Source organism: Devosia soli (assembly GCF_000970455.1).
GTDB lineage: Bacteria > Pseudomonadota > Alphaproteobacteria > Rhizobiales > Devosiaceae > Devosia > Devosia soli.
Genome location: NZ_LAJG01000015.1, coordinates 57,208 through 97,745 on the forward strand (window position 1 = coordinate 57,208; position 40,538 = coordinate 97,745).

The following is a 40,538-nucleotide window of genomic DNA, read 5'->3' on the forward strand; positions in this document are numbered from 1 at the left end:
CTGCTCTTTTTGCCAAAGCTACGGGCCAGCAGGTCTTTGTCGAGAACGACGCCACGGCCGCTGTGGTCGGCGAACGTCTTTATGGCGCCGGTCGCCAGATCGGCAGCTTCTGTTACCTTTACTTCGGTGTCGGCCTTGGTCTCGGCGTCATCCAGGAAGGCCGCCCCTTGCGCGGCGCCTTCGGCAATGCCGGCGAAATCGGCCATGTCGGTCTCGTCCCCCGCAAGGGCAAGGTCCACTATGGCCCAGCCGGCGCACTCGAGCGTTTCGTCTCGGTCTTTGCTCTGCGCGAACGGCTCGCCATGGCCGGCATCTATGCAGCCACTGTCGATGACATCCAGACGTTGCACGACAAGGCCGATCCGACGCTTGCCGAATGGATCGACATGGCTGCCGATTACCTTGCGCCCACCGTCGCCATGCTCGAAAACATCTTCGATCCAGAAACCGTCATTTTCGGCGGCGGCCTGCCCGATTCAGTTCTTGAAGCGGTCATCGCCGCGCTCGACCCCTTGCCCGTTTCCGTCGCAACGAGACGGCAACGCTCGCAACCCCGCGTTATCCGCGGCCAGACGGGCCAGTTGACGGCAGCGCTCGGCGCCGCCGCGCTGCCGCTCCTCGACACAGTCTCTCCCCATCTCAGCGTTTCCAACCCCGTCGGCTGACTTTTGTCACCCATGCCTCTCTCTATGAGAGACGTGTGCGATGACAGTGTGCCGTTCCAAAACGCCAATTATGAAATCTGGACGACCAATGCTTACCGCTCCCGAACGCCTGCGCCGTCGCGCAGCCCAGCCCCGTCTCGTTGCTCTCGCCCGCGCCCTGTCCCGCCTCAAATCCACGGTGACGGTGATGAATACCGGCGCCCATCCCGATGACGAGCACAACGAAATGCTCGCCGCCATGCGCCACGAAATGGGCATGCGCATCATCGTCGCCTGCTCCACCCGCGGCGAGGGCGGCCAAAATACCCTGGGGCCCGAACGCGGCGGTGCACTCGGCGTGTTGCGTTCACGCGAAATGGAAGAAGCTGCCCGTGCCCTTGATGCCGACATCGCCTGGCTCGGCCATGGTCCCGACGATCCCGTGCACGATTTCGGCTTCTCCAAATCCGGCAAGGATACCCTCGCGCGTTGGGGGGAAGAGCGCATCATCGATCGCCTCGTCCGCGCCTATCGCCAGTTCCGCCCCGATATTGTCATCCCCACCTTCCTCGACGTTCCCGGCCAGCACGGTCACCACCGCGCAATGACCGAGGCCGCCGAGCGCGCTCTCGCTTTCGCCGCCGATCCGGCTTACGAAACAGAAAACCTCGCGCCTTGGACCGTCACAAAATTCTGTCTCCCCGCCTGGTCCGGCGGCGGCGACACCTATGACGACGAAGTCCCCCCGCCCAAGGCCAATCTTTTCGTCACGGCCACGGGCAACGATTTCGCCACCGGCATGCCCTTCTGGCAACTCGGCGAAGTCTCCCGGGCCTTCCACGCCAGCCAGAACATGGGCCACTGGCGGCACCCCGGCGAAACAACATGGCCGCTCCACCAGGTCGGTACCGATGCACAAGGCGGACTTTTCGATGACCTGCCCAAATCGCTCAGCGATCTCGGCCCATCGCCTTATCTCGCCGCCGCCGACGCTGCCCTCGCCCAGGCCATAGCTGCGTTCCCCGATAGCACCGCCATCCTGCCCGCTCTCAGCATTGCCCGCCGCGCCATCCGCGGCGCACAGGAGGACATCGCCCCCGAGCACGCTCATCGTCTTGAGCGAAAGCTCGAAGAACTCGACGCCGCCACCGCCATCGCCGCCGGCATCGAAATCTACGCCTCGGTCTCCTCAGCCAGCATCGCCCCCGGCGAAACAGTCGATCTCACCATCGAAGCTGAACCTGGCGAGGCCGAAAATATCCGCGTGACCCCCCTCACCTCTGACGCCTTCTTGCCCAGCGATGTGGTCAGTCTCTCTGGCGACAGTGCGACCATCGCACTCACCGCCCGCGCCGGCGCAAAGATCGAGAATGCCTTCCGCCCCGATTGGCAGAACCTTTATGCAAACGGCAATGTGTCGGTGCGCGTTGAGGCCGAGGTGAACAGCGAGGTCATCCGCTTTTTCCGCGAAACCGAAGAAGACCTGCAGCTCTCCCCCACCTATACGGTCGCGATTACCCCCGAGGCTCTTATTCTTCCGCTATCGGCCCCAGTGACGAAAACCGTCGCCCTCAAATCCGACATCGACTTCGGCCGCATTACTATCCCGAGCGCTCCCAGCCTGACCATCGAACGGGGCGAGAGCACTTTCGCCGTCAACTCCGACGTCCTCCTCACCGCCGGCCGCCACAGCCTGCCTCTCCTCGTCGATGGCGCGCCGGCCTTCGGCGTCACCCCCATCGCCTATCCGCATATCGGCCGCACCCGTTTTGCCCGCCCGCTGTCACTCGACATCCTGGCGCTGAACATGATGGTCCCCGACACTAAAATCGGTTATATCGGCGGCGGCTCCGATCGTGTCGGCCTCTGGCTCGACCGCATGGGCGCCAACATCACCGAACTCGATGCCGAAGCCCCCGCGGGCGATCTCTCGGCCTATGACACCATCGTCATCGGCATTTTCGCCTTCGGCCTCCGCCCGGACCTCAGGGCTGCAACGCAAAAACTCCACCGCTGGGTCGAGGCCGGCGGCCATCTCGTCACGCTCTATCACCGCCCCAGCGATGGCTGGATAGCGGACGAAACACCGCCGCGCCCAATCACCATCGGCAGTCCATCACTGCGCTGGCGCACCACCAATCCCGCCGCCGAGGTGAAATTCCTCGACCCCCAGCACAAGCTCCTCATCGGCCCCAATCGCATTACCTCGGACGATTTCGCCGGCTGGGACAAGGAACGTGGGCTCTACTTCGCCTCCGCCTGGGACGACGCATATGTCCCTCTTCTCGCCATGAGCGACGCCGGTGAAGAACCCCTCATCGGCTCATTGCTTTCGGCCAAGATCGGTGCGGGTCGTCACACCCATACGAGCCTTGTTCTCCATCACCAGTTGGACAGGCTCGTCCCCGGCGCTTTCCGGCTCATGGCCAATCTTCTCCAGTCTGCCTGATATGGAGACCAATCTATCGCGAGCCGGATATCTTTGGCTCGCGAGCGACATGGTGCTCGTGACCTTCATGACCGTGCTCGTGAAATTGGGCGGCGCCAGCTATCCCGCTGTGCAGATGGTTTTCATCCGCTCGCTCATCGGCCTTGTCAGCGTCCTCCCGCTCGCCTGGCGCCACCGCCAGGCTTTGCGAGAAACCAGGCAATGGGGCCGCCACGCCTTCCGCGTGCTCTGTAACACCCTTGCCCTTAATGCCAACTTTGCCGCGCTCACCGCCCTGCCCTTGGCCCTTGCCAATGCCATCGGCTTCATGCGCCCGCTCGTCGTCCTGGCGCTCGCGACCTCTCTCCTTGGCGAACGATCCGGCCCCTGGCGCTGGATCGGCGCCGCCATCGGTTTTCTCGGCGTCCTCGTCATGGTCGCCCCGGGGGAAATCGCATGGAACTTCGGGCTCTTGGCCGCCCTTGCTTCGGTCCTTTTCGGTTCCCTCGCCACCGTTCAGACCCGCGCCCTCGCCAAGGAAAACACCACCGTCCTGATGGTTTTCTACACCGTCGGCCTCACGGTCTTCACGTCCATCCCCGCCGCCGTCTCGTGGAAACCGGTCGCATCAGCCGACTGGCCACTGCTCCTTGCCATCGGCGTCCTGGCGCAGATCGGCCAATACTGTTTCCTCCGCGCCTATCAGTCGACCCCGGCCAATCTGCTCGCCCCCGTCGGTTATCTGTCCATCGTCCTCGCCAGCCTCGCCGGATTCCTCGCCTTTGGCGAAGTGCCAGCGCCCACAACGATCATCGGCACCGCCATCATCATCGGCGCCCTGATCCTGACGACCCGCCTCGACCGCTCAGAGCCCTGAACCCCAAAAAAAGACCCCCGGCCTGGCATGGCCGAGGGTTTCGCCGCGTTAGGAGGCACGGCAGCGGTTCGCGCTGGGAGCTTACGCGAACCGAAGGCGTATCAGCGCTTGGCCGGCTGGATCAGGTTAGCCATGATGCGGAAGGCGCCGGGGGTCAGCTTGTCGAGCTGGTGATGCAGCACGAGGCTGGTATGGGTGTGACGCCCTTCGCCGATTTCCGCGGACAGCAGCGAACCTTTGAGCGGTTCCTCACCCGCATCGGCCATGGCGAGTAGCGGCACATAGGCCTCGTCCCATTCCGAAGCGAAATAAAGCCCACGCTCCTTGTCCCAATTGTCCCAGTCTTCTTTGGTAATGGCATTGGGGTAGTTGAGAAGCGGATGGTCTGGCTCGAGCACATCCACCGTCGACTTGGCGTCGGTTACGCGATAGCGGATCGAAGGCGAACCGATCTTGAGGAAAGCCAGCGGCACGGTCTCCGGATCCCAGCCGTCCGACGGACGGTGGTAGAGCGTCACAAGGTGACCGCCATTCTTCACCCATTCATGGAGACCCGGCAGCGCTGCGACAAGATCGGGGCGGCGACCGAAGGAGAAAATGCCAACGACCAAAGTGTCGAGATCGCGATAGGCGCCCGCCTCCATATCGGCCGGGCTCAGTTCCTTAAGATCAACGCCAAGGCGATTGAGCCAGGTCGCGACATTATCATTGCCCCCACCGATATAGCCGATCCGCCCATCTGGAATGACCGCACCAACCGACTGCACCGGCACCGCCACTTCTGTCGGCACCACCGACCGCCCGATATGGGGATAGGTGAAGACATTGATGGCGTAAGCCTCCTTTCCAAGGAGCTTTGGCGCAATGGTGACCCGCTCGGTGCCAAGTTCAGCTGGCGGCGTCAGTTCGAACGTGCCCGCTTCCGAGCCCGTCTCACCCTTCGCCGCCATGACCCAACCTTCGGGCAATTGGAAGTCGAGGTCCGCCGTCGTGCCGCCCGAAACCACGGCGGTGAAAGCCACCGGCGAGATTTCGCTTTCGGTATTGAACACCACCGCATCCGGCTTGAGCTCAAGCGAGGCTTCCGGCAGAACACGGAGTGCATCCTCAAGATCGACATCGAGCACGGCCTTATGGCCGGCAATCGTCGCCGTCAGACGCACGAAGGCATCGCCATTACCACCGAGCGGATCAAATTGCTCGGTCAGAGGATTGGTCAGCGCGGCATCGTCCGCAACGCTCACCTTGACGCCATCCTCAGCCGTTTCGCCGGTAATGCCGTTGCGGGCAACCACCTCGACGGAATCGACCGTGATGGTATCCGGCGCATCGACCATCGCCTTGACGATGATGTCTTCGCCCGGGTGGAGATCGGCACCATCTGTATAGGCGCGCACGCGCATGCCAGCCGCCGTCGCGAGCGCCAGATCGACTTCCCTGATCTTGCGATCGAGCCGGTGGGCGACCTGGTCTTCGAGTTCTGCCGGCAGCGTCGAACGGGCTTCGGAAACGGCCTTGCCGATCTCGACAAGGCGCTTCACAACTTCGACCGGATCGCCATAATCGGCCAGCGCTTCATCGATCAGCCCCTGCGCATTGCGCAGCGCGTCAGCCGAAGCCGCTGGCATGCCATCGAGTTCGGCAATGTGGCCGACCGTGGCGATCAGACCGTCGCGAATGTCACTCTCTTTCCTGCCGGCTTCGCCATTGGCAGCCCAAGAGAGGTTGATCGGCCATTCGGTCTGCGGATCAGGCCGCCAGGTCCCCATCCCTTGCGTCAGGTGACAGGACCGCGACCATTCGCCCATCTGCGGGAACGTGGCGCCGGAAATCGGATCGCGTTCGGGCGCACGCACGACGAGCGTCGTCGGCGGCGGCGGCGTTTCGTCGTCATATACACCGCCACCACCACCCCATGCCGGCTGGTAGATCTTGGGGACGGTCCAGGTCTTCAAGCCGGCCGCGATCTGGTCCGGAAATTCTTCGGCATTGCCCGAAATATCGGCCACGATAAATGTCGCGACATTGGCCGCACGATGGTGGCCGTGTTGCCCGCCAACGTCGAGGAAGCAGTTCATGATCACGTCGGGCTTATAGTGGCGCACCGCCCAGGTCATGCGCTCGATCACGCGGTCGCGGCCCCAACGGTCGATCGTTTGGTTGGGGTCCTTTGAAAACCCGAAGTCATGCATATTGTCGTGGTGACCCTGACTACCAAAGGCCAGAGAGGCATCGAGCGAGCGTGAGGCTTCGGTGATCTCGCGCGTGCGCAGCACGCCCAAAACCGAACCACGTTCCGGCCCGATTGCGTTCTGCCCGCCTTCTCCGCGCGTGATGCAATAAAGCACTGGGCGAATGCCATAGACATGGCGCAGGGCCGCCAGCATGCCGCTCGGCTCGTCGTCGGGATGCGCGCCGGTCGTCATCAAGGTGACGGTAGAGGTCAAACGTTCGAGCTGGCGATAGAGTTTGACGATCGCTGGCTCGCCCTTTTGTGCAGCAATCAGCTCAAGATCCGAAGCAGGAGCAGCCCAGGCTGGAATTTGTGTGGCGGCCAAGAGCGGCGGCACCGACGCGATGAAAGTTCGACGGGTCAAACGTGGCATGAACGAGTTCCTCTCCTTACGCTGCCAGCGTCGCCACCCCTCCGGCCGGCCGACATGACAGCTTCAAGACAGGACTATGTGAGTCCGATTAACTTAACTCAAGTGTGTTAATGTCGATTTGTCTGTCGAAATTGGTGAAGCCTGTGTTCGAGAGAACCTTTCAGCCAATTCAGCTCTTTGCGAGGCGACAAGACACAACCGAGATCAAGGCGCCATTTAGCCAACGGCCGAAATCTAAAATTGACCAACTCTACAGAACATCATACCCTATGAGGCGGTGTAGATAGCAAGATGTTGCTCAGAAGATGGTCCCTGAAGAAAACTCAGAATTCTGGCCGAGCAGAGCTATCCGCCTGTTGGATGCAGATGCCCAGCGTTCCGCCGACTCTCATCTCATCCCAATGGCGCTGCCCGGTTTTCCGAATGTGGATTTCTATTTCAAAGACGAGTCATGTCATCCGACGGGTAGCCTCAAACATCGCCTGGCTCGCTCGCTCATCCTTTATGGTCTCTGTAATGGAGTAATCGGTCCTGATACTGCGCTTGTCGAAGCGTCCTCAGGCTCCACCGCCGTCAGTGAGGCCTATTACGCCCGTCTGCTCGGTCTCAAATTCTATGCTGTCCTGCCGCGAACGACATCCTGCACCAAAATCGAAGCCATCGAGCAATATGGCGGGCACTGCGTTCTTGTCGACGAGCCCTCGGCCATCTACGATGAAGCCAGAAATTTGGCAGCCCGTACCGGCGGCCACTATCTCGATCAGTTCACTTTTGCCGAGCGCGCGACCGACTGGCGCGGCAACAACAATATCGCCGAGTCGATTTTCCGCCAGATGGCCATGGAGCGCCACCCGATCCCGCGCTGGGTTGTCATGAGCCCAGGTACGGGCGGCACATCGGCAACGATCGGCCGCTACATTCTCTACAAGAGCCTTCCAACCGAACTCTGCGTCCCCGACCCGGAATTTTCCGCCTTCTACGAAGGCTGGACCGAGACGGGTAGCACCTGTTGCTGCAAACGAGGCAGCCGCATCGAAGGCATTGGTCGCCCGCGCATGGAAGCTTCGTTCTTGCCCAATGTTGTCGATGCGATGCTGAAAATCCCCGACTCCGCCTCGATAGCCGCCAGCCGCGTACTTTCAAAGCGCCTGAGCCGCCGCGTCGGCGGCTCGACCGGAACGAATTTCATCGGTCTCTTATGGGCTGCATCAGGAATGCTCAGTCGCAACGACGCTGGTTCCGTTGTCTCGCTCATCTGCGACAGCGGCGAACGATACGCCCAGACCTATTTTTCGGACGACTGGTTGATCGAGCAAGGCATCGACATCACCGAGGATATGGATCGCATCGAGAAGGTCATGGCGACAGGCGTTTTCGACACGGCCTTAATTCGGGGCCACTGCACTCAAGCCCAGCGTCGCCTCAGGGAATAGCAACCGTCAGAATAGCGGGCTGAAGTCAGTACGACACGTGCCACACGCCGATCCACGTCAAATCCGGATCACATCGTTCGTATTAGGCGCGAAAAGGAGCAGTAAAGCCCAATCGCTGCGCCGTCCGCTGCCGACCGTAAGGCCGGCAGCGACAAAGCAGAGAAAGATCAGTCAGCGACACCGGCTTCCGCCGCAAGCTGCCCCAACTTGACCTGGACCAAGAGGCTCAGCTCGTCATAGACGTTCCATTCGTCGACGATCTTGCCGTTCTTCCAGTGATAGTGGGTCATGCCCATCACCTGCACGCGCTTGCCGGTGGGGTCGCCCAGCGTGCCGAGAATGCCATAGCCGAGGTGATGGCCTTCCATCAGCCAGCGCACCGCAACCTTGGTGCCGCCCTCTTCGCAGGGATTTGAGGCCACGTGCTGGATTTCGAACGAGGCGTCGGGCAGCGAGCCGATGAGCCCGAGATGCTGATGAATGATGGCCGCCTGGCCATAAAGCTCTTTCATCAGCGGGCCATGATACTGCGCATTCGGCGCATAATCGCGCGCGATCTGGCCGAACATGCGCTTGGTGAAGACCTCGTGCAGCATTTCGATCGTCTGGGCTTCAATGTCGTTGTGTGCCAGCGAGGTGTCAGCTTTTTCGTTCGGCGGCGTCTGGCCGAGGAAGCGGCGGTTTTCGCCGATATCGAGCGAGATCAGCCCGGCGTCGAACTTGGCCTTGGCCGTTTTCATCGCAAAATGGTGCGGATCGAGCCCAAGCTGTTGAATGATGGCCATGGTGTCGGCAACGACCCATTCGCGATAGATCTTGTTTTCGAAGACCATGCAGTCAGCAATCGTGCGCGAAACGAACGGCTTGCCCGTCGGTTGGCCAAGATGGCCATACTGGGTGTGCCGACCCGAACCGGTCACGAGATGACTGGTATAGAAGCCATCTTTGTCATTGCCGTTCCAGATCACCTGCGTGCCCATGCCGCGGCGTTCCGGGAAGGAAACGAGACGCTGAATGGTGTCGCGCACCACGTCCTCACGATTGTAGATCGTACCGGTGGTGCCATAGAGTACGCAGTTGTGCGTGTAGTGGGTATAGATCAGCCCGATATCGCGCTCGTCCCAGATCTTGTGGGTGCAGCGGATGATGTAGTCGACGATGTCGGTATAGATGTCGTCAAACCCGTTGAGCGACTGCGAGCGCGGGCGGTTGGTCGGCGCGAGATCGGGATAGTCGTGACGCTCGACCTGCAGCACGTTTTCCACGGCGACGGGCGAAGCGCCTTTGGTCTGGGGTTTGCTCGTTGCGTCGCTCATTTCCGCTCCTTTGGTCTGTGACGGCTCGTTCGAGAGTGTTTCTTGGGTCCAGTCCAGCCAGTCGCGTACATGTCGCGCCACTGCGGCCGGATTTTCAAGCGGGCTGAAATGCCCGGCTTTCGGAATGGTAAAATAACGGGCGACAGGAATGCCCGCAGCGAGTTCGGCATGCGCATCAAGCGAGCAAACCTGCTCGTCCTCTCCCGCGAGGATCAGCGTCGGCACATCGATTGCGCCAAGACGCGGACGGCTATCGTTTCGATGGATGGCGATATCGGATTGTTCCGCCAGCACGTCGGCCCCGGCATCTACTGCCATGGAAACGATCGCGTCCCGCAATTTTACGTCGTTGCGATTGGCGGGTGAAACAAGCTTGTCCCAGCTTCCGAGGATATAGCCCGTCATCCCCTCGCCTCGCGCCTTTTCAGTCGCAATACGCCGCACGTCGACATTGCCGTCCGGCGCTGCGGTCGTATCGACCAGCGCCAGCCGCTCGATCCGCTCGGGCGCCTGCGCTATCATTTCAAGCGCCACGATCCCACCGAGCGAAAAGCCAAGCAGTGAAAACCGCTTTGGCGCCATGGCCAGAAGCCTCGCCGCCAGATCCGGCGTGGTCCTCGCCCCAGTCAGCGGCAAGACGATAATTTCGGAATGGTCGAGTTCGGACAACATCGGCGCGAACAGGCGCTCGTCGCAGACAGTTCCCGGCAGCAACACCAGCGGCACGGCGTGCGCACGCGTGCTGTCTCGCTCCAGATCGGGATTGGCGTGGCTGTTCATCGCTACCGGGTCACGGTTGGGCTCCGACAAAAGATCGAGAGCCTCCTCACCAAAAAACTCTGGCAAATTTTGAATACGTATGCAAGATCAATCTCAGCCTTCTGAGGCGCTCGGCGCTAACGGAATGTTACCCGACTGCCCGCCTCTCGCTGTCGTTTCGGAGACCTGATGCAATGAGCAATTCCCCCTTCCCCGGCGTCACCTATGTCAAGGCGCCAGAGCGTTCCTCGATCAGCGACAACGCCCCGGTCGAGACCCTCGTCTCCGAAATCATCAAGAACGTCCGCGCCAATGGCGACAAGGCGGTCCGCGAATATTCAGCCAAATTCGACAAGTCCGAACTGGAAGTCTTTGAGGTCACCGCCGAGGAACGCCAGGCCGCGCTCGACGAACTCGATCCTCAGACCCGCAAGGACACCGAGTTTGCCATTGAAAACGTTCGCAAATTCGCCCAGGCGCAGCTTGCGACCATCCTGCCGCTCGAAGTCGAAACCCTCCCCGGCGTCCATATGGGCCACCGCGTCATCCCCATCGAGCGCGTCGGCTGCTATGTCCCCGGCGGCCGTTATCCGCTGCTCTCCGCCCCGATTATGACCATCGTTCCGGCCAAGGTCGCCGGCGTTGACGAGGTCATCGCCTGCCTCCCGCCCAATGCCCATAAAGCCATGATCGCCGGCTGCGCCCTTTCTGGTGCCGACCGCATCTTCAAAATCGGCGGCGCCCAGGCCATCGCCGCCCTCGCCTACGGCACCGAGACCGTCCCTGCCGTCAATAAGATTGTCGGTCCCGGCAATGCCTTCGTCAATGAAGCCAAGCGCCAGGTTTTCGGCCCCGTCGGCATCGACCAACTCGCTGGCCCCTCTGAGATTTTCGTCGTCGCCGATTCTTCGGGTGACGCCGAAATGATCGCGACTGACCTCCTCGCCCAGGCCGAACACGATATCCGCACGCGCGTCGGTCTTATCACCACCGACAAGGCTCTGGCCGAAGCAACGCTTAAGGAAGTCGAAGCCCAGCTCCAGACGCTCTCGACGGCCAACACCGCCCGCGAAGCCTGGATCAACTACGGTGAAATTACCGTCTGCGAAGACGAAGCCGCGATGATCGCCTATTCCGATCTCATCGCCGCCGAGCACCTCCAGGTGCACACCATCGACGCCAAGGCCTTCGCCAAAAAGCTGCGGAATTACGGGAGTTTGTTCATCGGCGAACTCGCGAGCGTCGTTTATTCCGACAAGAACTCCGGCACCAACCACACCCTCCCAACCATGGGTGCAGGCCGCTACACCGGCGGCCTCTGGGTCGGCGCCTATGTCAAGATCGCCACCCACCAGTGGCTCGACGAAGAAGGCGTCAAGCAGGTTGCGCCGCCGGCCGCCCGCCAGTCGGCCAGCGAAGGCCTCGAAGGCCACCGCCGCGCCGCCCAGCTGCGCCTCGATCGCATGCAGGCCAAGACGAACTAACAGGAAGGCCGGCGGAGACGCCGGCCTTTCTCATTTTGCCAAAAATGTCCGCAGCTTATCGCGGTCCTCCGGCCCCATCGGGTTGAAGACCACCAGCCCAAGATCCGGCGCACCATCGACCGCAAAGGTCGTGAATTCGAGGTTCAGCACGCCCATCGTCGGATGGGTAATCTGCTTGCTGCCATCATTGTGCAACATCACTTCGCCAGATTCCCACATCGCCCGGAACAGTGCACTTCCTGCGCTCACCTCGGCAATAAACGCCTCGATCTCTGGCGACATGCCGATGCGCATGAGATCGCGCCGGACGCTGCCAACAATCATCCGCGCCAGGCCCTCCCAGTCGCTCAGGTGACCGTATTGGCCGCGCAGAAACAGGTTCCGCAAGAGATTGCGTTCCTCCCCTGTCGGTTCGGCAAAATTGCCCAGAACGCCATGCGCCGCGCGGTTCCAGGCAAGGATCGTCCATTCCGGGGACTTGATCAGCGCCGGATTGTCGCCAAAGGCCTCGAGCACGCGCTGCAACTTCGGCGTGATCGGCGACCGCTCCGCCCAAGCGACCTTCGGCGGGCGATGCTGCGCCAGAAGATAAAGATGCTCACGCTCGACTTCGCTGAGGCCCAGCGCCCGCGCCAGCCGGTCAAGCACGTCGGCTGATGGCGCGCCGCCGCGTCCCTGTTCGAGCCACGTATACCAGGTGGGGCTGACATGGGCGAGCTGCGCCACTTCCTCGCGCCTCAGACCCGGCGTCCGCCGTCGTTCCATCGGCATGCCCAAGGCCGCGGGATCGAGCCGCGACCGACGCTCGCGGAGGAATGTGCCCAGTTCGTTCGTTTGGTCCATCGCCAGCCTGTTAGTCGCCATACCGGTATAAGGTCCCGACTTTTTCGCCCGTCGTCGCGCGTCTAACTCTCCTGCCACCACGCAACAGGAAAGAAAAGCCATGCGAATTTTTGTGACTGGTGGCTCGGGTTTTGTCGGTTCCGCCGTTGTTCGACACCTCTTAGCGGCAGGCCACACCGTAACCGGCCTCGCCCGCTCCGACAAATCCGCCGCAGCGCTCGAAGCGGCCGGCGCCAGGGTCCAGCGCGGCGACCTCGCTGACACCGACATCCTCGCCGCGGCCGCAGCATCGGCCGATGCCGCCATGCACCTCGGCTATATTCACGACTTCAGCCAGATGACACTGGCCGCAAACACCGACCGCGCGGCCATCTCCGCCATAGGCCAAGCCCTCGCCGGCAGCGACCGCCCGCTGCTTTTCACCTCGGGCCTTGCTGGGCTCGCGCCCGGCCGCGCCGGCACCGAGGACGATGCGAGCATCCACGCCGCAGGCAATGGCCGCGACTCCGAGAAGACAGCCTCTGCCTTTGCCGATCAGGGCGTCCGCGTCGGCATCGTCCGCCTCGCGCCTTCGGTCCACGGAGATGGCGACCACGGGTTCGTGCCGACCCTGATCGATATCGCTCGCCGCAAGGGCCTTTCGGCCTATGTCGACAATGGCGACAATCTTTGGTCCGCTATCCACGTCGAGGATGCTGCGAATGTTTACATGGAGGCGCTGCACGCCGTCGCTCCCGGCATCACCCGCTTCCACGCCGCAGCCGATCGGGGCATCCCCTTCCGCGACATCGCGACGATTATTGGCCAGCGCCTGGGCGTTCCAGTCAAATCGATCCCAGCCGCGCAATCAGCCGAGCATTTTGGTTGGATGGGCATGTTCGCCCAGCTCGGCATGTCTGCCAGCAGCACCAAGACGCAAAAGCGCCTCGGCTGGACGCCAAGCGGACCTGGGCTCATCGAGGATCTAGAGACCGGCACCTATTTCGAGCCCGGCCAGCGCGGCCTCAGCTGATCTTGTCGGCCTCGAGCCATGCTGCGCGGAGCTTTTCAACTGTAAAGCCTGGCGCCCGTGCAGCCGTCAAAATCGGCACTTCCTTGCGCATAACGACATCGATAGCCCAAGGCATCCGCTCGATATGCTCAGCGGGAATGATCACACCGCCATGACGATCCGCATGGATGAGGTCGTCAGGCCGCACGCTCATGCCAAACACCGTGACGGGGCAATCGAGCTCCGTCACATGCACGAATGCGTGGCTCGGACCGATGGCGCCGGCGATCACCTGATAGCCTTCGTCGAGCATGCCAAGATCGCGCAAGACGCCATTGGTCACGGTGCCAGCAACGCCAAGCCCCTTGTGCTGGGCCACCTGCATCTCACCCCAGAACCCGCCGATCACATGGGGCCAGTCGGTATCTTCGATGACGGCCACGGTCGGCCCTTCGCCGCCCGAGACATATTCGTAGTACTGCATGCGCAGCGCCCGCACCTCGGCCGCCGGCTTCTGTGCCGGCGAAGAGGCACGGATCTTTGCGGTGCGCGCAAAACCAACAACGGGAGCCAGGCTGGGATCGGCGCAAACCACCGGATGCTTGGTGAAACCCTCGGCGGTGCGGCCGCCCATGACGTGCTCAAGTGCGTTGCACACAGTTGGCGTATCCGCCTTGCGCAGGGCGGCCAGCGCCTCGGGTGAAATCTTTGCCATCTGTTCCTCCGCTTGATTTGTTGTGTCGTCACCACCCGGCTTGTCCGAGTGGTCCATGCGTCTGCCAGATGGATTGCCCGGACAGGACGGGCAATGACGATCGTAGGAATATCGCGGCTAGGCCGCCTTGCTGGCGATCTCGGCGCCTTCGCTCAGCGCCTTCAACTTGGCCCAGACGATATCCGGATCAACAGCACCAAACCCGGCAAAGGTCGAAAAGCCACAATCGGTGCCAGCGATCACGCGCTCGGCGCCCACGATATCGATGAAATTCTTGAGCCGCTGCACGATCAATTCTGGATGCTCGACGAAGTTCGAGGTTGAGTCGATCACACCTGGAATAAGCACATAATCATCCGGCAGATCGACATTTTCCCAATCCACCCATTCATGCGCATGACGCGGATTGGCGCCCTCAAAAAGCAGCGCCCGTGGCTTGGCCTTCAAAAGGCTTGGCAGGATTTTCTTGAGCGCGATGTCACAGATGTGCGGACCTTCGTAGTTGCCCCAGCACACATGCATGCGCACCTTATCGCCTGGCACGTTGCGGAGGGCATGGTTCATCACCTCGATATGCTGCCCGGCCGCTTTGACGAACCCGTCATCGTCGAGCTCTTTGTACATCATATGCCGGCCAAGCCCGAGATCGGGCGCATCGAGTTGCAGGATGAACCCAGCTTCGACGATGCCCTCATATTCGACGCGCATGCCCTCGGCCACGGCTTCGAGATACTCGTCCTGGGTCTTGTAGAATTCGTTGGGCTGGAAGAGCGCGATCACGCCCGGCGTCGCCGAGTTCATGAACCCCTTGGCATAGCCATTGGCCGATAGCGCCGCCTGAAAGGCATCGACGTCTTCGCGCAAAGGTTCAAGGCTCTTCACCTTGATTTCGCTGACGCATTTCGGCCGGCGATAGGTCGGCGTGCCGCCCGAAGAGGCTTGGCGTTTCAGGAAATTGGGAAAGAGCTCAAGGTCGGCCGGCGGGCGGCGCGAGCTGTCGCCGTCAAAACCCGTCAGCCGATCCTTGATATAGGTGGCGTAGGAGATCTTGCTCATCTCCCCGTCCGACGGCAGGTCGATGCCCGCCGCCTTCTGCCTGGCGACGACGTCGTTTACCGCCGCTGAAATGATCTCGTTGAAGCCAGCCTCCTCGATCGGGACACCGGCCTCCTTGGCGAACACAAGATCGGTCACCTGTTTGGATCGCGGCAGCGAGCCGACATGGGTGGTGAGGATCTTGTGTGCCATGGGTTTACTCCGCGGCCTGAGCGGTTGCGAACTGCGGAGCGGCTGGCGAGGCAGCACCGCGGATAACGAAGGCGATCGCGTCGGCAGAGGCCGGATTGCGGAACCCATGGACGAGGCCAACGGGAACAGTGAGCGTGTCGCCGGCGCCAAGGATCAGCGAGCCGCCGTCCCAAGTGAATTCCAGCGTGCCAGACTGCATGAAGAGCACTTCCTGTTCCGAGCGCGCATGCGCCGGAACGATCGCTCCGGTTTCAAGCTTGAGACGACGCACGGTGAAATCGTGCTTCCAGTGCCCGACGATCGGGCCAGCCTTGATGCCGTCCTGCCCGTCGACGTCGCCGATGACAGGCGCTTCTTCAACGCCTTCGCCCGCCAGCGGAGAATTGGGATCGCCCTTAATGTCCGCGGCTTTGATCGCATATTTGGCCAGTTCGGACATGGGCGGGGTCGCCAATTCCTTGAGCTTGGCCTCGTCCGGCGGCAGTTCGAGCTCGGCGCCTTCCGGAACCTTTTCGCCCAGCGTCGTATCGACGAGCTTGCCGCCCTTGAGCAGCTTCAGGCCAAAATCCTCGGCCATCTTAAAGACGCTTGGTGCCCAGACCACCTTGCCCGGATCGTCGTGACCAAGAACCACGGCGAGGAAGCCCGTACCCTCGTCGCGCTTTTCAAAGCCGCGGAACATATGGGTCGGCACAGTCGCCACATCACCCGGCTCGACATCGAGATAGCCTTCGTCCTTATTGGCACCAAAAACGAAGCGCCACTTACCGGTGTGGACGAGGAAGGTCTCGGCCGTCAGGTGCGAGTGCTGCGAGTTGACGCAGCCGAAGGGCTGGCGGGCCGCGCCAAAGTTGAAACCGTGGGCTTCCGGAATGTGCACGACCTGCGCCGGATTTTCACTCACGCCCGGCCCGATGATGGTAAAGTTCTCTTTGCGGTCCGACCCCGGCGTCCGCGCGTCGATAAACGCGTTGCGCAGGCCCTTTAAGTCCGCATAGCGCACCAGGCGTTTTTCCATTTCGGCCTGGGTCCAGGTCTTTTGTTGGGTCATGATGACATCCTCTCTCCAGTGGCAGGATAGCAGTTTTGCATTCGTATGCAATATGGGTCGCAAACGCGGCCGAAGCGTGTCTTGCAAGACATCGTCTCAGCCTTTTGCGGGTTTAAAGATGCGCCGGCCGTCAACCTCGACAACGCCGGATTTGGGCAGACGAGCCGAGGTGCGCACCACAAGCTCACCATTGAGAATGCGATGCTCGGCCTCGATCTCGCCGCTCGAAATCTGATCCATCAGGATATTCACGGTCGCCTCGACCATGCGCTTGAGCGGCTGACTCATCGAGGTGATCCCATAAGAGGTCCATCGGGCCGGCCCGACGTCGTCATAGCCCACAATGGAGAGATCTTCTGGAATGGAGAGCCCGAGTTCATGCCGCGCAACATCCATCACCGCCACGGCCATGTGGTCATTGGCAACAAACAGCGCATCGGGCCGATCTGGCTTCGAGAGCATCTTTCGCGCCGCAGCTTCAGCTTCGGCGCGATCATAGTTGCCGACCTCGTAGATGATCTCGGTGTGACCAGCCTCGGCCAAGCCTTCCTTATATCCAGCGAAGCGATCGCGATTGGTAGACGAGCTTTCAAGGCCCGAAATATAGCCGAACCTCTTGTGGCCCCCGGCCACCAGAAATTCCGCCACACGCCGCCCACCCTCGCGATTGCGCGTCGTCACGCTCGACACGGCATCGCGCTCGGTCGTTCGATTGAAGAGCACGACCGGAATACCCGCCGCCGCGCATTCTTCCGAGAGTTCGGATGAAAGAGAGGTAGAGGCCAGCACGATCCCGTCGACGCGATATTGCATCAGCTGGTCGAACACCGGATCGCTGTCGCGATCCATGAAGCCGGTGAAGAGCAGCAGCCGGTAGTTCTCCTTGACCAAGAGGCGCCCCAGCTCTTCGAGCACGTCCGGATAAAAGAGGTTTTCGAGATAGGCCATCACCACGGCGATAATGCGCGAGCGATTAGTGATCAGCGAGCGCGCTATGGCGTTGGGCCGGTAGCCCAGTTCCTTAGCGGCGGCCATGACCTTGGCGCGCGTCTTTGGGGAGATGGATGCGCCGGGCGTGAATGTGCGGGAAACAGCTGATTGCGACACGCCTGCGCGGCGCGCAACCTGTGACGAGGTCACCCCCGGCTTTTTTACTCCGCTGTCCATCCACCATCCACCAAGAGCGCGGTGCCGGTAATCAGCCCCGCCGCCTCCGAAGCCAGGAAAACGATCGGCCCCATGATATCCTCCACCCGACCCAACCGATTGAGCTTGATCTTGGACAAAACCCAGGAACGAAAATCAGGATCGCTCAAGTTCTTCGCCGTCAGCTCGGTTTCGATAAAGGTCGGGCATACCGTATTCACCCGTATATTGCTGGCACCAAGCTCAATGGCCATGGCCTTTGTCAGGCCTTCAACAGCATGTTTGCTTGCCGAATAAACGGCGCGGTTGGGTCCACCGACATGGCCCATCTGCGAGGAGATGTTGATGATCGATCCGCCCTGCCCGCTTGCCTGCAATTTTGCGACGACAGCCTGCGACACGAAGATAGTTGCGGCAAGATTGAGCTGCATCACGGCCTGATAGTCAGGCTCGGTAATGCCGGAGATGGCCGAATGCCGCGCCGTACCCGCCGAATTGACGAGGATATGGTAGGGTTCGCTTTCTTCGACAAAAGCACGGACGGCATCGAAATCGGTGATGTCGATGGCCACGCCTTCAGCCGCAAGACCTGCCGCGGCCATGGCATTGACGACGTGCTCGACATCTTCTGCCGTCCGCGCCGCCACAGTAACTTCGGCGCCGGCTTCGGCCAGGGCCACGGACGCCCCAAGCCCGATGCCGCGCGTTCCCCCGGTTACGAGGGCCCGCTTTCCATCGAGGCGAAATGTCGGCGTCCGGGGCAGGTTCATGGTTTACTCGGCAGCTTTGAGAGGCGCAGCGGCCGTACCATAAGGCACGTTGCGACCGCCATAGCGCCGTACGCGGATATTTGCCTGTTCGGCATGGCCGACAAAGCCTTCAAGCATCGAGAGGCGCGAGCCATAGGCGCCGATCGTGGCCGAGGCCTCGTCAGTGGTGACAGTCTGCCACGTGCAGGTCTTCATGAATTTGCCCACCCAGAGGCCACCGGTGTAGCGCGCCGCCTTCATCGTGGGGAGGGTATGATTGGTGCCGATCACCTTATCGCCATAGGCCACGTTGGTGCGCGGTCCGAGGAACAGCGCGCCATAATTGGTGAGGTTATCGCGGAACCACATGTCGCGGTCGGTCATGACCTGCACGTGCTCTGAAGCAATGCGGTCGGCCTCGGCGAGCATCTCTTCGTACGACTCGCAGACGATCACTTCACCGAAGTCTGCCCACGACTTTTTCGCGATATCGGCAGTGGGCAGAATGGTAAGAAGCCGCTCGATCTCGGCCATGGTGTCGCGCGCCAGCTTCTCCGAATTGGTGAGGAGGATCGCCGGGCTCGTCGGACCATGCTCGGCCTGACCGAGAAGGTCGGTAGCGCAGAGTTCACCGTCAACGGTTTCGTCGGCAATGACCAGCGTTTCCGTCGGGCCGGCGAAGAGGTCGATGCCGACGCGCCCATAAAGCTGGCGCTTGGCTTCCGCAACAAAGGCATTGCCCGGGCCGACCAGCATATCAACCGGCGAAATGCTCTCGGTGCCGATCGCCATCGCGCCAATCGCCTGAATACCGCCGAGCACATAAATCTCGTCGGCACCTGCCATGGCCTGCGCGGCAACGATCGCCGGCGCGGGCTTGCCATTGAAGGGCGGCGCACAGGTGATGACGCGCGGGCAGCCCGCGACCTTGGCTGTGAGCACAGACATATGGGCCGAGGCCAAGAGCGGATACTTGCCGCCTGGCACATAGCAACCCACGGCCGAAATCGGCACATGCTTATGCCCCAGCGTTACACCCGGCATGGTCTCGACTTCGAGGTCAAGCATCGTCTCCTTCTGCTTCTGCGCGAAATTGCGAACCTGCTTCTGGGCGAACTCGATGTCGTGCAGGTCCTGATCGGTCAACTGCGCCTTGCAGTCGTCGATCTCTTTCTGGCTCAGCCGGAAGTCGGGACGGTCCCACTTGTCGAACTTTTGCGAAAGCTCCCGCACGGCTTCGTCGCCGCGCTTTTCGATATCGCCCAAAATTCCTTCGACGGTTGCGCGAACCTGACGATCCGCCTCCGCCCGCTCCTCGACATCCTTACCGCGCTTGAGCCAAACTGGCATGGAACGCTCCTCTTTTGGTTCGTTGAGCACACTGAATACGTATGCAATTACTCACTAGACGATGTAGTCGACAGCGACTTTCGCCGCATTTAGCTTGGTGTTGGTGGTCGCTGTAGGCTGAAATCTGTCGCCTGCTCGAAAGCATGGCCGACCTGGATGATCCTGGCCTCGTCGTAGTGGCGCCCGATGATCTGCATCCCGATCGGCAAGCCCTCATGGAAACCTATGGGCATGGCCAAAACTGGATGCCCTGAGACATTAAAGCCTATGGTCCGCATCGGCGTCCACACCGCTTCTTTTTCGAATGGCGCCGCTTCCAGCGCGGTTGTCAGAGCGCCGACGGTGATGATGACATCATGTGCATCGAGTACCCGGTTGACGCTTGCGGTAAACTCACGCCCAATCTGCCGCGCCGCCGACAGCTCCGCATCATCGATAGCAAAGCCGCCAGCAAGGCTAAGAAAAGCGCGGCGGCCATAAGCGTCCGGGTGCTCCCGCAACGCTTCGGCGTGGAAATCGAAGCTCTCCTTGTGAAGGATCGCGGCAGCGGCAATCTCGATCGAGGGATAGTCCGGCAGGTCGATCTCGTCGATCAGGGCGCCCAGTTCGCTGAACTTTGACGCGGCAGCATCCATAGCCGCGAGCACGGCCGGCATGACCTGCGGATCATGGGCAAACCAGTTGCGCGCATAGCCGATTTTCAGTCCGGCAATCGGCTGGCCAAGGAGATGCGTCGCTGCCTCTTCGCCATTCTTGCCGGCAATGACATCGAAGGTCAGAGCCGCTTCCGCAACTGTCCGGCTCATCGGCCCGACATGATCCATGCTCGGCGACATGGTCAACGCACCATCCTTGGGCACTGAGCCCCATGTAGGCTTGAGCCCGACCACCCCGCAATAAAAAGCCGGCCCGCGCACCGAGCCGCCAGTATCCGTGCCGATCGTCGTGCGAACCAGCCCGCCTGCAACCGCCACTGCACAACCGGAGGACGAACCACCGGTAATATGCTCAAGGCTCCAGGGATTTTTCGCGGGCGGAAACAGGCCGCGCTTATCGGGCCCCACCGTGCCCCACTCATAGGTCGCAAGCTTGCCGATGACGACTGCCCCGGCCTCACGCAGCCGCCGCACCACTTCGGCGTCAGCCGTTGCCACGGCTTCACGCCGTCCCGGCGCGTTCGCGGTTGTTGCCATGCCTGAAACGTCGATCATGTCCTTGATGCCGACGGGAATGCCATGGAGTGGCCCACGATCCTGCCCCTCGGCAAGTTCGGCATCGGCCTTCTGCGCGTCCAAGCGCGCCTGTTTCGAAGCCACGGCATAAAAGGCGAGATAAGATGCATCCCGCTCTGCGATCCGCTGCAAGGTCGCTTCGATAAGTGCAACCGACGTCAACCGACCGTCGCGCAGCCGCGCACCAAGCTCGGCGATATCGAGATCCAACACCGCATGGTCAGGCGCTGCCCGCGTTGGCCCTGCGAGACCATCGCTCATCCAGGCGGCAAGCCCGAAAAGACTTTCGGCCTCACCCTCGCTCAAGCGGAGCCCGGCTGCCGCAGCACGCTCGCGAAAGTAGACGGTCCGATCGGACCGTTCGTCACTGCACATTTCAGGCGATCCGCGCACCGGTCGAATGATCAAAGAGATGGCAGGCCGCGGCGGGAATGGCAACGCGCGCCATATCGCCGATCTCGGCGCGATAATCCTTGCCAACCTTGATCGACACCAGTTCGCCCGCTACGCGCATCGAGAGCATGGTTGCTTCACCCAAAAGCTCGACCGTGTAGATCGGCGCCTCGATCTGCCCATTGCTGTCCGCCAGCGTCGCATCCTCGGCACGGAAGCCAAGCGTCACCGGGCCCTTGGCGACGGAGGTCAGCCCCTCGATACGAATGCCCGAGGCGGTAAAGACGCCGCCTTCGATCGAGCCCTGAATCAAGTTCATTGCCGGCGAACCGATAAAACTCGCGACAAAGGTATTCGCCGGACGATCATAGATCTCCATCGGCGTGCCGACCTGCTGCACGAGCCCCTTGTTCATGACGACTACACGGTCTGCCAGCGTCATGGCTTCGATCTGGTCATGCGTCACATAGATCGTCGTGCGCTTGAGCGTATGGTGCAGGTTCTTGATCTGGGCGCGTGTCGAGACACGCAGCTTGGCATCGAGGTTCGACAGCGGCTCATCCATCAGGAACGCATTGGGCTCACGCACGATGGCACGCGCCAAGGCGACACGCTGGCGCTGGCCACCCGAAAGCGCTGCCGGACGGCGTTGCAAAAAGTCGTCGAGCTCCACCATCTTGCTCGCCGCCATGACGCGCTCATGGTGCTGTTCCTGCGGCACTTTCCGCACCTTTAGCGGGAAGCGGATGTTCTCATAGACCGTCATGTTGGGATAAAGGCCATAGCTCTGGAACACCATGGAAATGTCCCGGTCCTTGGGCTCGAGCTTGTTGACCAGCCGGTCCCCGATCCAGATTTCGCCCTCGGTAATCTCTTCGAGCCCCGCGATCATGCGCATGGTCGTCGTCTTCCCGCAGCCCGAGGGGCCGAGCAGCACAAGGAATTCCTGGTCGGCGATATCGAGATTGAAATTGTCGACGCCGACAAAATTGTTCCAGCGCTTGGAGACGTTCTTGAGACGGATCTGGGCCATCGGAATCAGCCTTTCACTGCGCCGGCGGTCAGGCCGCTGACGATCTGGCGTTGGAAGAAGAGCACGAGAATAAAAAGCGGCACAGTGGCCGAAACGACGGCCGCCACGGCGAACATAACATTGCCCTGTTCCTGCACCGAACCGAGGAAGCTCGAGATTTTCGGCACCATGGTCTGGTTATCGGCGCTGAGCAGCATCGAGGTCACCGCAAAGTCATTGTAGGCAAGGAGAAAGCTGAAGAGCCCCGTCGTGACAACACCCGGCCACATCACCGGTATGATCACGCGGCGGAACGCTTCGAAGCGCGAACAGCCGTCGACCATGGCGCTTTCATCGAGATCCTTAGGGATCGAGAGAAAGAACGAGTGCAGCATCCAGAGCGTAAAAGGCTGGTTGATGGCGACGAGCACAATGATCGATGTCGGCAACACGCCCCAGATATTGAGTTGGAAGAAGGGCAGCAGATAACCTGAAACCAAGGTGATATGCGGCATGGCGCGGAACACCAGCGCCAAGATCAGGATCCAGAACGCATAGCGTTGGCCTGACCGCGCCAGGGCGTAGCCGCCGAGCGTGCCTAGGGTGAGCGAGATGACAGTGACCGACACAGTGACGATGGCCGTATTGCCCACCGCGCGCCAGAATTCTCGGGTCACCCAGGCGCCATAGTAGCCCGAGCCGGTAAAGGCGCTGCCATCGTTCTGGCGCTGGGTGTAAACGCCAAAAATCGCATTCCACCAGCTTTCGCGGGAAAAGAAGTCTGGCTCGACCTTGAACGAGCCCCAGACCGTCCAGAAGAACGGAAAGGCGGCAAGGATCACCCAGACGACGATGAAGGCGGTGATCAGGATGGTAAGGCCCAGCGGGCGCTTGTGGGATAGCGTTGCTTGGGACATGTCAGACCACCTTGTGGTTGAATTCGCGCCAGGTGCGGATCAGCACTGGGGTTAGAAGGATCACGACGCCGATAATAGTCAGAACCGAAGTGGCGCCGGCCGAACCGAAGAGCTGCGCATCGCCGGCGAGATCATTGAAGATCATCCAGCTCAGGGAGGTCGCATTGGCCTCGGCAGAAAAGCCGACAATCGGTTCGAACACACGGAAATTGTCCATCAGCTGCACCAGCGCGACAAAGGTCGCGAGCGGCGCCAGATGCGGAATGACGATATAGCGGATGCGCTCCCAGCGCGAAGCGCCGTCGATCATCGCCGATTCAAGCGTATCGGCCGGCACGGTCTGGAGCCCGGCATAAAAGACCACGAAGCTGAAGGGCGCATTGGTCCAAACGCCATAGAACAGCAGCGAGAACCACGTCAGCGCCGGCGACTGGCGCAGCGACAGGGTTGGATCGTTGAAGACGTGGCGCAGGGTCGCGCCAATGATCCCATTGGGCTGGATCATCCAATAAAGGATCAGCGAGCCGATCAGCGGCGTGATGATCATTGGCAGGAGCGAAAAGAAGATCACCGGCCCCTTGGTGACCTTGGGCAATGTGTTTACGGCCAGTGCAATCGCAAAACCGAGCGCCATGGCCAGCGGCGTCACGACAAAGCAGAAGACCAGCGTGAAGCTCAGCGCCTTATAGAACGGCAGGTTGTAGATGCGGGTGACGATGTCGCCAAAGCCGGTATTGTTGGCGAGAATGGCGCCGATCTCGTTCACCGCCAAATGGCCACGATTGAGATATGTCCCAAAACCATTGAACTGGCCCATCGGCTGCTCGGCCTTGAGCTCGGCCATTGCCGCAGTGTCGACACGCGTTTCCTTGGTGCATCCCCCGAACGGCTGGCAGCTTTCGACCTCGACAAGGATGCGCCCGTGTTCGACATGGAAACTTTGCACCACGACCGAAACGATCGGCAGCGCGATAAAGAGCGCCATGGCGATCAGCGAGGGCAGAATGAAAGCAAAGAATGTCTTGTGCGGCATGCAATGCCTCCTCAAAGCTTGAGCGGGGAGCTAGGCCGGGACGGATGAGACGCGATGTCTCAGTAGACACCCTCCCCCATGGTGGGGAGGGTTCAAGGGTGGGGGCGCGATCGCCACGATGTCGCGGTTAAAAGCTCCCCTCCCCGCCTCCCCCATCAAGGGGGAGGTGCATTTCAGTATGGGAGGGCAGTCACCTGCCCAGACAGGAGACTAGCCCTTAGAGGTAGCCGCCTTCCTTGGCAGCGGTGTCATAGGCGGCCTTGACGTCCGCCAGAGCCTGGGTAGCGTCTTCCTTACCGGCCATGTATTCGGCCAATTCCGAAGAGAGCGCTGTGTGCAGCAGGCCCATATAGGGCTGCATCGGATAAGCACGGGCACCGGCATTGGCGGTCGCGATCACCCCGACTGCATTCGGGCCGGGCTCATAGCCTTCAACGAGCCAAGTCGCGACGGTTGGGTTGGCAGCCACCATTTCCGGGCTGATGCCATGCACCATGGCCTGGAACGAGGCGGCAGCGTCTTCATCCGAAATGTTCTTGGCGATGGTGAAACCATCCCACCAGAGCGCAACGGCTGGAACCGTGCCGCCACCGATGGTCGGCGCGCCAGCCATCACGGTGTTCTCGACGACGCCTTCGGCAGCGCCTTCACCCTTAAGCATGTCGCCGGCGAGCGAGCCCCACTGCACCATCATGGCGACCTTGCCGGCCTTGTATTCGGCCTGAATGCCATTGGCGTCAAAGGTCAGGTAGTCCGGATCCATATAGGCTGTCAGCGCCTTCATGGTCTCGAGAACCTTCATGCCGTTTTCGTTGTCGATGGCGAGTTCGGCCGAACCGGGCGCGAAGAATTCGCCGCCGGTGCCGAGATAGGCATTGACGAATTCTGCGGCGAGGTCCCAACCCGGCTTATCGGAAGCAGCCAGCGGATATTCCATCAAGCCATCGGCTTTGATTTTTTCGGCAGCCGCCAGGATGTCCTCATAGGACTTCGGCTCGGCAATGCCGGCCTTGTCGAGGATATCCTTGCGATAGAAAAGATGCTGGGCATTTCCCATGAAGGCGACAGCCATGGTCTTGCCATCGATCTTGATCAGCTGGTTCGGCTGCAGCGAAGCGCCATATTCAGCCACGAGATCATCAAGCGGGCGAATGAGATCGTCGTTCATCAACGGAACGATGGAATTGTTGGCGACCACCGCAACCGTATATTCGGCTGGATTGATCGAGAGCGCCGGCACCTGGAGGTTCTTGTGCTCGGCCGTCGCGTTTGCCGTGACCGTCACGCTATCGCTGGCGCATTCTTCGGCAGTCTTGTTGACGAGGCGAAGCGCCTCAAAGTCATTGCTAAGAATACGGACCGAACCGGCTTCGATGCCACATTCAGCATAAGCAGCACCTGCTCCAAGGGCCAAAGCAACCGTCGAAACGGCAAGCATAAAGAAGGGCTTCATTGTGTTCTCCTGGCTCGGCACATGCGTGCCGGTGCGTTATCGCGACGTCCCTGGATGTCGCGCTCCCTGCTGGCGTTCCCGACCAACAACATCCGAACGCTTCCCCATTTTGCATTCGTATGCAAAACGAAATTTGCATATTTCCGCCGCTTCAGCAAGATCGCAAATTCGATTCCGCCCGGCCAATCGCGAGACGGTCGGAAACGCCTATCAAGTTTCAGAGATAGTAGACGTGCGGAACGCATTGGGCGACAAGACAGCCGCAATCTCTCGAGCTAAACTCTTAAAGCTTCGGCTTCGCGCCGGTATGGTGCGGAGGATTTGCTGGGACTTGCCTTCAAAGTACGGCCTTCCAGAACAAAAAGCCGCGATCGATAGGTGCCGTTATCGAACGTTTGCTTTGTAAAGGCCGCTTCACTGACTGCCACCTGACCCCACGCATTTTGCTGCGGTCCAACTGCACTGCGATACGGTCGCAGATACCGGCCTTTTCGAAAGGTCGGTAGATTGCATTCCGTTCTGGTTTCTTTGGATCCGCGCTTCGCACACGCAAGGTTTGGCCTCCAGCTCGAGTGGCTGTCAGACAGCAGCAGTGCCTACATTGCCTGCCAGATCGCACACGTAACAGCCACAGTAGGCAGTGATTTGCTTTTGGCCCCAACACAAGTCCCGCTTAGCAAAAGCATGTCCACCCTCCCCGCCTCCTCGAGCATGCGATAATCTACTCCTCACGCAAAACGCGACGCTTCATCTTCCACGTCGTCTAATTGAACGCACGTTACCCAATTTTGAGGAGATCTAAGGGACCGCGCCAAGCCCAAAAATGCTGTCGCGGCAGAGAATTGCTTCTCCAAGCGAACTCTGCTCGGAAAATATCTACATTGCTCGTGAGAGCGCAATATCCTATCGGCACTGCAGGCTATTGAAAGCAAGGCGCTTTGGAACACCGAATGATCGATAAATTTCGCGCCCATGTGTTGGGTTTGCCCCGGCGAGCAAAGCAGGCGGTTCTCATTCTCTCTGATATTGCGTTGTTGTCGTTCTCGCTTTGGACAAGCTACTGCCTCCGATATGACAACTGGTATGCGCCACAAACCATTGACGAATGGGCGGTTATTTTCTCTGCGCCCGTTGTCGCGATACCAATCTTCGTTCGTTTGGGGCTCTACCGCGCAGTCGTGCGCTACCTCCCGGAGCGAGCCATGTGGACGGTGCTGCAGGCAATGGCGATGGCAACCATCGTCTGGGTGCTGGCGGTTTTCCTGTCCGAGATGGCGGGCAGAGGCGTGGTTCCTAGGTCGGTTCCCATAATCTATTTTGGTCTGGGCACATTGCTCGTGGCAGGAAGTAGGTTTGTTGCAAAGTGGGTGTTCTTGTCGCGCCGCCATAGCTTGAGCAGCGAACATAAAGCTGTATTGATCTACGGAGCTGGCGACGCTGGCGTCCAACTGGCAAATTCCCTGCGCAGTACGCATCGCGTTATCGGCTTTCTGGACGACAATCCGCTGCTGCACCGCCGGGAGCTAGCAGGGCTGAGGATATATCCCCCATCAAAGCTAGAGCAGATTGTCAATGACTACGGGGTCAGTGATGTCATCCTGTCTATTCCCTCGATAACGGCACAAAGACGCAAGGAAATTGTTAGCTCCGTGAGTGCGCGCGGCGTCAAAGTCAAAGCCCTGCCGTCTATCGCTGACTTAGTCACGGAAAAATATCTGGTCAGTCAGATCAAAGAGATTGATATAGTCGAGTTGCTAGGTCGGTCATCCGTGCCGCCTCAGCCAGAGCTTATCAGGCGTATGATCGTCGGCCGCTCCATCATGGTCACGGGCGCCGGCGGGTCCATCGGATCAGAACTGTGCCGCAAAATTGCCCGTTGGAAGCCAGAACGTCTGGTTCTATTTGAAGCCAACGAGTTCGCGCTTTATCAGATAGAACGCGAGCTCGCTGAAGTACAGGACCTGATCATTGTTCCCGTGTTGGGATCTGTCGTGGACCAGTCTCGGGTGGAACAAGTGCTGGCTGACAATCATATAGCAGTTGTTTTTCACGCTGCGGCTCACAAGCACGTCCCGTTGGTGGAAGCGAATGCACTTGAAGGTATAAAAAACAACGTCTTCGGCACCTCCATCGTTGCCGAGGCTTCCTTCTCGCATGGAGTCGAACACTTCGTCCTGATCTCCACTGACAAGGCGGTGCGCCCCACTAATGTGATGGGCGCAACTAAAAGATGGGCGGAGTTGACAGTGGCGAAAGTTGCTGCGCGTGCAAACCGTGCTGGAACGGGGCAAAAATTCTGTGCCGTTCGCTTTGGCAACGTTTTAGGATCGAATGGCTCAGTCGTTCCACTGTTTACCAAGCAGATCGCTAATGGTGGCCCTGTCACGCTCACCGACCCGGAAATGACGCGCTACTTCATGTCAATTGAAGAGGCAGCTGAACTGATCGTGCAGGCTGGAGCACTTTCCGAAGGCGGAGATGTGTTCTTGCTCGATATGGGCGACCCAATACTTATTTCCGATCTGGCGGATAACATGATCAGGTTGGCGGGTCTAACCGTTCGGGACGAGCATAATGCTCATGGCGATATAGAGATTGTCGTCACAGGCAAGCGCCCCGGTGAGAAAATGTATGAAGAATTGTTTTACGACGCAACGACAGCTCAACGTACTGACCATACCAAGATTATGCGCGCCGCTCCTAAAATTATCGACTTAGACATCGACACCGCTCTGACAGAGCTGAAAGCTTCAGTTGCGGAGCACAACGAGGCGACGTCTCGAGATTTGCTTTTCAGCTTAGTACGCGCGAGTGGCTAACGCGCACCTAAATATTAGGTGCCTCGAAAATTTTCGCCCAGGAATACTCAGAATGAAAATTGTCATAACTGGCGCGTCGGGCGTCGTGGGACGCGCGTTAGTATATGCCCTCACTAGTAAGGGCGTATCATTGCTTCTGGTTGGGCGGGATACCAATCGGCTGAAGCAGCAATTCCCTGAGCAAGACGTTTGCGGGTATGACGACTTTGGACGGCGGGCTGTGGGAGCCGACTTGGTGCTTCACCTTGCGGCCCTTAACAATAGCGTTCGAGCCTCGGAAAGTGACTTTTACGCTATAAATGTAAAGTTGGCTTTAGCGACGGCCGAAACGGCACGTGCTGCTGGAATACCCCTGTTTGTCTACGTATCATCTACTCACGCCCTTGATGACCGCAGAAATGATCCGTATTCTGAAAGCAAGCGGCTAGGGTCGAGCCGGCTGGCACAAGTGTCAGGGATCACGGTTACTACTCTTTATTTGGCTGCGGTCCATGGAGACACCTGGGCAGGAAAGCTCTCCGTCCTGAACAGCCTGCCGGCACCGCTCGCGAATGGATTGTTTTCGATGTTGTCGGCGCTACGGCCGACAACATCGATCACGGCGATTGTGCAATTTGTCCTCAAAGCTGCAATCTCTCCACAGCCTAAATTCGTTATCCTAACGGATCAGCAGTATGGCAACCGCGTCTACGGCTTCATATCGCGGACAACGGATCTGCTCGGCGCAACGCTTATAGGGCTTCTGTTGTGGTGGTTATTCTTGATTTTGTGGGCTGCAATCAGGCTTCAATCTAGAGGGCCAGGCATATTTGCCCAAGAGCGCGTCGGGCGTGGCGGACGAATTTTTACCTGCTTCAAGTTTAGGACGATGAAAGCTGGCACGCCACAGACTGCCACCAACCTCGTCTCAGGAAGTGCAGTGACCTCCCTGGGACGCGTATTGCGCCGAACAAAGTTGGATGAGCTTCCCCAGATCTGGAACATCTTCAGAAACGAGATGAGTTTTATTGGGCCGCGCCCCTGCTTGCCGACGCAGCGGACGCTGGTCGAAGCCAGAGAGAGACTAGGTGTCCTCGACATAAAGCCTGGTATCTCTGGCCTTGCACAAGTCGCCGGTGTCGACATGAGCGATCCGCATCTCTTAGCTGAGTTGGATGCGCGCTACCTCGCGCTGCGATCACTTGCGCTAGATGCGAATATTGTCCTGGCGACAATTCGCGGCAACGGGCAAGGCGACAACACCGCCACTTGATTCGATCGGTATCCGAAAAACTAGAGACCATACCAAGTATATGGGCTCAAATCCCTTGAAACACAGCATCTAGAGTAGAAGGCGCGCTGGATTTTTTGCGCCAACCAAGATACGGAGTACGCGCTCCCCCGCGCGAATGGGTCACTGATCTAGCAGAGACAACCGCTCCTCAAAACGTCTGAGAGCTAAACATGAATTTAATCGGCGAAAAAATAGCAATCATCGGGCTGGGATATGTCGGTCTCCCCTTGGCTGTGGAATTTGGCAAGAAAGCCAATGTGCTAGGCTTTGATATTAATCCAAGCCGGATTGCTGAGTTGCGCGCCGGAGCAGATAGCACATTAGAAGTTCCGCCGGATTTGCTGCAATCGGCAAAGGGGCTAACCTTTTCCAGTTCACTAGATGACCTGGCGGCGTGTAGCGTGTTTATAGTTACCGTGCCTACCCCGATAGATCAGGCCAACAGGCCTGACCTTACTCCACTGCAGCGCGCCAGCGAGACTGTTGGCAAGTCTATCCGAAAGGGTTCGGTTATCATCTATGAATCAACTGTCTACCCTGGCTGCACCGAGGAGATTTGCGTCCCGATCTTGGAAAAGGCATCGGGCTTGCAGTTCAACGTTGACTTCTTCTGCGCATATAGTCCTGAGCGCATCAACCCTGGCGACCATGAGCGCAGGCTCCCTGATATTCGTAAGGTGACGAGCGGTAGTACCGAAGCGGTTGCCGAGGCGGTCGACCAACTCTATTCTCAAATCATTACTGCGGGTACCTACAAGGCGAGCAGCATCAAGGTCGCCGAAGCGGCAAAGGTCATAGAGAACACCCAGCGCGACCTCAACATAGCATTGATGAATGAACTAAGCCTGATCTTTCACCGTCTCAAGATCGACACTCTGGAAGTTCTCGAAGCGGCCGGTACAAAGTGGAATTTTCTGCCATTCCGCCCGGGCCTAGTGGGCGGTCACTGCATCGGCGTTGACCCCTATTACCTGACCCACAAGGCTCAGGAAGTAGGTTATCATCCAGAGGTCATTCTGGCGGGTCGCAGGATCAATGACGGCATGGCCGGCCATGTCGCAGACCAGACCGTCAAGCTCATGCTCAAGGCTGAGCACACGGTGCTGAAATCAAAAATTCTCGTTCTTGGTCTAACTTTCAAGGAGAACTGCCCGGATCTGCGCAACACCAAAGTTGTCGACATCGTGAATGCTCTCAAGGAGTACCATGCCGATGTCGATATCTACGATCCATGGGCGAGTCCCGCTGAAGCACGACATGAATATGGTCTCGACTGCCTTGCCGAATTGCCTGCCAATAACACGTACAATGCCATCATCATTGCGGTGGCGCACAAGCAGTTCATCGAACTTGGTCCTGATAAAATCCGGGCTCTGCTGCAGCCTGGCGGGGTCATCTTCGACGTAAAAGGCGTCTTGCCCGCCGCTGCTGTGGATGGTCGGCTGTGAACATTGCTCCCACTTTCAATGCCGTAATAGCTAGCCTCCAGAAGGAGCCGGCCACCTGGCTGGTGACTGGCGTTGCCGGCTTCATCGGCAGCAACTTGCTCGAGACGCTACTGAAAGCCGATCAGCGTGTTGTCGGCCTTGATAATTTCGCTACTGGCCATCGCTCCAACTTAAAAGCTGTAACAAACTTAGTTTCGCACGAGCAATGGAGCCGGTTCAGATTAATCGAAGGCGATATTCGGCAATTGAAAGACTGCAGCAGCGCCATGCTCTGGGACGATCTGCCTGTACAACATGTGCTGCATCAGGCCGCGCTGGGAAGTGTTCCGCGTAGCCTCGCCGATCCAATCAGCACCAACGACACCAATATCGGCGGTTTCTTGAACATGCTAGTCGCAGCTCGCGATGCACAGGTCCAAAGCTTTACCTACGCTGCGAGCAGCAGCACCTATGGTGATCATCCGGACCTACCAAAGGTCGAGCACAAGATTGGCCGCCCGCTCAGCCCCTATGCCATTACGAAGTTCGTCAACGAACTCTATGCGGACGTATTTGCGCGAAGCTACGGCTTTCAAGCGACAGGCCTGCGGTATTTCAACGTCTTCGGCGCTCGGCAGGACCCCAACGGTGCCTATGCGGCTGTTATACCGACCTGGGTGAGCCGTTATCTTGCCGGCGGCGACCTCTTCATTAATGGAGACGGCAGTACGAGCCGAGATTTTTGCTACATTGCCAATGCGGTTCAGGCCAACATCTTGGCCGCAACCACTTCCGACAATACTGCGCGCGGCCAGGTCTACAACGTCGCAGTCGGCGACCGGACCTCGCTGACCGAATTGGCCGGTATGATCCGCACCGAGTTGGAACAGCGCCTGCAATTGCCGAAAACCAATGTTGTATATCGGGATTTCCGCGCCGGCGACGTCCTGCATTCCCAAGCCGACATCACCAAGGCACGGAAAAATTTGGGCTTTGAGCCGACGCATGATGTCGCAGCAGGATTGGCGGAGACGATGGACTGGTACATTGCCCTAGCGCAAAAGAGCGCCGTCTTTCGCTGATATGAAGCGACAGATCACTGTAATTGCGATTTTGACAATAGTTTCGCAATTAGCCGCATTCGTGAAGCTTTGGGTCACAGCTCGCACGTTTGGCGTGGACGCTGCCGTGGATGGGTACAACCTAGCCCTAGTTGTTCCCGTCCTTCTGTCCAGCTCGCTATCCGGAATTGTGCAGACCGGGCTTTTTCCCGTGCGCGGCCAGATCGCAGCCCGAGAGAGCGCCGAGGATGTGGACGCGTTCGAGCGCGCCGTTTTGTTGGGTTTACTGCTTTTAGGTTTAGGGCTGTCCATTGTCCTCGCCCTGGCGATGAGCTTGATAACATCCTGGGTGGCTGGCGACGCTTCTGAGGCCACTCAACAGGCGTTCAAGCTTGCTTTCCTGCCGCTGATCTCACTGCTCGCACTCAACGTTGTGGGCGATTGTACTGGCTATCTACTTGCCATGCGCAACCGCTTCGCCATCGCAGCGGGTGCGCCGGTTGCAAATGGGCTGATCGGAGCGCTGATCCTGCTCGTGTTCAATGACGGGGGCGTATCGGCGCTGGTGTGGAGCACGGTAGTTGGCGTGGCACTTCAAGTCAGCATCTGTATTTATGGGCTGAGCACCCTCAGATTGAACCTCATCGGCGCGCTGCCGCCGCGGCGCAGTTTTGCGGCAGCTGTCGTGGACATGGCGCGGCTCGGCGTTTGGATGGTTCCGGGTGTCATTTTGTCCAATCTGGTCCTTAGCCTACCGCAGGTCTGGATTACCGGCTTCGGCGACGGTGCCGTTTCGGCATTCGGCTACGCCCTGAGGCTGCACCTCGCAGCAATCCAGTTGATTATCATGGCCAGCTCGACCGTCATTCTTGCCAAGTTTGCCGAGCTCGTCTGGACGCAGCAGACCCAGCAAGTCGACAAAATCATGCGAAACTCTGTGCTGGCAGGCTGGGCCATTGGTATTCTGGGTGTTCTATGTGTGGGCCTGATCGGCGAGCCAACACTCAATATTCTACTGGATGGAAAGTTCACCCCCGACGCAGCTCATCGGGTGAGCATGCATTGGCTGATTGTCACAGCATCCTTGCCCTGTACGATAATGAGCAATATCTACGCCAAGCTATGGCAGGCTCAGGGCAAACCTTTCCTGATGACGCTGCTGTCGGCGATGAACCTAGGTATTATGTATGTGACGTTCATGCTGGTTAGTACGAGTTTTTTTGAATATTCCGGCGCGGTCGCGCTGACAGCCGGTGCCACAATCTCAGCCTTTCTGGCAGTGATTATTGAGTGGTACAGGCGGTCACACGCACGATCGGTTGGAGCAATCTAGTGGCTGATCGATCCATCCTATTTGTCATCGGTTCCTTAAGCGTTGGGGGAGCGGAGCGGCACGTCACCAAACTCGCAATTTCCTTGAAGCGAAGAGGCTGGGATCCAGCAATTTTCGTGTTGTCGCCCGGCGGGCCGATGACAGATGTGCTGGAAGAGAATGCAATCCCCATTCATGCAGCCGCCATGCCAAGTTGGGTCAACGACCTTGGCAATGACCGGCTTCGCGCGCGAGTCGGCCTGGTAATTACCGCCTTTGCGCTATGGTTTCTGCTTTGGCGGCAGCGTCCGAGAGTTTTGCATTTTTTTCTGCCGGCCGCCTACATTGTCGGGGGCATCGTTTCTCTGTTCACTCCCGTACGACGCAGAATCATGAGCCGACGGAGCATGAACCACTATCAAGCCAACCACATCCTCTTCGGCAAGCTTGAGCGCTGGTTGCATCCGAAAATGTCCCTGATCCTTGCCAACTCGATCGCGGTCAAGAACGACCTTGTCGCCGAAGGCGTGAGCCCTAAAAAAATTCGGCTCATCTATAACGGGATCGATGTAGAAGAATTCCGATCCTCAAGGTCTCGGCAGGCTTTGCGCGATCTAGAAAACATTCAGCCAGAGGCCATCGTCTTGACCATGGTTGCCAATCTTATCCCCTACAAGGGTCATCGGGATTTGATTGAGGCGTTGGGAGCGATCAATGAAAGGCTTCCGCCCCGGTGGCTTCTACTTTGCGTGGGCCGTGATGATGGCATTCAGGCTGGCTTAGAGCATCTTGCCTTGAGCCTTGGCATTGGCGAGAACGTGCGCTTCCTCGGGTCGCGTAAGGACATCGCAAATCTTCTGGCGCTTTCAGATATTGGCCTGCTTACCTCACATGAGGAAGGCTTCTCTAATTCCATCTTAGAGGGCATGGCGGCCGGCCTCCCGATGATAGTTACCGATGTGGGGGGCAATGCGGAAGCTGTAGTCAACGGTACGACGGGCATCGTAGTGCCTGCCAAGTCGCCAGACAGGCTTGGGGAGGCGGTAGTCGAGTTGCTGAATGAACACAAGCGCAAAGTGTTCGGTGGCAGAGGCAGAGAGCGAGTCTTCAATATTTTCTCACTCGAAGCATGTATAGACGGATATGAAGAAGTCTATCGCACCTTGGGCCACAAGGAAAAGGCCTAAGCCTTGTCGCAATTTGCCCTACTCGTAACTGGGCATACCCAACAGTACTCCGACTTCAGACGTCATTCAAAGATTTACACCAAAGCAGAGGTGCACATTTGTGCGGAATTGTCGGTTTTCTAGCTCTTCCCAGCTTATCCAGCACCGATGGTGAAACGATCCTGATCAACATGGCGAAGGCCATCGAGGCCCGAGGGCCGGACGATCATGGCGCCTGGTGCGACGCGGAGCGCGGCGTAGGCCTCGGTCACCGCCGGCTCGCAATCGTCGATCTGTCGCCGGCTGGCCATCAGCCCATGACGTCGGTATCTGGCCGCTATGTGCTAGTGTATAATGGCGAAATCTACAATCATGCCCAGCTTCGCAAAGATCTTGAAAGCCAAGGACATCTCGTCGATTGGCGTGGCCACTCGGATACCGAGACAATGCTGGCCGGCTTTGACTTCTGGGGTGTCACGTCGACGCTCGAGAAATGCCAGGGGATGTTTGCCTTCGGTCTTTGGGACCGCGACACGGCGACTTTAACGCTGGCACGCGATCGAGCAGGCGAAAAGCCGCTTTATTATGGGTTTCTGGGAACCGGACCCTCGCGAACTTTGGTTTTTGCCTCAGAACTCAAGGCCTTACGGGCACATCCACACTTCGAGGGCAATATCAATCGTGATGCGATCACGCTGTTGCTGCGGCACAACTACGTTCCAGCTCCCTATTCGATCTATCAGAATGTTTACAAGCTGCCACCGGCAAGCCAGATCATTTTGAGCCTTTCCGACGTCGCATCGCAACAGGCACCACAGCCGATCGAGTATTGGTCTATAACAGGGGTAGTCGAAAACGGTCGAGCCGATCCGTACAAAGGTACGCCAGAGCAGGCAGTAGATGATCTCGACGCGCTTCTGCGGTCAGTCGTGGACCAGCAAATGATGGCTGACGTGCCGTTGGGCGCCTTCCTGTCGGGGGGTGTCGATTCTTCGACTATCGTTGCATTGATGCAAAGTCAGTCAGCCCGACCGATCAAAACCTTCACCATCGGCTTTGAGGAGAGCCGATTCAACGAGGCTGTGTTCGCCAAAACTGTGGCTCAGCATCTGAATACCGATCATACCGAACTTTACGTCAGCGCGGCGCAGGCCATGGCGGTCATTCCCAAATTGCCTCACATCTACGACGAGCCTTTCTCGGATTCATCGCAGATTCCGACCTATCTGGTGTCAGCGCTCGCGCGCGAACATGTGACCGTGTCACTTTCCGGCGATGCGGGTGACGAGCTTTTCGCGGGATACACCCGGTATCAGGCGACCAGCAATGTATGGCAAAAGCTTTCACGCCTGCCGCAGCCTGTACGAGCACTCGCCTCCGGTGCGATGGCAAGCATCTCGCCAGGCCGCTGGAATGCAGTGACCGATTTCGCGCCACCATTGAAGCGGCGCTTCGGCACCAATCTAGGCGACAAGATTCATAAGGCTGCCAGCGTTCTAGGAAGCGTAGGTATAGACCAACTCTATCGTGGCTTCGTTTCGCACTGGCCCGACCCAAAGCGCGTTGTTCTCGGCTCGAACGAGCCGCACACCAAGCTCACACGGGATTGGTCGTCGCTTGGAAACTTGACCGACGTCGAAAAAATGATGTTGCTCGACTTCATGACCTATCTGCCGGATGACATCCTAACAAAAGTTGACCGCGCCTCGATGGCCGTCAGCCTCGAGTCTCGAGTGCCATTTCTTGACCATCGCGTGGTCGAGTTCGCGTGGACTTTGCCGCTCAATTACAAGCTGCGTGAGGGCGAAGGAAAGTGGGTACTTAAGCAGGTACTGGACCGCTATGTCCCGCGTCAGCTCATCGAGCGACCAAAGATGGGTTTCGGCGTGCCGATCGATGAGTGGCTACGTGGTGGCCTGCGCGATTGGGCTGAGGCACTCTTGACCCCTGACAAACTCCGCAGCGAAGGTTTTTTCGACGTCAACCAAGTGCGTAACAAGTGGCAGGAGCATGTCGCTGGAGAACGTAATTGGGCCTACCACTTGTGGGACGTAATAATGTTCCAGGCATGGCTTGAAGGTACGAATGGTTAAGTTGATTTTTGTCGTCAGCGAGGACTGGTACTTTATCTCGCATCGACTGAACTTGGCCGCACGGGCCATAACTGAAGGCTTCGAAGTGGTCGTATGCACGCGAGATAATGGCCAGCGAACGGTGATTGAGGCCACTGGAGCGCGTGTCGTTCCATTTGCCCAGCAACGCCGCGGCCTGAATCCGTTTGGATTGTTACACGAAGCTTGGCGCCTATCGAGGATTTACCAACGCGAGAAGCCGGACGTTACTCATCACATTGCCCTCCGCTCTGTGGTCATTGGCGAAATTGCAGCTTGGCTGACGCGTACACATGCCCGCGTGTCCGCGATCACTGGTTTAGGCTTTCTCTTTACTGACGAGGATCGCAAAAGCTTGGCGCGCTGGGTGTTGCGCCGAGTTCTACCGATCCTACTTATGAAAAGCGAAGTCATCGTTCAGAACAGCGATGATGCAGCGGCACTTACCGCAGCTGGTGTTAGTAGGCAGCGGATGCATCTGATTCCAGGAGCTGGCGTCGATACAGTGCAATATGCGCCGGTTGGGTCCACATCCAAAGAAGCGTTGGTCATGCTTGCGTCAAGAATGCTTTGGGACAAGGGAGTCGGCGAGTTCGTTGAGGCTGCCAAACGTCTGAGGCACCTGAACGCCCGCTTCGTTCTTGTGGGCATGGCTGACCAGAACAACCCATCATGCATTGCGCCTGAGCAGTTGCTCGCGTGGCAGGACGATGGGCTGATCGAGTGGTGGGGCCACCGGGACGATATGGCCCACTGTCTCAATCAAGCAGACGTAGTATGCCTTCCATCCTATCGCGAGGGACTACCTAAGGTGCTGCTTGAAGCGATGGCGTGTGCAAAGCCATGCATTACCACTGATGTGCCCGGCTGTCGTGATGCCGTAGCGCATGGCAAAAATGGCTTATTAGTGCCAGCCAAAGACGCGGCGGCATTGGCAAATGCCATAGAACAACTTCTAGCAAATAAAGAAATTCGGGTACGCATGGGCAATCATGGACGTGAGCGCGCAAATAACGAGTTCAGCGCAGGACAAGTTACCGAACAGACGTTTCGCGTTTATCATAATTTGGTTACGAAAAAGTCCTAGACGTGACTTTCGGAGGGCCGTGCGATAAGACTTAGAATCATTTCTTGATGCTGTCCAAATCCAGACAGCTGCAAGTTTGATTAACGCGCGAATCTGAAGTGATTTCCCCAATAAACCCAAATACTCTCAATACATCAGAGAATACTTGAGGGGTCAGGTCACCGCCGCTGGATTTCGATACAACAGATGATGATAGCCAGTAGCGCAACTCCGTGCATAACGAGTTTCGCCTGGAGAAACTGAGGGCGTCAATGCAGTCACAAACCCCAGTTCGAACGCAACGTCCAGTGATGTTGATTTCGCTCGATTTTGAATTGATGTGGGGCGTACGAGACCATGCGACGAGGGCCACGTATGGCGCGAATGTCCTAGGCGAGCGGCATGCGATACCTGCGATGCTGAAGATATTCACCGAGTTCGGCGTTCGCGCCACCTGGGCGAGTGTTGGAATGGCACTGGCGGCTACAAAAGAAGAGTTAATCGAGAGCTCGCCAGCTCTCCGTCCAACTTATAAAAACCCTTTATTATCGAGCTACAAATACTTTGACGAAGTAGGAAAAAATGAATCGATTGACCCTTATTACCTTGGCGCATCCCTAATCAAAACGATTAAGGAAACCGAAGGCCAAGAAATCGGGTCACATACGTTTTCTCATTACTACTGTCTCGAGCCAGGGCAGACAGTCGAGCAGTTTGCCGCCGACATGACCGCAGCTCAGTCAATTGCTGAGAGAAATGGCCTTAGCCTGAAGAGCTTCGTGTTTCCCAGAAATCAACGCTCGGAAGAACACTTGAATATACTTCACCAAAAAGGTGTGCGTGTGTTCCGAGGCAATGAGGCGTCTTGGATACACAAAGCGAGCCCCGGCGTGAAGCAGCCCGCCCTGCAGAGGATTGCTCGCCTAACCGATCACTATTTGAATCTTTCTGGACAGAATGTGAGCCTACCGAAAAAACATGCGGAAATGATTGATGTTCCAGCGAGCCGGTTCTTGCGCCCTTTTTCGAGACGCATGGCTCCCATCGACCCCTTGCGGCTCCGTCGGATCACCAATGCAATGACGCATGCGGCGAAGACCGGCCAAATTTTTCATCTATGGTGGCACCCACACAATTTTGGTGTTGACGTTCAACAGAACACGGCATTCCTGCGTCAGGTCTTAGGGCACTTTCGCAACTTGTCTGATCAGTTTGGAATGGTCTCATTAAATATGGGCGATTTTGCGTGATTATTCTTTTGGCCGGTGCGGGCGACAGTACCAGGATTGTCTACCACTATCTCTCTAGGTACTTCCACGAAATTACGGTGATACTGGAAGAGCCTGTCGCGCGAAAAACTATGATTCGCAACAGGATCAAGAAGGTCGGCCTACTCCGAGTAGCGTCACAATTGGTTTTTATGATCGTACTCCGCTCAATCCTCGCTCGGGTATTTGACGCTCGTGTAAGGGAAATTGTTCGAGACAATGACTTAGACACCTCCCCCATTCCGGAACACGCGCTACACCGCGTAAGTAGCGTAAATTCTACCGAATGCATAGATTTGGTCGGCAGACTTGGGCCGAGAGTTATTGTCGTAAACGGCACAAGGATTATATCGAAGCGGCTACTCGACAGCACAAATGCTAAATTTATCAACACGCACGCAGGTATTACCCCCGAGTATAGAGGCGTACACGGGGGTTATTGGGCTTTATACGAAGGGAAGCAGGACCGCTGCGGCGTTACAGTACACCTGGTGGACTCCGGCATCGATACTGGCGAAATAATCAGCCAAGCTATTATTGTTCCGACAAAGACTGATGGCTTCCCCACTTATCCTTATCTCCAAATTTCTTCGGCACTAGGACTTCTACGGGACGCAATAGATGCGTGTATGGATGAACGTTTGGAAACGCACCCTTCAAAAGGGCGATCTGCAGTTTGGTATCATCCTGGTATTTTTCAATACGTGGCAGGTTTGTTGCGCGGGATACGGTAGCTTCTAACTCTCGAGCGGAACGCCAGTCCATCGCGCCGCCTCTCGAGATTTACCGGACGAGAGCGTGATTGGCAGTGACTCACCCCAAGAATCGGCCCCAGTGGGCAGTTTTGCTTTCCTTGGCGCGGATGAGCGACCAGCGTAAGCGCAAAGCTGACCCCGTCTGTTCAGCCGGCTGAGGCGGCGGTATTTGGCACCTTCTGATTGGTGAGGGGTGTCATGTTCTATATCTGCGACTTTGCGTGCGGATAGAAGTTTCCATCTGATTGAGGCTGTTCCGGATGGCCTGGAAGGCGCTCCGGTAGCACGCCGGCTTCGCTGGTCGGACGAGTTTAAGGCGGCGATGGTCGCTCGGAGCCTGGAGCCGGGCGCGAACGTGTCGGCGCTCGCACGCGAGATTGGGATATTGCCGTCGCAGCTGTTCGGTAAGCGCCAAGGCGCCCCCGTCTGATGCTTTGGCTTGAGTTGGATTATTTGCACGTCTGATTGATTTGATGACGGTGTGAGTTTCTATGTCTGCTCCTATGCCCAGTGATAGAAGTTTCCAATTGCTGGAGGTGGTGCCGGGCCGGATGGACAGCAGTCCTGCGGTATCGCGGCGGAATTGGCCCGATGAGACCA

At 58.5% G+C, this 40,538-nt stretch carries 31 protein-coding genes (1 of these 31 running past the window's edge); 17 read left to right on the plus strand and 14 right to left on the minus strand.

Going from position 1 to position 40,538, the window contains the following annotated elements; translation table 11 throughout:
- The 3 genes from VW35_RS08795 to VW35_RS08805 all read left to right on the plus strand — a co-directional run.
- A protein-coding gene (locus tag VW35_RS08795) for an ROK family protein (protein ID WP_046142688.1) crosses the window boundary here: on the plus strand, positions 1-665 show its 3' portion. The gene continues 559 nt to the left of window position 1, outside the view; the window shows 665 of its 1,224 coding nt (coding positions 560-1,224); the start codon falls outside the window, past its left edge; its stop codon occupies positions 663-665.
- Between the two features lie 88 nt (positions 666-753).
- Positions 754-3,093 carry a PIG-L family deacetylase gene (locus VW35_RS08800; RefSeq protein WP_046142689.1) on the plus strand — a complete coding sequence of 780 codons (2,340 nt, stop codon included), beginning with the start codon at positions 754-756 and terminating at the stop codon, positions 3,091-3,093.
- Between the two features lies 1 nt (position 3,094).
- Positions 3,095-3,949 carry a DMT family transporter gene (locus VW35_RS08805; RefSeq protein WP_046142690.1) on the plus strand — a complete coding sequence of 285 codons (855 nt, stop codon included), beginning with the start codon at positions 3,095-3,097 and terminating at the stop codon, positions 3,947-3,949.
- A gap of 101 nt (positions 3,950-4,050) precedes the next feature.
- Here the strand turns inward: VW35_RS08805 and VW35_RS08810 are convergent, their stop codons facing one another.
- Positions 4,051-6,555 (minus strand): PIG-L family deacetylase, encoded by a 2,505-nt coding sequence (locus tag VW35_RS08810; protein WP_046142691.1) that lies wholly within the window; start codon positions 6,553-6,555, stop codon positions 4,051-4,053.
- 425 nt (positions 6,556-6,980) lie between these two features.
- Here VW35_RS08810 and VW35_RS08815 point away from each other — a divergent pair, with 425 nt between their 5' ends.
- The gene (locus tag VW35_RS08815; protein ID WP_342016803.1) at positions 6,981-7,988 is read left to right on the plus strand and encodes a PLP-dependent cysteine synthase family protein; all 1,008 of its coding nucleotides are present in this window, start codon (positions 6,981-6,983) and stop codon (positions 7,986-7,988) included.
- Between the two features lie 167 nt (positions 7,989-8,155).
- Here the strand turns inward: VW35_RS08815 and VW35_RS21980 are convergent, their stop codons facing one another.
- Positions 8,156-10,114 (minus strand): alpha/beta fold hydrolase, encoded by a 1,959-nt coding sequence (locus tag VW35_RS21980; RefSeq protein WP_244465864.1) that lies wholly within the window; start codon positions 10,112-10,114, stop codon positions 8,156-8,158.
- Positions 10,115-10,257: 143 nt separating this feature from the next.
- Between VW35_RS21980 and hisD (VW35_RS08830) the strand changes: the two genes are divergently transcribed.
- A complete protein-coding gene (gene hisD, locus VW35_RS08830) occupies positions 10,258-11,547 on the plus strand; it encodes a histidinol dehydrogenase (RefSeq protein WP_046142693.1) in 1,290 nt (429 codons plus the stop codon).
- Between the two features lie 30 nt (positions 11,548-11,577).
- Here hisD (VW35_RS08830) and VW35_RS08835 read toward each other — a convergent pair whose 3' ends face one another.
- Positions 11,578-12,390 (minus strand): helix-turn-helix transcriptional regulator, encoded by an 813-nt coding sequence (locus VW35_RS08835; RefSeq protein ID WP_046142694.1) that lies wholly within the window; start codon positions 12,388-12,390, stop codon positions 11,578-11,580.
- A 100-nt stretch (positions 12,391-12,490) separates the two neighbouring features.
- Here VW35_RS08835 and VW35_RS08840 point away from each other — a divergent pair, with 100 nt between their 5' ends.
- Positions 12,491-13,402 carry an SDR family oxidoreductase gene (locus tag VW35_RS08840; RefSeq protein ID WP_046142695.1) on the plus strand — a complete coding sequence of 304 codons (912 nt, stop codon included), beginning with the start codon at positions 12,491-12,493 and terminating at the stop codon, positions 13,400-13,402.
- On the opposite strand, the gene VW35_RS08845 is transcribed toward VW35_RS08840, so the two are convergent.
- The 11 genes from VW35_RS08845 to VW35_RS08895 all read right to left on the minus strand — a co-directional run bounded on the left by VW35_RS08845 (position 13,395) and on the right by VW35_RS08895 (position 25,680).
- Positions 13,395-14,096: an RraA family protein gene (locus VW35_RS08845; RefSeq protein ID WP_046142723.1), complete on the minus strand. Its 702-nt coding sequence runs from the start codon at positions 14,094-14,096 to the stop codon at positions 13,395-13,397. The two genes, VW35_RS08840 and VW35_RS08845, sit on opposite strands and share 8 nt — an antisense overlap.
- A 117-nt stretch (positions 14,097-14,213) precedes the next feature.
- Complete coding sequence (locus tag VW35_RS08850; protein WP_046142696.1) at positions 14,214-15,344, minus strand: cobalamin-independent methionine synthase II family protein; 1,131 nt, start codon at positions 15,342-15,344, stop codon at positions 14,214-14,216.
- 4 nt (positions 15,345-15,348) lie between these two features.
- Entirely contained in the window at positions 15,349-16,395 is a 1,047-nt protein-coding gene (locus VW35_RS08855) for a cupin domain-containing protein (RefSeq protein ID WP_046142697.1), read from the minus strand.
- A 96-nt stretch (positions 16,396-16,491) separates the two neighbouring features.
- Positions 16,492-17,535 (minus strand): LacI family DNA-binding transcriptional regulator, encoded by a 1,044-nt coding sequence (locus VW35_RS08860; protein ID WP_244465865.1) that lies wholly within the window; start codon positions 17,533-17,535, stop codon positions 16,492-16,494.
- An 11-nt stretch (positions 17,536-17,546) separates the two neighbouring features.
- The gene (locus VW35_RS08865; protein ID WP_046142699.1) at positions 17,547-18,311 is read right to left on the minus strand and encodes an SDR family NAD(P)-dependent oxidoreductase; all 765 of its coding nucleotides are present in this window, start codon (positions 18,309-18,311) and stop codon (positions 17,547-17,549) included.
- Positions 18,312-18,314: 3 nt separating this feature from the next.
- The gene (gene hisD, locus VW35_RS08870) at positions 18,315-19,640 is read right to left on the minus strand and encodes a histidinol dehydrogenase (protein WP_046142700.1); all 1,326 of its coding nucleotides are present in this window, start codon (positions 19,638-19,640) and stop codon (positions 18,315-18,317) included.
- A gap of 89 nt (positions 19,641-19,729) precedes the next feature.
- A complete protein-coding gene (locus VW35_RS08875; RefSeq protein ID WP_244465866.1) occupies positions 19,730-21,247 on the minus strand; it encodes an amidase in 1,518 nt (505 codons plus the stop codon).
- 1 nt (position 21,248) lies between these two features.
- Positions 21,249-22,298 carry an ABC transporter ATP-binding protein gene (locus VW35_RS08880; protein WP_046142701.1) on the minus strand — a complete coding sequence of 350 codons (1,050 nt, stop codon included), beginning with the start codon at positions 22,296-22,298 and terminating at the stop codon, positions 21,249-21,251.
- A 5-nt stretch (positions 22,299-22,303) separates the two neighbouring features.
- Entirely contained in the window at positions 22,304-23,194 is an 891-nt protein-coding gene (locus VW35_RS08885; protein ID WP_046142702.1) for a carbohydrate ABC transporter permease, read from the minus strand.
- 1 nt (position 23,195) lies between these two features.
- Positions 23,196-24,227, minus strand: coding sequence for a carbohydrate ABC transporter permease (locus VW35_RS08890; protein ID WP_046142703.1), 1,032 nt, complete (start codon positions 24,225-24,227; stop codon positions 23,196-23,198).
- A 217-nt stretch (positions 24,228-24,444) separates the two neighbouring features.
- Positions 24,445-25,680, minus strand: a complete 1,236-nt coding sequence (locus VW35_RS08895; protein WP_046142704.1) for an ABC transporter substrate-binding protein — start codon at positions 25,678-25,680, stop codon at positions 24,445-24,447.
- 950 nt (positions 25,681-26,630) lie between these two features.
- On the opposite strand from VW35_RS08895, the gene VW35_RS08900 reads away from it, so the two are divergent.
- The 11 genes from VW35_RS08900 to VW35_RS22150 all read left to right on the plus strand — a co-directional run bounded on the left by VW35_RS08900 (position 26,631) and on the right by VW35_RS22150 (position 40,368).
- Positions 26,631-28,499: a nucleoside-diphosphate sugar epimerase/dehydratase gene (locus tag VW35_RS08900; RefSeq protein WP_046142705.1), complete on the plus strand. Its 1,869-nt coding sequence runs from the start codon at positions 26,631-26,633 to the stop codon at positions 28,497-28,499.
- A gap of 52 nt (positions 28,500-28,551) precedes the next feature.
- Positions 28,552-29,751, plus strand: a complete 1,200-nt coding sequence (locus VW35_RS20975) for a sugar transferase (protein ID WP_083982594.1) — start codon at positions 28,552-28,554, stop codon at positions 29,749-29,751.
- Between the two features lie 191 nt (positions 29,752-29,942).
- Positions 29,943-31,220 (plus strand): nucleotide sugar dehydrogenase, encoded by a 1,278-nt coding sequence (locus VW35_RS08910; RefSeq protein WP_046142706.1) that lies wholly within the window; start codon positions 29,943-29,945, stop codon positions 31,218-31,220.
- A complete protein-coding gene (locus tag VW35_RS08915) occupies positions 31,217-32,281 on the plus strand; it encodes an NAD-dependent epimerase/dehydratase family protein (RefSeq protein ID WP_280136761.1) in 1,065 nt (354 codons plus the stop codon). The genes VW35_RS08910 and VW35_RS08915 overlap by 4 nt, the downstream gene beginning before the upstream one ends.
- Position 32,282: 1 nt before the next feature.
- A complete protein-coding gene (locus tag VW35_RS08920) occupies positions 32,283-33,593 on the plus strand; it encodes a lipid II flippase MurJ (protein ID WP_046142707.1) in 1,311 nt (436 codons plus the stop codon).
- The gene (locus tag VW35_RS08925) at positions 33,593-34,759 is read left to right on the plus strand and encodes a glycosyltransferase (RefSeq protein ID WP_161796885.1); all 1,167 of its coding nucleotides are present in this window, start codon (positions 33,593-33,595) and stop codon (positions 34,757-34,759) included. The genes VW35_RS08920 and VW35_RS08925 overlap by 1 nt, the downstream gene beginning before the upstream one ends.
- A gap of 98 nt (positions 34,760-34,857) precedes the next feature.
- The gene (gene asnB / locus VW35_RS08930; protein WP_046142708.1) at positions 34,858-36,831 is read left to right on the plus strand and encodes an asparagine synthase (glutamine-hydrolyzing); all 1,974 of its coding nucleotides are present in this window, start codon (positions 34,858-34,860) and stop codon (positions 36,829-36,831) included.
- Complete coding sequence (locus VW35_RS08935; RefSeq protein ID WP_046142709.1) at positions 36,824-37,936, plus strand: glycosyltransferase family 4 protein; 1,113 nt, start codon at positions 36,824-36,826, stop codon at positions 37,934-37,936. The genes asnB and VW35_RS08935 overlap by 8 nt, the downstream gene beginning before the upstream one ends.
- A gap of 251 nt (positions 37,937-38,187) precedes the next feature.
- Positions 38,188-39,165 carry a polysaccharide deacetylase family protein gene (locus VW35_RS08940; RefSeq protein ID WP_083982598.1) on the plus strand — a complete coding sequence of 326 codons (978 nt, stop codon included), beginning with the start codon at positions 38,188-38,190 and terminating at the stop codon, positions 39,163-39,165.
- Between the two features lie 170 nt (positions 39,166-39,335).
- On the plus strand, positions 39,336-39,917 hold the full coding sequence (locus VW35_RS22275) for a formyl transferase (protein ID WP_425283762.1): 582 nt from the start codon (positions 39,336-39,338) through the stop codon (positions 39,915-39,917).
- A 214-nt stretch (positions 39,918-40,131) separates the two neighbouring features.
- Complete coding sequence (locus tag VW35_RS22150; protein ID WP_152662537.1) at positions 40,132-40,368, plus strand: transposase; 237 nt, start codon at positions 40,132-40,134, stop codon at positions 40,366-40,368.
- Positions 40,369-40,538: the final 170 nt, after the last annotated feature.

Bases quoted from the DNA above. Each gene is read 5' to 3' on its own strand.
- VW35_RS08800 (WP_046142689.1), top strand. From the start codon at position 754: ATGCTTACCGCTCCCGAACGCCTGCGCCGTCGCGCAGCCCAGCCCCGT.
- VW35_RS08805 (WP_046142690.1), top strand. From the start codon at position 3,095: ATGGAGACCAATCTATCGCGAGCCGGATATCTTTGGCTCGCGAGCGAC.
- VW35_RS08810 (WP_046142691.1), bottom strand. From the start codon at position 6,555: ATGCCACGTTTGACCCGTCGAACTTTCATCGCGTCGGTGCCGCCGCTC.
- hisD (WP_046142693.1), top strand. From the start codon at position 10,258: ATGAGCAATTCCCCCTTCCCCGGCGTCACCTATGTCAAGGCGCCAGAG.
- VW35_RS08835 (WP_046142694.1), bottom strand. From the start codon at position 12,390: ATGGACCAAACGAACGAACTGGGCACATTCCTCCGCGAGCGTCGGTCG.
- VW35_RS08840 (WP_046142695.1), top strand. From the start codon at position 12,491: ATGCGAATTTTTGTGACTGGTGGCTCGGGTTTTGTCGGTTCCGCCGTT.
- VW35_RS08845 (WP_046142723.1), bottom strand. From the start codon at position 14,096: ATGGCAAAGATTTCACCCGAGGCGCTGGCCGCCCTGCGCAAGGCGGAT.
- VW35_RS08850 (WP_046142696.1), bottom strand. From the start codon at position 15,344: ATGGCACACAAGATCCTCACCACCCATGTCGGCTCGCTGCCGCGATCC.
- VW35_RS08855 (WP_046142697.1), bottom strand. From the start codon at position 16,395: ATGACCCAACAAAAGACCTGGACCCAGGCCGAAATGGAAAAACGCCTG.
- VW35_RS08865 (WP_046142699.1), bottom strand. From the start codon at position 18,311: ATGAACCTGCCCCGGACGCCGACATTTCGCCTCGATGGAAAGCGGGCC.
- hisD (WP_046142700.1), bottom strand. From the start codon at position 19,640: ATGCCAGTTTGGCTCAAGCGCGGTAAGGATGTCGAGGAGCGGGCGGAG.
- VW35_RS08875 (WP_244465866.1), bottom strand. From the start codon at position 21,247: ATGTGCAGTGACGAACGGTCCGATCGGACCGTCTACTTTCGCGAGCGT.
- VW35_RS08880 (WP_046142701.1), bottom strand. From the start codon at position 22,298: ATGGCCCAGATCCGTCTCAAGAACGTCTCCAAGCGCTGGAACAATTTT.
- VW35_RS08885 (WP_046142702.1), bottom strand. From the start codon at position 23,194: ATGTCCCAAGCAACGCTATCCCACAAGCGCCCGCTGGGCCTTACCATC.
- VW35_RS08890 (WP_046142703.1), bottom strand. From the start codon at position 24,227: ATGCCGCACAAGACATTCTTTGCTTTCATTCTGCCCTCGCTGATCGCC.
- VW35_RS08895 (WP_046142704.1), bottom strand. From the start codon at position 25,680: ATGAAGCCCTTCTTTATGCTTGCCGTTTCGACGGTTGCTTTGGCCCTT.
- VW35_RS08900 (WP_046142705.1), top strand. From the start codon at position 26,631: ATGATCGATAAATTTCGCGCCCATGTGTTGGGTTTGCCCCGGCGAGCA.
- VW35_RS20975 (WP_083982594.1), top strand. From the start codon at position 28,552: ATGAAAATTGTCATAACTGGCGCGTCGGGCGTCGTGGGACGCGCGTTA.
- VW35_RS08910 (WP_046142706.1), top strand. From the start codon at position 29,943: ATGAATTTAATCGGCGAAAAAATAGCAATCATCGGGCTGGGATATGTC.
- VW35_RS08920 (WP_046142707.1), top strand. From the start codon at position 32,283: ATGAAGCGACAGATCACTGTAATTGCGATTTTGACAATAGTTTCGCAA.
- VW35_RS08935 (WP_046142709.1), top strand. From the start codon at position 36,824: ATGGTTAAGTTGATTTTTGTCGTCAGCGAGGACTGGTACTTTATCTCG.
- VW35_RS08940 (WP_083982598.1), top strand. From the start codon at position 38,188: ATGCAGTCACAAACCCCAGTTCGAACGCAACGTCCAGTGATGTTGATT.
- VW35_RS22275 (WP_425283762.1), top strand. From the start codon at position 39,336: ATGATCGTACTCCGCTCAATCCTCGCTCGGGTATTTGACGCTCGTGTA.